Source organism: Xanthomonas bromi, assembly GCF_900092025.1.
Lineage (GTDB): Bacteria > Pseudomonadota > Gammaproteobacteria > Xanthomonadales > Xanthomonadaceae > Xanthomonas > Xanthomonas bromi.
Genome location: NZ_FLTX01000039.1, coordinates 1 through 57,671, shown reverse-complemented (window position 1 = coordinate 57,671; position 57,671 = coordinate 1). Strand labels below are relative to the sequence as shown.

General features: G+C 61.9%; 47 protein-coding genes and 4 pseudogenes (1 of these 51 running past the window's edge). 28 read left to right on the top strand and 23 right to left on the bottom strand.

The features are described from left to right. A protein-coding gene (locus XBLMG947_RS12590) for a M3 family metallopeptidase (RefSeq protein ID WP_181093213.1) crosses the window boundary here: on the bottom strand, positions 1-1,896 show its 5' portion. Its footprint begins 279 nt before the window's first position; the window shows 1,896 of its 2,175 coding nt (coding positions 1-1,896); it begins with the start codon at positions 1,894-1,896; its stop codon lies beyond the left edge, outside the window. 219 nt (positions 1,897-2,115) lie between these two features. Between XBLMG947_RS12590 and XBLMG947_RS12585 the strand changes: the two genes are divergently transcribed. Further along, positions 2,116-2,601, top strand: a complete 486-nt coding sequence (locus XBLMG947_RS12585) for a glutathione peroxidase (RefSeq protein WP_065469022.1) — start codon at positions 2,116-2,118, stop codon at positions 2,599-2,601. A gap of 161 nt (positions 2,602-2,762) precedes the next feature. Here XBLMG947_RS12585 and XBLMG947_RS12580 read toward each other — a convergent pair whose 3' ends face one another. Continuing rightward, a complete protein-coding gene (locus tag XBLMG947_RS12580) occupies positions 2,763-3,542 on the bottom strand; it encodes a ferredoxin--NADP reductase (protein ID WP_065469021.1) in 780 nt (259 codons plus the stop codon). Between the two features lie 223 nt (positions 3,543-3,765). Further along, positions 3,766-5,646, bottom strand: a complete 1,881-nt coding sequence (locus XBLMG947_RS12575) for an ABC transporter ATP-binding protein (RefSeq protein WP_065469020.1) — start codon at positions 5,644-5,646, stop codon at positions 3,766-3,768. 297 nt (positions 5,647-5,943) lie between these two features. Between XBLMG947_RS12575 and XBLMG947_RS12570 the strand changes: the two genes are divergently transcribed. After that, positions 5,944-7,461: a fumarate hydratase gene (locus XBLMG947_RS12570; protein ID WP_065469019.1), complete on the top strand. Its 1,518-nt coding sequence runs from the start codon at positions 5,944-5,946 to the stop codon at positions 7,459-7,461. A gap of 27 nt (positions 7,462-7,488) precedes the next feature. Here XBLMG947_RS12570 and XBLMG947_RS23655 read toward each other — a convergent pair whose 3' ends face one another. Continuing rightward, the gene (locus tag XBLMG947_RS23655) at positions 7,489-8,121 is read right to left on the bottom strand and encodes a hypothetical protein (protein ID WP_245228182.1); all 633 of its coding nucleotides are present in this window, start codon (positions 8,119-8,121) and stop codon (positions 7,489-7,491) included. A gap of 103 nt (positions 8,122-8,224) precedes the next feature. Here XBLMG947_RS23655 and XBLMG947_RS12565 point away from each other — a divergent pair. After that, positions 8,225-8,861: pseudogene (locus XBLMG947_RS12565) on the top strand (glutathione S-transferase family protein). Positions 8,862-9,048: 187 nt separating this feature from the next. Continuing rightward, the gene (locus tag XBLMG947_RS12560) at positions 9,049-9,687 is read left to right on the top strand and encodes a carbonic anhydrase (RefSeq protein ID WP_181093223.1); all 639 of its coding nucleotides are present in this window, start codon (positions 9,049-9,051) and stop codon (positions 9,685-9,687) included. 114 nt (positions 9,688-9,801) lie between these two features. On the opposite strand, the gene XBLMG947_RS12555 is transcribed toward XBLMG947_RS12560, so the two are convergent. The 3 genes from XBLMG947_RS12555 to XBLMG947_RS12545 all read right to left on the bottom strand — a co-directional run bounded on the left by XBLMG947_RS12555 (position 9,802) and on the right by XBLMG947_RS12545 (position 12,954). Next, entirely contained in the window at positions 9,802-10,911 is a 1,110-nt protein-coding gene (locus XBLMG947_RS12555) for a sterol desaturase family protein (protein ID WP_065469017.1), read from the bottom strand. 161 nt (positions 10,912-11,072) lie between these two features. Further along, positions 11,073-12,206, bottom strand: a complete 1,134-nt coding sequence (locus XBLMG947_RS12550; protein ID WP_065469016.1) for a phospholipase A — start codon at positions 12,204-12,206, stop codon at positions 11,073-11,075. 262 nt (positions 12,207-12,468) lie between these two features. Then, positions 12,469-12,954, bottom strand: a complete 486-nt coding sequence (locus XBLMG947_RS12545) for a DUF456 domain-containing protein (RefSeq protein ID WP_065469015.1) — start codon at positions 12,952-12,954, stop codon at positions 12,469-12,471. A 229-nt stretch (positions 12,955-13,183) separates the two neighbouring features. Between XBLMG947_RS12545 and XBLMG947_RS12540 the strand changes: the two genes are divergently transcribed. Continuing rightward, positions 13,184-13,399, top strand: coding sequence for a cold-shock protein (locus tag XBLMG947_RS12540; protein WP_065469014.1), 216 nt, complete (start codon positions 13,184-13,186; stop codon positions 13,397-13,399). A 267-nt stretch (positions 13,400-13,666) separates the two neighbouring features. On the opposite strand, the gene XBLMG947_RS12535 is transcribed toward XBLMG947_RS12540, so the two are convergent. Both XBLMG947_RS12535 and XBLMG947_RS12530 read right to left on the bottom strand, forming a co-directional pair. Continuing rightward, entirely contained in the window at positions 13,667-14,146 is a 480-nt protein-coding gene (locus tag XBLMG947_RS12535; RefSeq protein ID WP_065469013.1) for a glycine zipper 2TM domain-containing protein, read from the bottom strand. A 130-nt stretch (positions 14,147-14,276) separates the two neighbouring features. Then, the gene (locus XBLMG947_RS12530; protein ID WP_065469012.1) at positions 14,277-14,705 is read right to left on the bottom strand and encodes a hypothetical protein; all 429 of its coding nucleotides are present in this window, start codon (positions 14,703-14,705) and stop codon (positions 14,277-14,279) included. A gap of 74 nt (positions 14,706-14,779) precedes the next feature. On the opposite strand from XBLMG947_RS12530, the gene XBLMG947_RS12525 reads away from it, so the two are divergent. Then, complete coding sequence (locus tag XBLMG947_RS12525) at positions 14,780-15,610, top strand: tRNA threonylcarbamoyladenosine dehydratase (RefSeq protein WP_065469011.1); 831 nt, start codon at positions 14,780-14,782, stop codon at positions 15,608-15,610. Between the two features lie 58 nt (positions 15,611-15,668). Here the strand turns inward: XBLMG947_RS12525 and XBLMG947_RS12520 are convergent, their stop codons facing one another. Beyond that, positions 15,669-16,436, bottom strand: coding sequence for a TatD family hydrolase (locus tag XBLMG947_RS12520; RefSeq protein ID WP_065469010.1), 768 nt, complete (start codon positions 16,434-16,436; stop codon positions 15,669-15,671). Continuing rightward, positions 16,436-16,651 carry a DUF6116 family protein gene (locus XBLMG947_RS12515; RefSeq protein ID WP_065469009.1) on the bottom strand — a complete coding sequence of 72 codons (216 nt, stop codon included), beginning with the start codon at positions 16,649-16,651 and terminating at the stop codon, positions 16,436-16,438. Before XBLMG947_RS12515 ends, XBLMG947_RS12520 begins: the two co-directional genes overlap by 1 nt. Positions 16,652-16,796: 145 nt before the next feature. Between XBLMG947_RS12515 and XBLMG947_RS12510 the strand changes: the two genes are divergently transcribed. The 9 genes and pseudogenes from XBLMG947_RS12510 (at position 16,797) to XBLMG947_RS12470 (ending at position 29,645) form a co-directional block, all read left to right on the top strand. Further along, entirely contained in the window at positions 16,797-17,588 is a 792-nt protein-coding gene (locus XBLMG947_RS12510) for a glycine zipper 2TM domain-containing protein (RefSeq protein WP_065469008.1), read from the top strand. 141 nt (positions 17,589-17,729) lie between these two features. Then, positions 17,730-18,906 (top strand): annotated as a pseudogene (locus tag XBLMG947_RS12505) (acyl-CoA dehydrogenase family protein). A gap of 80 nt (positions 18,907-18,986) precedes the next feature. Next, on the top strand, positions 18,987-21,485 hold the full coding sequence (locus tag XBLMG947_RS12500) for a DUF3857 domain-containing transglutaminase family protein (protein WP_065469077.1): 2,499 nt from the start codon (positions 18,987-18,989) through the stop codon (positions 21,483-21,485). Positions 21,486-21,610: 125 nt separating this feature from the next. Further along, entirely contained in the window at positions 21,611-22,249 is a 639-nt protein-coding gene (locus XBLMG947_RS12495; RefSeq protein ID WP_065469007.1) for a glutathione S-transferase family protein, read from the top strand. A 178-nt stretch (positions 22,250-22,427) separates the two neighbouring features. After that, positions 22,428-24,368 (top strand): asparagine synthase (glutamine-hydrolyzing), encoded by a 1,941-nt coding sequence (gene asnB / locus XBLMG947_RS12490; RefSeq protein WP_065469006.1) that lies wholly within the window; start codon positions 22,428-22,430, stop codon positions 24,366-24,368. A 254-nt stretch (positions 24,369-24,622) separates the two neighbouring features. Further along, on the top strand, positions 24,623-25,177 hold the full coding sequence (locus tag XBLMG947_RS12485) for an NADPH-dependent FMN reductase (protein WP_065469005.1): 555 nt from the start codon (positions 24,623-24,625) through the stop codon (positions 25,175-25,177). A gap of 221 nt (positions 25,178-25,398) precedes the next feature. Further along, a complete protein-coding gene (locus XBLMG947_RS12480; protein ID WP_010380278.1) occupies positions 25,399-26,829 on the top strand; it encodes a replicative DNA helicase in 1,431 nt (476 codons plus the stop codon). A 237-nt stretch (positions 26,830-27,066) separates the two neighbouring features. Then, the gene (locus tag XBLMG947_RS12475; RefSeq protein WP_065469004.1) at positions 27,067-28,485 is read left to right on the top strand and encodes a cryptochrome/photolyase family protein; all 1,419 of its coding nucleotides are present in this window, start codon (positions 27,067-27,069) and stop codon (positions 28,483-28,485) included. 434 nt (positions 28,486-28,919) lie between these two features. Next, positions 28,920-29,645, top strand: a complete 726-nt coding sequence (locus XBLMG947_RS12470) for a YiaD family glycine zipper/OmpA-like lipoprotein (protein ID WP_065469003.1) — start codon at positions 28,920-28,922, stop codon at positions 29,643-29,645. 232 nt (positions 29,646-29,877) lie between these two features. On the opposite strand, the gene XBLMG947_RS12465 is transcribed toward XBLMG947_RS12470, so the two are convergent. Beyond that, entirely contained in the window at positions 29,878-30,909 is a 1,032-nt protein-coding gene (locus XBLMG947_RS12465) for an XC_2801 family transcriptional regulator (protein WP_065469002.1), read from the bottom strand. Positions 30,910-31,038: 129 nt separating this feature from the next. On the opposite strand from XBLMG947_RS12465, the gene XBLMG947_RS12460 reads away from it, so the two are divergent. From XBLMG947_RS12460 to XBLMG947_RS12435, 6 genes are all read left to right on the top strand, one after another. Beyond that, entirely contained in the window at positions 31,039-31,266 is a 228-nt protein-coding gene (locus XBLMG947_RS12460; RefSeq protein ID WP_065469001.1) for a hypothetical protein, read from the top strand. Next, positions 31,263-32,036: an SDR family oxidoreductase gene (locus XBLMG947_RS12455; protein WP_065469000.1), complete on the top strand. Its 774-nt coding sequence runs from the start codon at positions 31,263-31,265 to the stop codon at positions 32,034-32,036. Before XBLMG947_RS12460 ends, XBLMG947_RS12455 begins: the two co-directional genes overlap by 4 nt. Then, a complete protein-coding gene (locus tag XBLMG947_RS12450; protein WP_065468999.1) occupies positions 32,033-33,223 on the top strand; it encodes an efflux RND transporter periplasmic adaptor subunit in 1,191 nt (396 codons plus the stop codon). The genes XBLMG947_RS12455 and XBLMG947_RS12450 overlap by 4 nt, the downstream gene beginning before the upstream one ends. Before the next feature lie 177 nt (positions 33,224-33,400). Then, positions 33,401-36,571 carry an efflux RND transporter permease subunit gene (locus XBLMG947_RS12445; protein WP_065468998.1) on the top strand — a complete coding sequence of 1,057 codons (3,171 nt, stop codon included), beginning with the start codon at positions 33,401-33,403 and terminating at the stop codon, positions 36,569-36,571. Between the two features lie 34 nt (positions 36,572-36,605). Continuing rightward, positions 36,606-37,337 (top strand): SDR family oxidoreductase, encoded by a 732-nt coding sequence (locus XBLMG947_RS12440; RefSeq protein ID WP_065468997.1) that lies wholly within the window; start codon positions 36,606-36,608, stop codon positions 37,335-37,337. Further along, positions 37,331-38,755 (top strand): efflux transporter outer membrane subunit, encoded by a 1,425-nt coding sequence (locus tag XBLMG947_RS12435; RefSeq protein WP_065468996.1) that lies wholly within the window; start codon positions 37,331-37,333, stop codon positions 38,753-38,755. Before XBLMG947_RS12440 ends, XBLMG947_RS12435 begins: the two co-directional genes overlap by 7 nt. Positions 38,756-39,019: 264 nt before the next feature. Here the strand turns inward: XBLMG947_RS12435 and XBLMG947_RS12430 are convergent, their stop codons facing one another. Beyond that, complete coding sequence (locus XBLMG947_RS12430; RefSeq protein WP_065468995.1) at positions 39,020-39,994, bottom strand: GGDEF domain-containing protein; 975 nt, start codon at positions 39,992-39,994, stop codon at positions 39,020-39,022. 94 nt (positions 39,995-40,088) lie between these two features. Between XBLMG947_RS12430 and XBLMG947_RS12425 the strand changes: the two genes are divergently transcribed. Further along, entirely contained in the window at positions 40,089-40,394 is a 306-nt protein-coding gene (locus XBLMG947_RS12425; protein ID WP_065468994.1) for a hypothetical protein, read from the top strand. A 196-nt stretch (positions 40,395-40,590) separates the two neighbouring features. Here the strand turns inward: XBLMG947_RS12425 and XBLMG947_RS12420 are convergent, their stop codons facing one another. Next, positions 40,591-42,246 carry a sensor domain-containing diguanylate cyclase gene (locus tag XBLMG947_RS12420; RefSeq protein WP_065469076.1) on the bottom strand — a complete coding sequence of 552 codons (1,656 nt, stop codon included), beginning with the start codon at positions 42,244-42,246 and terminating at the stop codon, positions 40,591-40,593. 198 nt (positions 42,247-42,444) lie between these two features. Between XBLMG947_RS12420 and XBLMG947_RS12415 the strand changes: the two genes are divergently transcribed. The 4 genes and pseudogenes from XBLMG947_RS12415 to XBLMG947_RS12400 all read left to right on the top strand — a co-directional run. Then, positions 42,445-42,693: a hypothetical protein gene (locus XBLMG947_RS12415; protein ID WP_065468993.1), complete on the top strand. Its 249-nt coding sequence runs from the start codon at positions 42,445-42,447 to the stop codon at positions 42,691-42,693. A gap of 78 nt (positions 42,694-42,771) precedes the next feature. Beyond that, positions 42,772-42,948: a hypothetical protein gene (locus XBLMG947_RS23185; protein WP_167352025.1), complete on the top strand. Its 177-nt coding sequence runs from the start codon at positions 42,772-42,774 to the stop codon at positions 42,946-42,948. Positions 42,949-43,018: 70 nt separating this feature from the next. Continuing rightward, positions 43,019-44,121 (top strand): IS3 family transposase gene (locus XBLMG947_RS12405; RefSeq protein WP_209437482.1). Its coding sequence is split into 2 segments (ribosomal slippage): positions 43,019-43,277 and positions 43,277-44,121, totalling 1,104 coding nucleotides; the frame shifts between segments, so codons are not numbered across the junction. 19 nt (positions 44,122-44,140) lie between these two features. After that, positions 44,141-44,900, top strand: a pseudogene (locus tag XBLMG947_RS12400) (IS3 family transposase); the annotation flags it as partial. Between the two features lie 132 nt (positions 44,901-45,032). Here XBLMG947_RS12400 and XBLMG947_RS12395 read toward each other — a convergent pair. The 8 genes from XBLMG947_RS12395 to XBLMG947_RS12360 form a co-directional block, all read right to left on the bottom strand. After that, positions 45,033-46,385 carry a glutamine synthetase family protein gene (locus XBLMG947_RS12395; protein ID WP_065468991.1) on the bottom strand — a complete coding sequence of 451 codons (1,353 nt, stop codon included), beginning with the start codon at positions 46,383-46,385 and terminating at the stop codon, positions 45,033-45,035. Between the two features lie 78 nt (positions 46,386-46,463). Then, a complete protein-coding gene (locus tag XBLMG947_RS21605) occupies positions 46,464-47,387 on the bottom strand; it encodes a homoserine O-succinyltransferase (RefSeq protein WP_083993069.1) in 924 nt (307 codons plus the stop codon). A gap of 67 nt (positions 47,388-47,454) precedes the next feature. Beyond that, the gene (locus XBLMG947_RS12385; RefSeq protein ID WP_065468989.1) at positions 47,455-48,054 is read right to left on the bottom strand and encodes a LysE family translocator; all 600 of its coding nucleotides are present in this window, start codon (positions 48,052-48,054) and stop codon (positions 47,455-47,457) included. Between the two features lie 36 nt (positions 48,055-48,090). Continuing rightward, complete coding sequence (locus tag XBLMG947_RS21600) at positions 48,091-48,951, bottom strand: gamma-glutamyl-gamma-aminobutyrate hydrolase family protein (protein WP_083993068.1); 861 nt, start codon at positions 48,949-48,951, stop codon at positions 48,091-48,093. Between the two features lie 17 nt (positions 48,952-48,968). After that, complete coding sequence (locus XBLMG947_RS12375; protein WP_065468987.1) at positions 48,969-50,009, bottom strand: fatty acid desaturase family protein; 1,041 nt, start codon at positions 50,007-50,009, stop codon at positions 48,969-48,971. 25 nt (positions 50,010-50,034) lie between these two features. Beyond that, positions 50,035-51,357, bottom strand: coding sequence for an O-acetylhomoserine aminocarboxypropyltransferase/cysteine synthase family protein (locus XBLMG947_RS12370; protein WP_065468986.1), 1,323 nt, complete (start codon positions 51,355-51,357; stop codon positions 50,035-50,037). A gap of 20 nt (positions 51,358-51,377) precedes the next feature. Beyond that, complete coding sequence (locus XBLMG947_RS12365) at positions 51,378-52,511, bottom strand: 2-aminoethylphosphonate--pyruvate transaminase (protein WP_065468985.1); 1,134 nt, start codon at positions 52,509-52,511, stop codon at positions 51,378-51,380. A gap of 647 nt (positions 52,512-53,158) precedes the next feature. After that, positions 53,159-54,246, bottom strand: a protein-coding gene (locus XBLMG947_RS12360; RefSeq protein ID WP_245228180.1) for an IS3 family transposase whose coding sequence is annotated in 2 segments (ribosomal slippage) — positions 53,159-53,994 and positions 53,994-54,246 — 1,089 coding nt in all. Because the reading frame shifts where the segments join, the coding sequence is not laid out codon by codon here. Positions 54,247-54,716: 470 nt separating this feature from the next. Here XBLMG947_RS12360 and XBLMG947_RS12350 point away from each other — a divergent pair. Next, on the top strand, positions 54,717-55,472 hold the full coding sequence (locus XBLMG947_RS12350) for a hypothetical protein (RefSeq protein WP_245228179.1): 756 nt from the start codon (positions 54,717-54,719) through the stop codon (positions 55,470-55,472). 32 nt (positions 55,473-55,504) lie between these two features. Beyond that, positions 55,505-56,005 (top strand): hypothetical protein, encoded by a 501-nt coding sequence (locus tag XBLMG947_RS21590; protein ID WP_083993067.1) that lies wholly within the window; start codon positions 55,505-55,507, stop codon positions 56,003-56,005. Between the two features lie 102 nt (positions 56,006-56,107). On the opposite strand, the pseudogene XBLMG947_RS12345 reads toward XBLMG947_RS21590, so the two are convergent. Continuing rightward, a pseudogene (locus tag XBLMG947_RS12345) lies at positions 56,108-57,625 on the bottom strand (site-specific integrase). Positions 57,626-57,671: the final 46 nt, after the last annotated feature.

Below are 57,671 nucleotides of genomic sequence, written 5' to 3'. Positions count from 1 at the left end.
GTAGCGCGGCGGCACCGGCGCATAGGCAATGCCGTCCTGCTGCAGCGCCTTGGCTTCGAACGCCATCACGCCGGCGGCGTCGGGCACCTGGTTGGCGCTGACCTGATGCCAGTTCTGATCCAGCATCGCCGCACCCAGATACTCGGTGGTGGCAAAGCCCTGGTTGAACTTGGACGCGGCAATCACCTTGTCCAGCAAGGCCTGCGGCATCGGCGTGCCGTTCTGATAATGCTTGGCGTAGTTCTTCAGGATGGACGGCTCGTCGGCCCACATCTCGTTGACCTGCGAGGGGAACTCGACGAAGTCGCGCGGCACGCTGGTACCGGAGAAATACGGGTATTTGACGTCGGAGAACATGCCGTGCAGCGCATGCCCGAACTCATGGAACATGGTGGTCACTTCGTCCCAGGTCAGCAGCGTGGGCTGGCCGGCCGGCGGCTTGGGGATGTTGAGGTGATTGGCCACCACCGGCTTGAAGCCGGTCAGCTCGGACTGCGACACATAGGAGTTCATCCAGGCGCCGCCGCGCTTGGATTCGCGGGCGTACATGTCGGCGATGAAGATCGCCAGCTGCTTGCCGTCGGCATCGAACACGTCGTAGACGGTGATGTCGTCGCGATAGGTGGGCAGGTCGGTGCGCTGCTTGAAGGTCAGGCCGTATTCCTGGTTGGCCGCATAGAACACGCCATTTTCCAGCACGTTCTTCAGCTCGAAGTACGGCTTGAGCTGCGACTCGTCGAAGTTGTACTTGGCCTGGCGAACCTTCTCGCTGTAATACGCCCAATCCCAGGCTTCCAGCTTGAAGGTCGGCTTACGCGCGGCTTTTTGTTCCTTGTCGATCATTGCCTGCAGATCGGCGGCTTCGCGCTTGGCGTTGGCGACCGCGGCCGGTGCCAGTTTGCCGAGCATCGCGTTGACCGCTTCAGGCGTTTTTGCAGTCTGGTTTTCCAGCGAATACGCGGCGTAGGTGGGGAAGCCGAGCAGCTTGGCCTTGTCGGCGCGCAGCTTCATGATGCGCGACACCAGCGCGGTGTTGTCGTACTGGCCGCCATGGCTGCCGCGCGAGACCGAGGCATCGTAGATCTTCTCGCGCAGGTCGCGATTTTTCAGCTGCGTCAGTGGCGGTTGGCCGGTGGTATTGAGCAGCGCAATCAGGTACTTGCCATCGAGCTTGCGCGCCTTGGCCGCTTCGGCAGCGGCGGCGATCTGTTCTTCGGACAGGCCATCGAGCTGCTTGACGTCATCCACGACGACTGCTGCCGCATTGACCTCGGCCAGCACGTTCTGGCTGAAGGTGGTGCCCAGGTTGGCCAGCTCGGCATTCATCGCCTTGAGCGTGGTCTTGTCGGCATCTGAAAGCTTGGCGCCGTCGCGGACGAAGTCGCTGTAGTACTTCTCGACCAGCCGCAGGCCTTGTGCGTCCAGGCCCAGCTTGGCGCGTTGGTCGTACAAGGTCTGGATGCGTGCAAACAGCTTGCCGTTGAGCGAAATCGCATCGCGATGCGCTGCGAACTTGGCCGAGTAGTCGGCCTGCAGTTTCTTGCGTATGTCGTTGGTGTCGGCACCCACCAGATTGAAGAACACCGTGGTGGCGCGATCGAGCGTGGCGCCGCTCTTTTCCAGCGCGACGATGGTGTTGTCGAAGCTCGGCTTTGCCTTCTGGTTGGCGATCTTGTCCACTTCCTTCAATTGCTCGGCCATGCCGGCATCGAAGGCGGGTGCGAAGTCGCTGTCTTTGATCTTGTCGAACTGCGGGTAGTGCAGCGGCAGTGTGCTGTCTGCGAAAAACGGATTGGCTTGAGTGGCGGCCTGCGTGGTGGCGGGCGCGGCGATGCTGTAGGACGGCATGGCGAGTCCCAGGGAAGCGGCCAGGGCAAAGGCGAGACGGGTGGTCAAGAGGGTTGCTCCAAAGTGCGAACCGCCGAGGCTACCCCAGCCTGCCGGGACAGGCGTGTGACAAAAGACATGGCGGCAAGGTCAGCATGCAGCCAATCGGCGAAGGTAGGTGGACAAGGCCGAGCTCGACCGATGACCCGTCACAACGCGCGCGGGCGGCAGTGCCGCACTCCCGACAGCTGCGCTACGCTGCCGTTTCCCTGAGCACCCGAGTCCGGCATGAGCGATCTTTCCACGTTTGAATTCACCGACCTCGACGGTCGCACGCAGACGATGCGCGACTACGCCGGAAAGGTGTTGCTGGTGGTGAATGTCGCATCCAAATGCGGCTTTACGCCGCAGTACGCGGGCTTGCAGGCGTTGTGGCAACGCTACCGAGAACGTGGCCTGGTGGTGATCGGATTTCCATGCGATCAGTTCGGTCATCAGGAGCCGGGCGATGCGGCGCAGATTCGCCAATTCTGCTCGCTCGACTATGCGGTGGATTTTCCGTTGGCTGCAAAGATCGAGGTCAATGGCAGCGGCGTGCATCCGCTGTGGCAATGGCTCAAGCACGAACAGCGCGGCGTGCTCGGGTCCGAAGCAATCAAGTGGAATTTCACCAAGTTCCTGATCGGCCGCGACGGCCGTGTGTTGGAACGTTATGCGCCTACCACCAAGCCGGAAGCACTGGCTGCCGATATCGAGCGTGCATTGGACGCGTGATCTTGCACAGCGTCTTGCCTGGAGGACAGGTCCGCATCCGGGCGCGATGATGCGTTAGCGAGAGTGCTTCATCGGGGTCCAGGCGTGCACTCCATAGAGTGCACGCCGGCGACGTCATCTACGCAAACGCCGCATCGCGCTGATCATTCACGCGTGTCGCATCACTTCTCGACGAACGCACGCTCGAACACGTAATGCCCCGGTGTGCCGATGCGCGGCGAGGTCTGGAAACCGCGCGCGTCCAGCCACGTGCGCAGGTCGGCCAGCATCTGCGGGCTGCCGCAGATCATGAAGCGGTCGTTGGCCGGATCCAGTGTCGGCAACCCGAGCGTCTGCTGCATGCGGCCATCGGCCATCAGCTCGGTCAGCCGCCCCTGATTGGCGAACGCTTCGCGGGTGACCGCCGGGTAATACAGCAGTTTTTCGCGCAGCAGATCGCCGAGGAATTCGTGCTGCGGCAATTCGCGTTCGAAGTAGTCGCGGTAGGCCAGATCCTGCACGAAGCGCACGCCCTGGGTGAGGATCACCTTGTCGAAGCGCTCGTAGGTTTCCGGGTCCTTGATGATCGACAGCCACGGCGCCAGGCCGGTGCCGGTGCCCAGCAAATACAGGTTGCGGCCCGGGTGCAGGTCGCTGATCAGCAGCGTGCCGGTGGGCTTCTTGCCGACCAGTACCTTGTCGCCTGGTTGGATGTGCTGCAGCCGCGAGGTCAGCGGACCGTCCGGCACCTTGATGCTGAAGAACTCCAGATGCTCTTCCCAGTTGGCGCTGGCGATCGAATATGCACGCAGCAGCGGCCGGGTTTCGGTTTCCAGCCCGATCATCACGAACTGTCCGTTTTCGAAGCGGAAACCGGCATCGCGGGTCGTGGTGAAGCTGAAGTAGGCATCGGTCCAGTGACGGACCTCAAGCACCGTTTCGGCGCCAAAAGCGGAAGACATACCGGTAAGTGTCGTGGGAGGAGTACTGGTCAATTCTACCTCAAGCTGGCCAAATGAGATGAACTCTCATTTGGCTGGGAATGGAGAATCGGGAATCGGGAATCGGGAATGGGATGCAGTGCTGAAAGATCCTGGTTCCCTTTGGATCAGCAAGCTAGATATCTGCCAGCCGCCAGGAAGCCGCTTCTAACGATTCCCCAATTCCCATTCCCGATTCCCAGCCTCACCGATACCCCGCCGCCTGCAGTTCGAACAGCTCCGCATACCGCCCGCCCTGCGCCATCAGTTCTTCGTGGGTGCCGTTGGCTTCGATACGGCCCGCCGCCAGCACCAGAATACGGTCGGCCATGCGCACGCTTGAGAAGCGGTGCGAGATCAGTACCGCGGTGCGATTGTCCGACAGTTCCTTGAAACGCTGGAATACCTCGAACTCGCTGCGCGCATCCAGTGCGGCGGTGGGTTCGTCCAGGATCATCAGCTGCGCATCGCGCATGTAAGCGCGCGCGATGGCGATCTTCTGCCACTGCCCGCCAGACAGGTCCACGCTGTTCTTGAAGCGGCGCCCGACCAGCTGATCGTAGCCATCGGGCAGGCTGTCGATGAGTTCGCCGGCCATCGCGCGCTGCGCAGCGGCGCGGATGCGCGGCGTATCGTCCATTGCATCCACCTGGCCCACGCCGATGTTCTCGCCCACGCTCAGGTGGTAGCGCACGAAGTCCTGAAAGATCACCCCCAGGTTGGCGCGCAGATCGTCCAGATCGTAATCGCGCAGGTCGTGCCCATCGAGCAGGATGCGGCCTTCGTCGGGGTCGTACAGACGCGCCAGCAGCTTGACCAGGGTGGTCTTGCCGGCGCCGTTTTCGCCGACCAGCGCCAGCACTTCGCCGGCACGCAGTTCGAAATCCAGGTGGCGCACCGTCCACTGCTTGGCATCCGGATAACGAAAGCCCACGTCTTCGAACACAAAGCCCTGGCGGATCGGGCGCGGCACCGGCAGCGCGTTGGGACGTGAGCGGATTTCCGGCACGATGTTGAAGAACGAATACAGATCGTCCAGATACAGCGCCTGCCCTGCGACCTGCGAAAAGCCGATCAGCAATCCTTCCAGCAACTGCCGCAGGCGCAGGAAGCTACCGGCCAGAAAGGTCAGATCGCCGATGCTGAAATCGCCGCGCACCGTGCGCCAGGCGATGTAGCCATACGCCATGTAGTAGCCCAACGTGCCGAGCGCCGCCAGCAGTGCACCCCACAGTGCACGCTTGCGTGCCAGCGCGCGGTTGGCCTGGAAGAACTTGTCGGCCAGCCGACGGTAGCGCGCAATCAGGAAGCGGTGCAGGTTGAGGATTTTGACTTCTTTCGCCGTCTCAACGCTGGCGCCGACCTGGCGCAGGTAATCGAGCTGGCGGCGCTCCGGTGTCCACTGGAAGTTGAGCGAATAGCCCAGCGCATTGAAGTGCGCCTCGCCGATGAAGGCCGGGATCAGCGCCACCGCCAGCAGCACGATCAGCCACGGCGCATACACCACCAGGCCCACCGCCAGGCTGACCACGGTGATGGCGTCTTGCACCTGGCCGAACAGCTGGCTCATCAGGTTCATGCGGTTCATGGTCTGGCGCCGCGCACGATCCAGCTTGTCCTGCCGGTCGGGGTCTTCGAAATCTTCCAGATCCAGCTGCGCGGCATGTTCCATCAGCCGCACGCTGGCGGCGTTGTTGAACAACTCCGACAGCAGCGCATCGGCATAACCGACCAGCCGGCCGAGCAGGTCCGAACCGATTGCCAGCGCCAGTTCCAGCGCCAACAATTCCAGCAAGCGGTTCAGGCGCCCGCTGCCCAGCGCCTGCGTAAACGACTCGAACGCCGGCGGCTGGCCGACCAGGTGAATCGCCTCGTCGATGATCAATTTGCCGATGTAGAGCGTGGCCACCGGCATCAGCGCGCGCAGTACGCGCAGGCCAATGCTGCTTGCACTCAGCCAGCGGCTGGTCTGCCAGATCTGGCGCAGGAACGGGGGCAGATTGCGCAGCGCATCCAGGCGCTCGCGCAGGGTGGGGCCGGTACGGGGAGCGGTGGGCGCTTTAGCGCCGGAACGGGAAGCTGACATTGCGCTAGTGTGCCGCGCGCGGCGTGGGTGCGGGGTGTTGGGACGCTCGCCAACGGGCGGGCGAGGTGATGGCCACCACCGTGCCGGTGATCTGAGTCATCGCCTTCTGCGTGGCCGTGCCGCAGATAGGTCGGTTGCAGGGTGGTTGGCGGTATCGGCACCGCAGGACGGCGCCGGGCGTGTCCCGGTACGCGCGCCCGTTCCATCTATCAATCACTGTGATTGATGCCACATCCGGCCGCGCCCGCGGTTTGCTCTAAAATGCTCCGATTGCCCCCGCCAGCCGTAGAGCCAGCCGTGACCTCGATCAAGCAGGAAGACCTCATCCAGTCCGTCGCCGATGCGCTGCAGTACATCAGCTACTACCACCCGGTCGACTACATCAAGAATCTGTCGGCTGCCTACGAGCGCGAAGAATCGCCGGCCGCCAAGGACGCCATCGCACAGATCCTGATCAACTCGCGCATGTGCGCCGAAGGCCACCGCCCGATCTGCCAGGACACCGGCATCGTCACCGTGTTCCTGGAGATCGGCATGAACGTGCGCTGGGACGACGCCACGATGGGCGTGGAGGACATGGTCAACGAGGGCGTGCGCCGCGCCTACAACCACCCCGACAACAAGCTGCGCGCCAGCGTGCTGGCCGATCCGGCCGGCAAGCGTGCCAATACCCGCGACAACACCCCGGCGGTGGTCAACACCAAGATCGTGCCCGGCGATCACGTGGAAGTGATCGTCGCGGCCAAGGGCGGCGGCTCGGAGGCCAAGAGCAAGTTCGCCATGCTCAACCCGTCCGATTCCATCGTCGATTGGGTGCTCAAGACCGTGCCGACCATGGGCGCCGGCTGGTGCCCGCCGGGCATGCTCGGCATCGGTATCGGCGGTACTGCCGAAAAGGCGATGTTGCTGGCGAAAGAAGCGCTGATGGAGCCCATCGACATCGTCGACCTGCAGGCCCGCGGCGCGGCCAATCGCGCCGAAGAACTGCGCCTGGAACTGTACGAAAAGGTCAACGCGCTCGGCATCGGCGCGCAGGGCCTGGGCGGCCTGACCACGGTGCTGGACATCAAGGTCAAGGATTACCCGACCCACGCCGCCAACTTGCCGGTGGCGCTGATCCCCAATTGCGCCGCCACCCGCCACGCGCACTTCACCCTGGACGGCAGCGGCCCGGTGATGCTGGATCCGCCGTCGCTGGAAGACTGGCCCAAGCTCACCTACAACCCGACCAATGCGCGCCGGGTGAACCTGGACACCATCACCCGCGAAGAAGTCGCCAGCTTCAAGCCGGGCGAAGTGGTGCTGCTCAACGGCAAGCTGCTGACCGGCCGCGATGCCGCGCACAAGCGCATGATCGACATGCTCAACCGTGGCGAAACCTTGCCGGTCGATTTCACCAACCGCTTCATCTACTACGTCGGCCCGGTCGACCCGGTGCGCGACGAAGTGGTGGGTCCGGCTGGCCCGACCACCGCCACCCGCATGGACAAGTTCACCCGCCAGATGCTCGAACAAACAGGGCTGCTCGGCATGGTCGGCAAGTCCGAGCGTGGCGATGCGGCGATCGATGCGATCCGCGACAACAAGGCCGTGTACCTGATGGCGGTCGGCGGCTCGGCGTATCTGGTGTCCAAGGCGATCAAGGCTGCGCGCGTGCTGGCGTTCGAAGACCTTGGCATGGAGGCGATCTACGAGTTCGAGGTCAAGGACATGCCGGTCACCGTGGCGGTGGATTCCACTGGCGAATCGGTGCACAAGACCGGCCCGCGGCTGTGGCAGTCGCGCATCGGCAAGATTCCGGTGATGGTGGAATAACGCGTTACCGACCGACTACGCAGCCCGTCAGCAAGGCGGGCTGCGCCAGTTTGCGGAAGAGGCGCGCGGACACGTGGGTTTTTCCGCACGGTTTGCATCAGGCCGACGACCGTGCACGCCAGGGTGGTCGTCAGGCTTGGTTTGGAACGACGGGCCGACGGCACGCCTTGTCTGTTTGCTGCGGATGGCGGCGGCTGCCGTCTGCAGATCTAGTGCGGTCGGGAATGGAACATCTGCCACCTCTTGCCAGAGGAAGACCCGCGTTGCCCGAGGTAACCGGCTATGCTCGCCGGACAGGCCAGTCACGTTGAGGAGAACAGGAATGCTCCGAGTTGTCTGTATCGCGTTGTTGTTGTGTATGAGCCCGAGTTCGGCGGCGCAGCAACAAAAAGCACCCACGGTGTTGTTTCCCTCGCGCAACGACGCGCCACCGCCTGCTGCCCCGGTGCCGTTCGCAGAGCGTAAGCCGCTCAAGACAAACGACACCATGACAGGGTTCAACGGACCCTCGGCTGCGGAACGCTGCATCGCACAGTGCAACGACAGCGCCCGGCAATGCCGCGCCGACCGGCCCAGCGAGGCCAGTTGCAGCAGCAGGGCAGCACCGCGTGGAAAGCGCTGCAACGACGTACAGAATCCCGCGCAATGCGCCAACTGCATGGCGCAGGTCTTCGACTGCACCCAGCCAAAGCGACGACACTCGCTGCGAACCGCACAAGCTCGCCTGCCTGCGCGCCTGCACCAACTGAACCCGAGAACCCGCATGGCCGCGACGCTTTACCACACCCCCAGCACCGCTGCGCTGGTCGTCCACTGGCTACTGATCGAACTGGACGTTGCACACGTGCTGCACCCGCTGGATTTCGAATGCGGCGAGCAAAAGGCACCGGCGTATCTGGCGATCAACCCGGCCGGCGTGGTGCCGACCCTGGTGCTGGACGGGCAGGTGCTCACCGAGGCGGCTGCCATCGTCATGCATCTGGCCGATCTCTACCCGCACGCCGGGCTGGCGCCGCCGGTTGCTACGTCCGAGCGCGCGGCCTATTACAGGTGGATGTTTTTCTGCGCCAATACCTTGCAGCCGGCGTATCGCGCCTGGTTTTACCCGCACGAGCCGGCCGGCGCTGCCCACGGAGATGCGGCGCAGACCCAGGCACGCAACAGAATTAGAAGCGGCCTGGACCCAGGTCGGTGCGCATCTGCAGGCGCACGGGCCGTATCTGCTCGGGCAGACGCTATCGGCCGCCGATTTCATGCTGACCATGTTGATGCGCTGGTCGCGCAACATGCCGCGTCCGACCGATACCTGGCCGGCGTTGAAGGCGCATGCGCAGCGTATGAAGGCGCGTCCGGCGTTTCAGGAAACCTATCGCCGCGAGGGCCTGACGGACTGGACCTGAACCCGCAACCGCAGACCTTGAAATTCCGTTTGCATAATCTCTATCGGGGTCGTTCTACCGCATTCGCAACATAGTACGATCGCGACACCAACCAGAGAGCAGGGGCTCGTCCATGTCGCATTCCGCATCCCGCCGAAAATTGCTGCAATGCGCTTGTTGCGCACCGGTCGCGGCCGCTTTCGCGTCACTGCCGTTCGCCTTGCGTGCGGCGCCGTCCAAGAAAACCGATCTAAATGCCGACCAGGCGCTGCAGATTCTGCGTGACGGCAACACTGCATTCGTCGAAAACCGTCCCAGGACGGTGATCTCCGACAGCAAGCGTCGCCTGGAACTTGCGCTGGGCCAGACCCCGTTTGTCATTCTGGTGTCGTGCTCGGATTCGCGCGTGCCTCCGGAATTACTATTCGGCCGCGGCCTGGGCGAGATGTTCATCGTCCGCAATGCCGGCAATACCGTCGACACCACGGCGCTGGGCTCGATCGAATATGCGGTGAGCCAGCTCGGCGTGCCGCTGGTGGTGGTGATGGGACACCAGAGCTGCGGCGCGGTGGCGGCAGCCGTCTCGGTGGTGGAGCAGAACGCGTTTTTCCCGGGCGCGATCGGCGCCATGATCGAACCCATCGTCCCGGCCGTGCTGACCGCCAAGGCCAAGGGAGGCGACGATCTGCTGGCCGCCTCGGTCAAGGCCAACGTCAAGCGCACCGTCGACCGCCTGCGCGGCGCCTCCGAGCCGGCGCTGCTCGAACCCCTGCGCACTGGCGCGTGCAAGGTGGTCGGCGCCTATTACACCTTGAAGGATGGCAAGGTCGATTTCTTCGACGTTTGATCGTTCGCCCGGCGACAACGCTGCGCAAGGCGATTGCCCTGCGCAGCGGTCAGCGATGTCATCGAGCCGCGCCCGCATGCATCCGCCTCGCGCGCGGTTCGCATTACCCGACGCTCAGTCGATATAATCGTCGAAGGTCTTGCGACGACGGAATGGCATTGCATGCTGGTGGACGATGCCGTTGGGCACGGTTTCCAGCTTCATCACGCCGTATTCCTCCGGCCACGCATCGCGGTGCGGCGGCAGTTTGAAGGTGCCCATCAGCATGTCCACCACCGGCAGATGGATGGCGTAGTTGACGTCGATATAGTCCTGCTGCCGCGCATGATGCCAATGGTGGTAGCGCGGCAAGACCAGCACATATTCCAGCCAGCCGAAACGGATGCCGATGTTGGAGTGCGCCAGCACCGCCTGCAGGCCGACCAGGACCACATAGGCGTTCACTGCCGGCGTGGAAAACCCCAGGATCAGCAGCGGCAGCAGAACGGCGCTGCGGGTCAGCACGATTTCGACGAAATGGATGCGCGAGCCGGCCAGCCAATCCATTTCACGGCTGGAGTGATGCACTGCATGGAATCGCCAGAGCCACGGAATGTTGTGGTACGCGCGGTGCAGCGAGGCCTGCGCCATGTCGGCCACGAACACCGCGATCAAAAATTGTGCCCAGACCGGCAGCGATTGAATTGCGGTTTTCAACGCCGGAAACGCGGCCAGCCCGGCAATGCTGGACGTCGAGGCCGTCACCAGGATCAGGATGAACTGCACCAGCACATGGCTCATGAAGAAGTAGCCGATGTCGGTACGCCAGCCGGCGCGTAGCGGCGATAGCTTGCGCTTGCCCAGGTAGCGTTCCAGTGGAACGAACACCAGCGCCGAGAAGAACAGTGAAATGACGAACCAGTCCAGGCCCAGCGAATAGGGCGTCCGCCCGATGGTGTCGAACTGCACGTTGGTGCCGCCCGCCAGCACCGCCAGCGTGGCGCTGCCCACACCAATGGTCGCAATGCGCTTGTTGCGGTCGCGCAGGATGGCGAAGGTGCCCAGCATAAACGACGCCACCAACCCGATCAGCAACAGGTGCCGGGCGAACTGTTCGTTGTAGGCGGCGCGGAATTCGCGGCTGGTCAGCAGATCGGGAAAGTGGAAGCAGACCACGCCCATCAGGCTGAGTAGCCCGAGCATGGCCGAGGCATAGGCAAAAAACGATCGATTGGGCTTGGTCACGGGACATCCTGTCGGCTGCACAGCCAGGGATTGGCTGTTAAGGGAGTGTGATGTGCATGCTCCCAGTCCAGGACGCTTACCGCAAGTGATGCCGGCTCAGGACCGCAAGGGCACCCGCGCAGCCGCCAGCCCGGGCTGGCTCGGGTCCGGGCCGATCCAGCTTAGAACCACTCCAGCAACGACACGCCCAGGCCGATGTAGGTGGCCTTGTGGTTGTAGTCGATCATGCTTTCGCCGTAGCCGTCGAACACCTGCACGTGACCGCGCAGCAGGTTGGTGATCGGGAAGCCGTAATCCAATTGCACCGAGCCGTGCGAGCGGTCGCCGCCACGCAGCGAATGGCGTGCGATCAGCGCGAATTCGTGGCCGTCCTTGTTGTAGACCAGCGTCGCGTCGCCACGGCCCATGTAATCCTCGATGTCGGGATTGTTGTCGTCGGCGCGTTCTTCCTTGATGCGGAACCACGGGCGCAGGGTCAGTGCCCAGTTCTCGCGATCCAGCCCGAAGTTCAGGATCACCCGATTCCAGGAGCGCGACAGCGGGTCGTCACGCCCATTGGACATGTGATTGAGGCTGATGCCGCTCATGCGGCCCTTCCAGCCGAAGATGCTGTAATTGTTGCGAAATACCAGCATCGCTTCCGGCTCGTAATTGGTCTCACGGAACGGGCGCGACGCATCGGCGTTGTAGGCCTGCCAGCGCGAGCTCTGGGTGTAGCCCATCCAGATATCGCCGTTGTCGCCGAACAGGTCCTCGACCACCTTGGTCTTGAAGCTGAGCTGGAACTTGAGCTCGGTGCTGTCCAGTTGCTGCGGCGTGTTGACCGAGTTGACCGGATTCGGCGACTGCGGTGTGCGGTTGGTGTCGCTGGTCCAAAATGCCGGCAGCAGGTACACCGGCTTGTAACCGCGCAACTGGAAGGTGCCCAGTTTGGAGTCCTTGGCCAGTTCCCAGCGTCGGTCGAGCAACGAGCCGCGGCCGGCATTGGCCACTGCTTCTTCTTTCGGTTGCTCCTGGCCGTCGGCGCGGAAGAATTCGCCGGCCTGGCTGCGTGCGCGCGTATCGCCGGATTTGGCTTCCTTTCGCTTGGCCAATTGCGCTGCGGCATCCGCCTCGGCGGTTAGCTGCGGTGTGTAGCCCAGCGCCTTGTCGTAACAGGCCAGGCGTACGGCATCGGAAGTGACCGAGGTGCAGGCTTGCGGCGAGGCCGGCTGCGGTGCGATTTCCTGCGCATGCGCCAATGGCGCAGCGGCCAGGGCGATCAGCATCAACGGGCGGGTGCGGTGCTTGGACATGGGCAGTCTGGCCGAGGTAAAGGCGCCAGGCAGGCGCAGAGGCACGCATCTTAACGGTCGCGTCTGCATGCGCTGTGTGTACACGGTGGCATAACATTCGATTGGAGCGCTTCGCTGAGGCGCTCCTGGCAGGGCGCCGATGGGACCACGCATACGTGTGTGATGCGCGCGCGCCATGCGTGTCAGCTGGAGGACCGAAGGCGTTTACTACGTCGATGCCAGACCGACACCGTGGGCGCCACCGTCAATCGCGTCGAAAGCCCTAGAAAAACCAGCCGATCGCAAACACGCCCAGCATGCACAAACCCAGCGCCAGCTTGGTGGCAGTGCCCAGCATGATGCCGACCCAGGTGCCGATGCCGACCTTGGTGGCCTGGCCGGTCTTGCGCGTCTGGTAGTACTCGCCGATCCAGGCGCCAGCAAACGGGCCGACGAACAGCCCGATGGGCATGAAGAAAATGCCCGCAATGCCCCCGATCACCGAACCCCATAACGCCATTTTGCTGGCACCCACGCGCTGCGCCCCGTACAGCGTGGCCAAGAAGTCGATCAGGTACGACAGCGCGGTGATCAGCCCCAGCACCACCAGCGTGACCCAGCCGACATGGGTGAAATCGTCGGCCCAGGCTGCGACCAGCAGGCCGGCGAACACCACTGGCAGGCCGGGCAGGGCGGGCAGGATCACCCCAGCCAGGCCGATCAGCACCAGTGCTGTGGCCAGGATGTAGTAAACGACGGTGGTATCCATAATAGTTTAAAAATGTCCTAATTCAGGCTTGACAAAAAAGCGCAAGTGGTGCTTGAAAATTCATTTTGTGCGGGTTAAGTTGCAGCCGCTGCTGTTTGCAAAGGTCACCGTGAATCGTGGCCTGATGCGGCAGGTCCTTCCGATCCGCTACATCCTTGTACCTCGCTTCCTCCTTGCAATCACAGCCGCCACCGCTAGTCCATCACAGTGCCGTAGGGAGTCAGTCGAGATGTCCAACATCGAACGCGAGAAGGGTGTCGTGAAGTGGTTCAACGATGCCAAGGGCTTTGGATTCATCAGCCGCGAAAATGGCGAAGACGTCTTCGTGCATTTCCGCGCCATCCAGATCCAGGGTTTCAAGAGCCTCAAGGAAGGTCAGCAGGTCAGCTTCACGGTTGTGCAGGGCCAGAAGGGCTTGCAGGCCGATGCAGTGCAGGTGGTCTGAGACCGACGCACGGAGCGCGCCAGCCATCCAGCAGAAAGGCCCGTCACCGGGCCTTTCTGTTTTTCGCGGCGTTGTGCTTTCTCGGCGCTTTTGTAGTGAGTTTGACCAAGTTCGCGTGTTCTGCAGTCGGCAGGCGTTGCGAGCGGTGGGTTGCTGACAGCTCACACGTCGCGCTGGCTCGGTCAGGTCATCAACCAGATCCCGGTTGTATGGCACGCCCCGCCTGGCAAGGCGGTGGCAGCGCCTCCGCGCCGCCAAGGCGATGGATCAGCGCAGCACGACCTTGCCGTTGACCACGCGTACATACGCGTTCTCGCGCACGCCAGCCAGGTCGCGCTGGTTCACCACGATGACGCGGCCATCGTCCATGCGCACCTGCACGTCGAAGCTGGAGCTGGTGACGTTGTTCTGGATCGCGTTACCTGCCATCGCGCCGGCAGCGGCACCGGCCACGGCCGAGACGTTCTTGTTCCCCGTGCTGCCGCCGGTGTCCTTGGAAATCTGGCGGCCGGCAACGGCGCCCACGATGCCGCCGAGGACCGCACCGGTGCCGGTGGGCGCGGAGCGGGTCGGGCCGACTTCGTCGATCCGGGTCACGATGCCGCAATCCACGCAACGCTGCGTCTGCGAGTAGCCCTGGTCGTAACCGCGGTCGCCGCGGTAGTTGCCGTACTGCGGCTGCGAGGTGGCGCAGCCAACCAGGGTCGCGGTTGCAGCCAGGCCAATGACGAGCAGTCGGGTCTTCATGAGATCTCTCCGGGTGGTTCGAAAGGCGGTCGGGGCCGCGGCGACGTCATCCTGTGGTGGTCCAGGTGAACGGTCCGCCAACTGGATCACTGCAGGCTTAACGAAACCCGAGCGCCGTATTCATCGAACCTCAGCGAAAGTCGCGGTGACAGGCCTCGCAGGCATCGGAAATGCGGCCGTGCACCCGGACGATCGCCTTGCAATCGGCCAGCGGCACGCGTTGCGCCTGATCCAGGGCGGCACGCAGCGCCTGTGCGTGCTCGCCGAAGCGGCGGTCTTCGCCGATCTCGGCAAATGCCGGCTCGATGTCTTCGGCCAGCAGGCGCAGCGATTGCAGCCGCCGTTGTTGTTGCGCCGGTGCGCAGGCGGTACTTGCATTGGGCTGCAGCGCGCGCAACTGGTAGGCCATGACCTGCATCAGGCTGTCGGGCACCGGGTCGCGTCGCGCCTGTAAGGCGTTGACCACCATGACGGTGGCGACCAGGCCGATCAGCATGCCCAGCCCCAGCATGAACGCGTAGCGGGCCGCGCGGGATTGAGTGGGAGGCAGGGCATGCATGAGGCGGCTCCTGGGATGCAATGTTCGTCGCGGCGGCGTGGGCGCGCCCTGAGCGGGGCGCGTAAAATAGGCCGATGAAAGCACAATGGCGTGAACGCTTTGCCGGTATCGACCGGTTGTATGGGGTCGGCACGGTCGAGCGCTTGGCGGCGTGCCGCGTGGCAGTCGTCGGCATGGGCGGCGTGGGATCCTGGGTGGTCGAGGCGCTGGCACGCACCGGGGTGGGGCACATCCGGCTGATCGATGCCGACGATTTGTGCGTTTCCAACACCAACCGGCAGTTGCCGGCGCTGGCCGGACACTACGGCCGCAACAAGGCGCGCGCGATGGCCGAACGCTGCCTGGCGATCAATCCGGACATCCAGGCCGATGCGGTGGAGGCGTTCCTGACTTCCGGCAATATCGAAACGTTGCTGGGCGAGGGCTTCCATCTGGTGATCGATGCCTGCGACAGTTTTCGGGTCAAGGTGGAAACCATTGCCTGGTGCCGGCGGCGCAAGCTGCCGCTGTTGACCGTCGGTGCGGCCGGTGGGCGCACCGATCCCACCCTGGTGCGCGTGCGCGATGTCTCGCGGACCGAGCACGATGCGATGTTGGCGCTGATCCGCAAGAAGCTGCGCAGCGAATTCAACTTCCCCAAGAACCCGCAACGCTACTTCGGCGTGCCGGCGGTGTATTCGCTGGAAAACGTCAAATATCCGCAGGCCGACGGCAGCGTCTGCGGTATCCGCCCGCAGCTCGATGCCGATGCCACGCTCAAGCTGGATTGCGGGGCCGGTCTGGGTGCGGCCACGCATATCACCGGTACCTTCGCATTCGTGGCGGTAGGCAAGGCGCTGGAGATGTTGCTCAAGCCCAAAGCTGCCGCGGCGGCCCCGCCGGTTGAGGCGGTTGCAGCCTCGTGATCTCGGGCGCGCACTGCGCGGTCGTCGCTACGCGAGCGCACTGACGCACCGTCCGCGGTTAGTGCGGTAAGCCGAACAGGCTGCGTGCGTTGGCGGTGGTCTGCGCAGCAATGTGCGCCGCGTCTTCGCCGCGTAGTGTGGCGATGCAGTCCAGCACTGTGCGCAGATGCGCCGGTTCGTTGCGTTGGCCGCGCATGTTGACGTCGGGCTGATCCGGCGCGTCGGTTTCCAGCAGCAGGTGTTGCAGCGGCATGCTGGCCACCAATCCGCGCAAGCGATTGGCACGTGGATAAGTCACAGGGCCGCCCAGGCCGATCATGAAATCCAGTTTCCACAACTGTCGCGCCTGCTCGGGGCTGCCGGCAAAGCTGTGCACCACGCCGCGCAGGCCACCGACCGCTTTGATGCGGGCGATGACTTCCTCGGTGGCGCGGCGTGCATGCACGATCAGCGGCAGCTCGAACCGTCTGGCCAACTGCAACTGCCCATCGAAGTAGTCGCGCTGCGCCTGCGCATCCAGCCCGTCGACGAAAAAATCCAGACCGCACTCGCCGATCGCGCACGGCTGCTCGCGTTCTATCCATTCGGCCAGCAACTCCAGATGCGCCGGGCGGTGTTGATCCAGGAACAGCGGGTGCAGTCCGTAAGCAGGGTAGAGGCCGGGGGTCTGACTGCAGACCGCACGCAGGCCCGGCCAGCTGGCGGCGGTGACCGCCGGCACCACCTGCTGCATGACTCCTGCGGCCTGCGCACGCGTAATCACCGCCGGACGGTCGTGGTCGAACTCGCCTGCGTCCAGATGGCAATGGCTGTCGATCAACTGCATCAGTCGCGGCGCGCGGGTGTGGGCAATGGCGCCTTGCGGGTTTTCCAATTGGCCAGCAGCAGCGTGGTCAGGCCGAACAGCACTTCGTCCAGAAACGGGATCGGATCCGGAATGACCAAATCCACCAGGAACAGCGCGGCTGCCAGCTTGAACAAGGTGGGGTAACGCAGCGTGCTGGCCCACTCCAGCGCGCGTGCGGTCAAGGGATTGCGCATGCGAATGCTCCGTCTGTTAGAGATGCATGAAGTAACCGCTAGCTGAACTTAACCGTCGTGTTCATGAGCGAGGGCGTTTTCGTTCAGGGTTCGCGTGCTGGAATCACAACCGTCAACAACGCGGTGCGTCCGCAGGGAGCTGGTTATGAAGAGCAACACGACAACTATACTGGTCGCTGCTGGTGCCTTGCTGGTCGGCGGCGTGGCCACTGCCGCTTTCATGAATAACCGCCCGTCTTCCGGCGATTTTGTGGCCAATGGCCAGCCTGCGCCGCGTGGTCTGGAATATGCCGATGTGGTCAAGGTTGCCCCGATCACCCAGCGCGAGCCGCAGTACGCGCAGGTGATCAACAGCAATGCCATCCGCGAAACCACGACCAGCACCTCGCCGCGCGAAGTATGCCGCGACGTGGTGGTGCAGGAACGTCTGCCGGAGCGTGATGGCAATGTGGGCGGCACCGTGGCCGGTGCGCTCATCGGTGGCCTGATCGGCAACCAGGTGGGTGGCGGTAACGGCCGCAAGCTGGCGACCGCCGCAGGTGCAGTGGGCGGTGGCTTCATCGGTAACCGCGTGGACCGCAATCATGTGGGTGGACGTGTGGTGGATCGCACCGAGCGCCAGTGCCATACCGAAAATGCCAACTCCTCGTCCTCGCGCGTGGTCGGCTATGACGTGACCTACCGCAACGCCGATGGCACCACCGGCACCATGCGGATGGACAGCAAGCCGGGCGAGCGCATCTCGCTGGGCGACGCCGATAACGTGGTGGCCTACGACGTGACCTATCGCTACGACGGTTTCGAAAAGACCGTGCGCATGAACGACAAGCCGGTGAGCGAGCGTCTGCCGGTGGTCGATGGTCAGCTGGTGACCCAGACCGCATCGACGGTGGGGGACGCCAACATGCGTCAGGATGGTTTGAGCACCCGTCAATAACGGGCAGGCCACGCCGCACGAGATAACGCAGTAGTGAGAAAAGAGCCGGCATTGCCGGCTCTTTTCGTTGATGCCGTTCCCAGGCTGGGCGGCACCGCGCTGTGCGGCCTGCAACTGGCAGATAATCGGTCTCTCCTTGCGATGGAAGCCAACATGCCGGTGCGCCCTGATGACCTGTTCGACGTACGCGCGCTGCTCACCGACGAAGAGCGGGCGGTGCAGGAAGCGGTAGCGCGTTTCACCGACACGCGGGTGGTGCCGGCGATCGGCGATGCCTTCGATGCCGGGCGCTTCCCGCGCGAGTGGATCCCGGAATTGGCGGAACTCGGGTTGCTGGGCGCCAGCCTGCCGGTACGCGATGGCGGCGCGGGTCTGGGCGCGGTCTCCTACGGGCTGATCTGCCAGGAACTGGAGCGCGGCGACAGCGGGTTGCGCAGCTTCGTCAGCGTGCAGTCCTCGCTGTGCATGTATCCCATTCACGCCTATGGCAGCGACCAACAGCGCCAGCGCTGGCTGCCGGAGATGGCGGCAGGCCGCGTGATCGGCTGCTTCGGCCTGAGCGAGGCGCAGGGCGGGTCGGATCCGGCCGCGATGACCACCCGCGCGGTGCGCGAGGGCGACGGCTGGCGATTGAGCGGCGCCAAGATGTGGATCACCAACGGCAGCATCGCTGGCCTTGCGATCATCTGGGCGCATACCGACGATGGCGTGCGCGGGTTTTTGGTCGAAACCGACAGCGCCGGTTTCAGTGCGCACGAGATCAGCCACAAGATGAGCCTGCGTGCGTCGGTCACCTCGGGTCTCTTTCTGGAAAATGTGTTCGTACCGGAGCAGATGCGGCTGCCGGAGGCGGCCGGCTTGAAGGCGCCGCTGAGTTGCCTCAACCAGGCGCGCTACGGCATCGCCTGGGGCGCGATCGGCGCGGCAGTGGCCTGCCTGCGCGAGGCGCTGGCCTATGCGGGCGAGCGTATCCTGTTCGGGCGGCCGCTGGCGGCCACGCAGAGCGCGCAGATCAAGCTGGCCGACATGGCGCGGCGGAATTTCCACCGCCCAGCTACTGGCCTTGCAGCTCGGCCGCTTGAAGGAGGCCGGTACGCTGCGGCCGGAACAGATCTCGCTGGCAAAGTGGAATAATTGCCGCATGGCGCTGGATGTGGCCCGCGAGTGCCGCGACCTGCTGGGAGCGGCCGGCATCACCACCGAGCATGTGGCGATCCGGCATGCGCTGAACCTGGAATCGGTGATCACCTACGAGGGCACCGAGACCGTGCATCAGCTGGTGGTGGGACGTGCGCTGACAGGACTCAATGCGTTTTGACGAGGAATGGGTGTTTGATCAGCAAGGATGTGATGCAACGCCTGCGCGGCGTCTTCTGGACCGTTTGTTCGCTAGCCTGCATGGGCATCGTGCCAGCGCAGGCCAGCGAGGCGCCACGCATGGCGCCGACGCCAGACTGGGTGGTGGCGGATGCCGTGCCCGACAACGTGCCCGGCGCCACCGCGCTGCGCTATGAGCTGGTGTCCGACCAGGTCGATCTGACCGGCCGCGTACCGCAGGCGTACCGCCGGCTCAGTTACACCGTTCAACGCGCCAAGAGCCTGGAGGAAGCCGGGCAGATTTCCATCGACTATCAGCCGCAATACCAGCAATTTGAACTCAACAGCCTGGACGTCTGGCGCGCCGGCAAGCGCATCGACATGCGCACGCAGGCGCACTACGCAAAATTGCGGCGCGAAAGCGGCCTGGAGAATGGGTTGATCGATGGCGCGCTGACGCTGTCGATCACCTTGCCGGACCTGCGCGTGGGCGACCGTGTCGACTATGGCGTGACCATCAGCGGCAGCAACCCGGTGTTCGGCAAAGGCTATTACGACGTGTTCGAGGCACGCTACGGCGTGCCGCTGGGCGAGCGCCGGGTGCGGGTGCGCTATCCCGCCCACATGCCGCTGCAGTGGCGCATCAGTGCGCCGGGGTTCGGCCGCAATGTGCGCACCGCCGATGGGGTCACGCTGCTGAACATCGGCGCCAGCAACGTCGCCGCGGTGCAGGAAGAAAAACATGCGCCGGACGATGTCGACCCTTATGGTTTGATCGAAGTGTCCACCGCTGGTAGCTGGGGCGCGGTGGCGGCCTGGGCGGCGCAGCTGTATCCGGGGTCGTTCAAGGACGCGCGAGTGGCTGCCAGCATGGTGCAGAGCCTGAAATTGCACAGCGACGACCCGCAAGGTGCGTTGCTGCGCGCTGTGGCGTTCGTGCAGGGCGAGATCCGCTACGTCGGCCTGGACATGGGCGAAAACTCGCACGCCCCGCACCCGCCCGAAGTGACGCTGCGTAACCGCTACGGCGACTGCAAGGACAAGGCGACGCTGCTGATCGCACTGCTGCAGCTGGCGGGTATCCGTGCCGAGCCGGTGCTGGTCAACAGCGACAAGGGCCACGGGCTGGAGAAGCGGCTGCCCAGCCCGTACGCCTTCGATCACGTGGTGGTGCGTGCGCATCTGCCGCAGGGAGAGGTGTGGGTGGATGCCACGCGCGACCGCGAAGACGGTCCGTTGGCGCAACGTCGGCCGCTACCGTTCGTGCGCGGATTGCCGGTGCTTGCAGGGCAGGACGCCTTGGTCGACGTCCCGGCGCCGATGCCGGCATTGCCGCAAATCGAAGTGAACGAAGAGGTCACCATTTCGCTGCGCAAGCCGCAGCGCTGGGCAAGCTTCTCGGTAGACACCGTCTATCGCCAAGGCCGCGGCGACCGTGTCGCCAGCAACTTCGACGACGATGGCGCGCAGACCGTGGGCGAGCGCTATCTTGAATTCATGCAGCAGTACTACACCGCGGTGACGCAGGTACGCGTGCCGAGTATCGATGATGCAGACGCGCTGAGTGTGCGCACGCACGAGGCGTACCGGCTGGAGTGGCCGGCCGAGGAGGGCGATGAGCTGGGCTTTCCGTTGTTCCAGCTCGGCGAGTGGATGGACGCGCTACCCAGGGAGGCACGCAAAGGACCCTTGGCGTTGGCCGGCCCGCAACTGGCGCGGCAGACCGTGCGCGTGCAGAGCGACCCGGCGACGCAAGTGAAGGCGCAGACGCAGGTGATCGCCAATCCGTGGTTCCGCTTCTCGCGCAGCATCGCGATGCGCGACGGAAAGATGGTCATCGTGGGCGAGTGGCAGCGCTTCACCGACCGTATTCCGGCCAACGGCGTGGCACGTGCGGCCGCCGACATGGAACGTGCGCGCGACCTGCTGTACTTCAATCACGATCTCAAGCCGCAACGGCGCGCCCAGCCGCCCGACTGGCGTGCGCTCAGCTACCCGCTGGCCGGCTTGCTCGCCTTGCTGGTGCTGCTGCTGGCGTGCTTTTTCTGGTGGCGTGGTGGTGGGCTGGGCGGAATCGTGTTCGATCCACATGCCACGGTGACGCGGATGCCGCAGCACCCCGGTCTGCGTCGGAGCGCCTGGGCCGCGTTTGCGACGACCATGCTGCTGTCGGCCTGGGTGTGGTTGCACGCGCTGCCGTGGTGGGCCAAGGCCGGCGGCGTCGTCACTGTCGTCGCCATCGGCTTGCTCGGATGCGTGCTGCTCAAGCAGATCTTGCGCTGGATGGGCAGCAGCGCCCAACTCGCGCAGGTGCTGCCGGCCGTGGTCGCGCTCAAGGGCCAGGTGGCGTTGCTGCGCAACGGCGCGACCGATCCGGCCGGGATGGCGCAACTGGCGGCGTGCATCTTGCTGCTGATGCTGGGCGGGCTGTGGTGGTCGGTGTGTTCGGTGCAGGCGGTGGCCGCTGCGAGCGGCTGTGCGTGCACACGCGCCTTCGGTGCCTGGGCGCTGACGGTGTCGGCACTGGGCATCCTGATCGCCGCGTTGAGTGTGCCGGTGGCGGTTGTGGCATTCGCCTGAACTCGCTCGACGCGGCAGCGCACGCAAGCGTGGCATCGGCGTGCCGCTGCTGCGTGCAGGGCTTTGCAAAGGCACGCGGGGCTGTGACACTGCCAGCCCCTCGTTGCTGCCGCGGAGCCCGCCAGATGTCGACCGTGCGTCCCCCGTTGACCGTCCATGGCATGTCCAGTTCCGGCAACTGCTACAAGGTGCGCCTGCTGCTGGAACAACTGGGCAGCCGCTATCACTGGGTCGAGGTGGACAGCGTGGCCGGGCAGACCCGCACCCCTGAGTACCTGGCCAAGAACCCCAACGGCAAAGTGCCGATGGTGGAGCGCGACGACGGCCGCGTGTTGACCGAATCCAACGCGATTCTGTTCTGGCTGGCAGAAGGCACCCCGTATCTGCCCACCGACGCGTGGCAGCGCGCGCAGGCACTCAGCTGGATGTTCTTCGAGCAGTACAGCCATGAGCCGTATGTGGCGGTGGCACGTTTCATCAGCCTGTGGACGCCGCGCGATGCCGCACGTCGTGCCGAATTGCCGCAGCTGCGTGTGCGCGGCGAACAGGCGTTGGCGGTGATGGAACAGCACCTGCAGCAGCACGCCTGGTTCACCGCCAGCGACTACGGCATCGCCGATATCGCGCTGTTTGCCTACACCCATTGCGCCGAGGACGGCGGTTTCGATCTGGAGCGTTGGCCGGCGATCACCGCATGGTTGCAACGCGTGCAGGCGCTGCCGCGCTTCGTGCCGATGCCGGCCGCTGCGTTGGTGTCGGCATGAGCCGTCTGCGCGATCTGCACTGTGCTAAGGGCCGCAGGGCTGCGTGCTCGACGGACGTCTGTCTTCACGTTCTTCCATCGGTATCGGCATTCGTCCTGCGCTTGCGCGGGCGGGCGCTGCGCGTGGTGAGTGTCGGCGACGCACGCTTACCCGCTGCCGGCCGGCAGGAGCACTGACGATGTGTGGATTGGCAGGAATATTGCTGGCCTCCCCGCGCCTGCACGGCGAACAGCTCGATGCGCTGGTGCGGCCGATGGGCGCGGCCCTGCGCCATCGTGGCCCCGACGATGCCGGCACCTGGTGCGATGCGCAGGCCGGCGTGGCGTTGGCGCATCAGCGCTTGAGCATTCTGGATCTGTCGCCGCTGGGCCATCAGCCGATGCGCTCGGCCGATGGCCGCTACGTGCTGGCCTACAACGGCGAGGTCTACAACTTCGCGCAGCTGCGCGCGGCGCTGGCCGCGCTCGGGCATCGCTTCCGCGGCCACTCCGATACCGAGGTGCTGTTGGCGGCGGTGGTGGAGTGGGGGCTGGACGACACCCTGACCCGCTGCAACGGCATGTTCGCCATTGCGTTGTGGGATGAGCGCGACAACTGCCTGTTCCTGGCCCGCGACCGCGTCGGCAAGAAACCGCTGTACTACGGTTGGGCCGGCGACACATTGGTGTTCGGTTCCGAGCTCAAAGCCTTGTGGCAGCACCCGGACTTCGACAACGGCGTGGATCGCGATTCGCTGACGCTGCTGCTGCGGCTGGGGTATATCCCAGCGCCGGCCTGCATCCACGAGCACACCTTCAAGCTGATGCCGGGCCGGGTGCTGCGCCTGGATGCGCAAACTGTCGCCGCCGGTGCGGCCGCGCATCGGCCCGATCAGGCGCAGCAACCGTTCTGGAATGCGCGCGAGGCGATGCAGCGTGCGTTGGCGACGCCGTTCACCGGCACCGACGCGCAGGCCGAAGAACAGCTGGACGGCGTGCTGCGCGATGCGGTGGCGCTGCGCATGGTGGCCGACGTGCCGGTGGGTGTGTTCCTGTCCGGCGGCACCGATTCGTCCATCGTCACCGCGATGATGCAGGCGCAGAGCGCGCAGCCGGTGCACACCTTCAGCATCGGCTTCGAAGGCTCGCATCACGACGAAGCGCCGCTGGCGCGCGAAGTGGCCACGCATCTGCACACCGACCACACCGAGCTCTATGTCAGCGGTGCCGATGCGCTGGCGGTGGTGCCGACGTTGCCGGACATGTTCGACGAGCCCTTCGCCGACGCCTCGCAGGTGCCCACTGCGCTGGTGGCGCGGCTGGCGCGCGGCGGGGTGACGGTGGCGCTGTCCGGCGACGGTGGCGACGAATTGTTTTTCGGCTATGGCCGCTATCAACGTGCGCTGCGCAACTGGCGCATGCATGGCCTGGTGCCCGGCCCGCTGCGTCGGCTGATGGCGCTGGCGGCGCGCAGCAATGGCGAGTCCTCGCGCACTGGTGGGCTGGCCGCGTTGGTGGCCGACGCCGGCGCGCGTGGCATCGGCGATATCTACCGCAACCGCATTTCGCGCTGGCGCGACCCGGCCGCGGTGGTGCTGGGCGGCACCGAGCCGGACAGTTTCTACAGCCTGGCAGACCCGCTGCACGGCTCCGGCACGCCGGCCGACGCGATGATGCTGGCCGATTTCGCCGCGTATCTGCCCGACGATCTGCTGTGCAAGGTGGACCGCACCACCATGGCGGTGGGGCTGGAAGCACGCGCGCCGCTGCTGGACTGGCGCGTGGCCGAATTCGCCTGGTCGCTGCCGCTATCGCTGAAGTACCGCGACGGGGTCAGCAAGTATCTGCTCAAACGCGTGCTGTGCCGCTACCTGCCGGATGCGATGGTGTACCGCGGCAAGCGCGGTTTCGGCGCCCCGGTCAGTGCCTGGCTGCGCGGCGATCTGCACGGCTGGGCGGACGACCTGCTGGCGCACGGCGCGCTGCAGCGCGAGGGCGTGTTCGCCGCCAACACCGTGGCCGGACTGTGGCGCGACTTCAACGGTGGCGAGCGCAAATGGCATACGCATCTGTGGACGGTGCTGATGTTCCAGGCCTGGCAGGCGCATTGGCGCGAGCAACGCGCGGCGATGACGCGCTGATCTTGGTCAACGCGTGGATCTTGCGCGCGGCGACCAACCGCTGCGCGGCGTGCGAGACCGCGCTGCAGTTACTGAGTTGTTCGTGACGCTTGGACTGCCGCTCGGACATCAGGCCGGGTAGGGGCGTCAGCGCCTTGCAGACGGAGACGCCGCCGTTTGCGTGCCGCTGCGGTTGATCGACCGGCAGCCTGCACTTCACCGGCTCTGAGCATCGCGCTGAGTAGGGTGGGGCCCTGTTTCCACGGAGCGTCTCCATGAGCAAAGTCACCATCGCCGTGCTGGTCGGCAGCCTGCGCGCAGAGTCGTATAACCGTCAGCTGGCGCGCGCGCTGGAGCATCTAGCCGGCGACAAGGCCGTGTTCGAGTATGTCGAGATCGGCGATATCCCGCTCTACAACCAGGACCGCGATGGCGATTACCCTGCCGAGGGCACGCGCCTGAAGCAGCAGATCCGCGCGGCCGATGCGGTGTTGTTCGTGACGCCCGAATACAACCGCTCGATTCCCGGCGTGCTCAAGAACGCCCTCGACACCGGCTCGCGCCCCTACGGCGATAGCGCGTTTCCCGGCAAGCCGGCAGCGGTGGTGGGCATTTCGGTCGGCGCGATTGGCACCGCTACCGCGCAGCAGCATCTGCGCAACGTACTGGCGTATCTGGATATGCACGTGCTCGGCCAACCGGAAGTGTTCCTGCAGTACAAGGACGGCCTGTTCGGGCCGGACGACCAGATCGCCAACGCCGACAGCCGCAAGTTCCTGCAAGGCTTTGTCGACGCGTTTCTCGGTCTGGTCACGCACCTCAAGCAGTGAGTTGATCACAGCGTTGTCCTGGCGGGCGCGCGTTCGCCAGACAGCCTGCTCATTGCGCCAAAAGCCACGCAGGGCAACGGTCGCGGCTGTTGCGACGGCGCTCGCGTACAAGGGTGATGCACTGACTGTCCACCAGTTATCCACAGAGTTGTGCATGGTCGTCGGCGCCCTTGATGACTATGCTTCCTGCCCTCGTCTCCCCGCGTCAGGTTTGTCCTTTCATGTCCGCTCGTCCTGGTTTCCGTTCCAAGCGCAATCGCGATCGCGACGACGACGATTATGATCGTCCCGAACCGCGTCTGGATCAGTTGCGGGTGCCGCCGCATTCGGTCGAGGCCGAGCAGGCCGTGCTGGGTGGCTTGATGCTGGCGCCGGATGCATTCGACCGGGTCAACGACCAGCTCACCGAAAACGACTTCTACCGACGCGACCACCGGTTGATCTACCGCGCCATTCGCGAATTGAACGAAAAAGATCGTCCGTTCGACGCAGTGACCCTGGGCGAATGGTTCGAATCGCAGGGCAAGCTGGAGCAGGTGGGCGATGGCGCCTACCTGATCGAGCTGGCCAGCACCACGCCCTCGGCCGCCAATATCGCCGCATATGCGGAAATCGTGCGCGACAAGGCGGTACTGCGGCAGCTCATCGAAGTGGGCACCACCATCGTCAACGACGGCTTCCAGCCGGAAGGCCGCGAGAGCGTGGAGTTGCTCGCATCGGCGGAAAAAGCGGTGTTCAAGATCGCCGAAGCCGGCGCGCGCGGGCGTACCGATTTCGTGGCGATGCCGGGCGCCTTGAAAGACGCGTTCGAAGAGCTGCGCAACCGTTTCGAAAACGGCGGCAACATCACCGGCCTGCCGACCGGCTACACCGACTTCGATGCGATGACCGCCGGCCTGCAGCCGACCGATCTGATCATCCTGGCCGCGCGTCCGGCGATGGGCAAGACCACACTGGCGCTGAATATCGCCGAATACGCTGCGATCAAGTCCAAGAAGGGCGTTGCGGTGTTTTCGATGGAAATGTCGGCCTCGCAGCTGGCGATGCGTCTGATCTCTTCCAACGGCCGCATCAACGCGCAGCGTCTGCGTACCGGTGCATTGGAAGACGAGGATTGGGCGCGCGTCACCGGCGCGATCAAGATGCTGAAGGAAACCAAGATCTTCATCGACGACACGCCGGGCGTGTCGCCGGAAGTGCTGCGTTCCAAGTGCCGCCGGCTCAAGCGCGAACACGACCTGGGCCTGATCGTCATCGACTACCTGCAGCTGATGTCGGTGCCGGGCAACAGCGAAAACCGCGCGACCGAAATTTCGGAAATCTCGCGTGGTCTCAAGGGCCTGGCCAAGGAACTCAACGTGCCTGTGATCGCGTTGTCGCAGCTCAACCGCTCGCTGGAAACGCGTACCGACAAGCGCCCGGTGATGGCCGACCTGCGCGAATCCGGCGCGATCGAGCAGGACGCGGACATGATCGTCTTCATCTACCGCGACGATTACTACAACAAGGAAAATTCGCCGGACAAGGGCCTGGCCGAAATCATCATCGGCAAGCACCGCGGCGGCCCGACCGGCTCGTGCAAACTCAAGTTCTTCGGCGAATACACCCGCTTCGACAATCTGGCGCACGACTCGGTGGGTAGCTTCGAGTAACGGCCTTGCGACCGCTCTGTAGGCGGTTGCAGGTGGCAGTTGGACGTCAGTGGCGCCGTGTAGCACACGCCTTGGCTGTTAGCATGCATCTAGGTGTTGTCGCGACGGTAACGCCTCAGCAAGCCACTGCGACGCAACGCTTGCCGATGCGCCCGCACGTCGAGCAAGCCGGGCATCGCGCCATCGTTGCGCCGGCTGGCTTATGCTGCGCAGCCTCACCGCTGCCGCCGAGTTCGTATGTCATACGCCATCGTCTGGTTCCGTCGCGATCTGCGTCTGGAAGACAACCCGGCCTTGCAGGCTGCACTGGATGCTGGGCACCAGCCGATTCCGCTTTACATCGACGCGCCGCACGAAGAGGGCGAGTGGACACCGGGCGCGGCCTCGCGCAGCTGGCGGCATCGCTCGCTTGCGGCGCTGGATGGGAGCTTGCGTGCGCTCGGCAGCGGCCTGGTCATTCGCTCCGGCAACAGCGCGCAGGTGCTGGATGAGGTGATCGCGCAGACCGGCGCGGTGGCGGTGTACTGGAATCGCAAGTACGAGCCAGCCACGCAGCCACGCGATGCGCAAATCAAGCGCGAATTGCGCGAGCGCGGGATCGAGGCACAGAGCTGCAATTGCGCATTGCTGTTCGAGCCGTGGCAGCTGTCCACGCAGCAGGGCGGCCCGTACAAGGTATTTACGCCGTTCTGGCGCAATGCGTTGACGCAGTTGCAGCTGCCCGACACGAAGCCGGCGCCGCGCAGCCTGCCGCCGCTGCCTGCGACGTTGAAGACCGAAGCGCTCGACACGCTGCAGTTGGTCCCGCGCGTGAACTGGGACCAGGGCTTCTGGGAGCACTGGCAGCCCGGCGAAGCCGGCGCGCATGAACTGCTGGAGATCTTCATCGACGGTGCGCTCGACGGGTATCGCGAAAATCGCGACCGGCCTGATCGTGTCGGCACCTCGCAGCTGTCGCCGCATCTGCACTTCGGCGAGATCGCGCCGTGGCGGATCGCCGCTGCGTTGAACGCACAGCGCAACGCGCGCAACGGTGCGGAGATCGATGGCTATATCCGTCAGCTGGGCTGGCGCGATTTCGCCTATCACCTGTTGCACCATTTTCCGGACACCACCAACCAGAATCTCAATCCGCGCTTCGAAGGGTTCGACTGGGCCAAGGCCGATCCGGTCGCGCTGCAGGCCTGGCAACGCGGCCGCACCGGCATTCCCATCGTCGATGCGGGCCTGCGTCAGCTCTGGCACACCGGCTGGATGCACAACCGTGTGCGCATGATCGTTGCCAGTTTTTTGTGCAAGCATCTGCGCGTCCACTGGATCGAAGGCGCGCGCTGGTTCTGGGACACGCTGGTCGATGCGGACCTGGCCAACAACACGCTGGGCTGGCAGTGGGTGGCCGGCACCGGTGCCGATGCCGCGCCGTATTTCCGTGTGTTCAATCCGGTGACGCAGGCGGAAAAGTTCGATCCGCAAGCCACCTACATCACGCGCTGGGTGCCCGAACTCGGCAAGCTGGCAGTGAAGGAGCGCTTTGCGCCGTGGCAGCATCCGTTGTCGCTGGCACGCCTGGCGCCGGAGTACCCGCGCGCGCCCATCATCGGGCTGGCCGAGGGGCGCGATGCGGCCCTGGCGGCGTATGCGAAGACACGCGGGTAGCGCATCTGCGTCGAGTAGGTGCGTTGCTGCGGATAAACGCGCAAGCGCTTTTGCGCCGGGCTGCCACAGCGATCGATGCACTGTCGGCGCAGCTGGTTTGATCGGCGTGTGATTGGAGTCCGGTGTGGTCGTCTCGGACTCCGATCTTTCGAAGACGTTCGGACTCCGATCTTTCGAAGACGTCAGGTCAGCGCGCCGTCTGTAGTGCAGGCGTTCAACAGCCGAGATTGTTTACGCCGTTTCTGTTGCCGGATGGCTGCGGGCACGCGCGCTGCCGCTCGGTTTCGCGATGCGTGCTGTCGAAAACGTTTTCCTGAATGGTGAGCCTGCTGCGGGCTTTTCATGCGCGCTTTCATCATGTGCCAGTCGCGTGGCGCTGTTTATCCTCGCCCACACGATTGAGTGCCGGACGATCCGGCGAATAGGAGAACACCATGTCCATAGCAGCCACCAAGAGTCTTGCCGTTGCGCTGGCCAGCGCCATTGCGTTGTCCGCCTGCGCGACCGGCGGTTCGTATGTGCAGCGCGATCAGTACGGCGACCAGACCCAACAGCAGAATCGCACCGGGCGCAACGCGCTGATCGGTACGGCCATCGGTGTGGCTGCCGGCCTGCTCACCGGCGACAGCGCCACCGAACGCCGCCAGCACGCGATGATCGGCGCCGGTATCGGTGCGCTGAGCGGTGCGGCCGTGGGCCAGTACCAGGATCGCCAGGAGCGCGCACTACGTGAGCGCACCGCCAACACCGGCATCGACGTGCAGCGCCAGGGCGACAACATCACCTTGAACCTGCCGGACGGCATCACCTTCGACTTCGGCAAATCGGCGTTGAAGCCGCAGTTCTATGGCGCGCTCAACGGCGTTGCCTCGACGCTGCGCGAATACAACCAGACCATGGTGGAAGTGGTCGGCCATACCGATAGCGTCGGCAGCGATGCAGTGAACCAGCGTCTGTCCGAAGAACGCGCCGGTGCCGTGGCGCAGTACCTGACCGCGCAGGGCGTGCAGCGCGAGCGCATGGAAACCATGGGCGCCGGCAAGCGTTATCCGATTGCCGACAACAGCACCGATGCCGGACGTGCGCAGAATCGTCGCGTCGAAATCCGCCTGATTCCGTTGCGCGCGGAAGGCGCTGCCAGCGATACCGGTATGCGTTGAGGGCTCGCATTCATGCGGCGCACGGCGAGTGATTCGCCAGCGCCGCAGTCATGAAGCAGGCCGCGAAAGCGGCCTGTTTTCATGGTGTCGACTGAAAATTCGCAGAGCGAAAAACGTGCTGTCTGCTAGCGTCAGTTCCTCCTCTGCGCGTCCCCTCACCCGCCCTTTGGGCCCCTCCTCCCGGTGGAGAAGGGGTAAGCGAGGCATCTTCAGAGCGTCATCTCAGTCTGGCTTACGCAGTTGCGTGTTCCAGAATGCGCTTGCCTTCCGCACGCTGGGCTTCCAGTTCGACTTCCACCTCCGCCTCGCTGTTGGCTTTTTGCGCAGCCAGCCGGGCAGGGCATTGCGCCATCATGTAGTCGGCGTCGAAGTTCATCCGCGTGACCAGGAAATCCACGAACGCGCGCACCTTGGGCGAGACCAATCGACCGCCGGCAAACACGGCATTGAAATCCACTTCCGGCCCGGTCCAACCAGCCAGCACGCGACGCACCAGGCCCGATTGCACGAAGGGTTTGGCCATCACGTCGCCGGTCAGCAACAAGCCTTCGCCGCACAGCACCGCACCGTTGAGCGCTGCCGTATCGTTGGCCACCATCAGCGGATTGACCGGGAAATCGCGCACATCGCTGCCGTCGCTGAGCGACCAGAAAAAGCGGTTGTTGTGCACGTTGCGGTTCTTGCGCAAGGCGAGCGTGCGGTGGAATTGCAGTTCGTCCGGGTGCAACGGTTCGCCATAGCGTTCGATGTACGACGGGCTGGCGAACACCTGCGTGCGCAAGCTGCCGAGCTTGCGTGCCACCAGATTGGAATCGGGCAGGGCGCCGACACGCAATGCCAGATCGGCTTCGCCGCCGATCAGGTCCAGTTTCTCGTTGCCCAGATGCATATCCAGCTGGATTTCCGGATATTGCGCATGGAATTCGCCCAGCAACGGCGCGATCCAGGTGATGCCCAGCGAATACGGCACGGTGAAACGCAACCAGCCGCGCGGGCCGGATTGCAGTTGCCCCACCGCGCTTTCGGCTTCTTCCAGCTCGCGGGCGATGCGCTGGCAATGTTCGTGGTAGACCGAGCCGGCTTCGGTGAGACCGATGCGGCGTGTGGTTCGATGCAGCAAGCGCGCGCCCAGGCGCGTTTCCAGCTCCTGCACCTTGCGGCTGACGGTGGTCTTGGGGAGGCCAAGCGCGTTGGCCGCGGCGATGAAACTGCCTTGTTCGACCACCTTGACGAAGATCAAGGTGTCGTTGAGATCGTGAGTCATGGATTGCCTTCCGGGGGCGCAGGAGGAATTAGACCGCTTACGGGACGATTATTCCCCTAAATCCGGACTAATCAAGTGCTGCTTTGAGGCCTAGCTTATGCAGCATCCCTTCAACGCAGGAGCACGGCCATGTGGTTGTGCGATGTTTTCGGTTTGCCCTCCAGTACCCGCAATGCGATTGAAAGCGCATTCGATCCGGTCATTTCCGCTGGAAATCGGCCTCGCAGCAGCGTTTCGCACGAATTCTTCAGCTCGCCACGGCGGCAGGCTGGCGGCGCGCCTGCACAGCGGACTGGACTGCAAACGCGCTGGGCACAGCGTGGAATTGTCCCGATCTCGGGAGTGAAAGTCCCATGATTGGGATGGTCCAATCCGAAACAGCCGTCATCGGTGGCGCCGGGAATGTGGGCGCAGGCGTCGTTGCCGCGCTGCTCGACGCCGGTATGCCGACCGTGGTGATTGGGCGCGATGCCACCAAACTCGCCGCGCTGCGCGCGCAGCATTGGCACTCGCCATTGCTGGACACGGTGAAAGGGTCGGTTGGCGACGATGCCTCGGCGCAAGCGCTGGCCATCGAACTGGCACAGCGCCAGCGGCCGCTGGCGGCGGTGATCGCCAGCCTGGGCAGCCCGCTCAAGGCCGGCCGCCTGCTCGACCGTCCGATCGCCGCGCTGCGCCGCCGGATGGAGCGCGATGTGTTGCCGCACCTGGCTGCTGCCCGTCACTTGTTGCCGCTGCTGGCCGAAGCCGATGGCGGCGGGCGTTACGTGTTGCTGGGCAGCCCGTGCGCATTGCGTGCCTGGTCCGCGCACGGCGATATGTCGATTGCCGCGGCCGCCACCCGCATGCTCGCTCAAGTGCTGCACGAAGAAGCCAAGCCGCTTGGCGTGCGCGTGCACCTGCTGTCGGTCGAGCAGCCAGTGTGTACCCCCGGTCGCAGCAAGGACGTGTGTCCGGAATGGATCCGCGCCGTGGATCTCGGTCGCGCCGCCGTTTCCCTGATCGCCGGGCCCGGCCAGCCCGGACAAGCCATCGTGACCGTCAGTCGTCGCCCCCAGGCCGCACCGTCGGCGAGCCGGCTGGCTGGTCTGCAAGTTCCCATCCCCACCCGAGAGATTTCCCCATGATCACGAACGCCCCCCCGTTCCGTTTTCCCTTGCGTACCGTGTTGGCGGGCGCCGTGCTCGCGGTCGTGCTGGCCGGTTGCGGCAGCAAGGCTGCCGAGACCGGCGCACCGCCGCCGCCCAGCGTCAGCGTCGCGCCGGTGTTGATGAAGCAGATCAGCCAATGGGACGAATTCAGCGGCCGCATCGAGCCGGTGGAAAGTGTCGAGTTGCGTCCGCGCGTGTCCGGCTACATCGACAAGGTCAACTACACCGAAGGTGCGGAAGTGAAGAAGGGCGATGTGCTTTTCACCATCGACGAGCGGAGCTACCGCGCCGAGTTCGCGCGTGCCAATGCCGCGCTGGTCCGCGCCCGCACCCAGTCCACGTTGGCCCGTAGCGAGGCGGCACGCGCGCGCAAACTGTCCGAGCAGCAGGCCATCTCCACCGAAACCTGGGAGCAGCGCCGCGCCGCCGCCGATCAGGCCGATGCCGATTTGCAGGCCGCCCAGGCGGCGGTGGACACCGCCAAGCTCAACCTGGATTGGACACGTGTGCGCGCACCGATCGACGGCCGCGCCGGGCGTGCGATGGTCACGGCCGGTAACCTGGTCACCGCCGGCGACAGCGCCAGCATGTTGACCACCCTGGTGTCGCTGGACAAGGTGTTCGTCTATTTCGATGCCGACGAAGGCACCTTCCTGCACTATGCGCAGATGGCCCGCAACGGCGAGCGCCCGGACCAACGCGGCGGCGAGTTGCCAGTGCGTATCGGGCTGGTCGGCGAGCAGGGTTTCCCGCATACCGGTCGCGTGGACTTCCTCGACAACCAGGTGACTCGCAGCACCGGTACCATCCGCGTCCGCGCGGTGCTGGATAACGCGCAGCGGCAGTTCACGCCGGGGTTGTATGCGCATGTGCAGCTGCTGGGCAGCGGCCAGTTCAAGGCCATGCTGGTCGACGAAAAGGCCGTGCTCACCGACCAGGACCGCAAGTACGTCTACGTGGTGGACAAGGACGGCAAGGCGCAGCGCCGCGATGTGGAGCTCGGCCGCAGCGCCGATGGTCTGCGCATTGTGCGCACGGGTCTGGCGGCCGGCGACCGCGTGGTGGTCGACGGCGTGCAGAAGATCTTCATGCCCGGCATGCCGGTCGATGCCAAGACCGTGGACATGGCACCGGCGGCGGACAAGCGCACCGCTTCCAACTAGGTCTCGCCAACGCACGTTGCGCGCAGTCGCGCCTGTCCGGTGATTGCGCACCACCTGCCACGGCTGCACTGATGTATCGCTGCATCGCAAACCATGACCGCCGGTCTCCCCGTCAGGCCGTCCGGGGCTGTTGTGCCGCGCCGCCGCCCGGCGGCAACCTCTTTCAGGACCACCCCAATGGACTTTTCCCGTTTTTTCATCGACCGGCCGATCTTTGCTGCGGTGCTGTCGATCATCATCTTCGCGGCCGGCCTGATCGCCATGCCGTTGCTGCCGATCAGCGAATACCCCGAAGTGGTACCGCCGAGCGTGCAGGTGCGCGCGGTGTATCCGGGCGCCAACCCCAAGGTCATCGCCGAGACCGTCGCCACGCCGCTTGAGGAAGCCATCAACGGTGTGGAAAACATGATGTACATGAAGTCGGTGGCCGGCTCCGATGGCGTGCTGGTGGTCACCGTGACCTTCAAGCCCGGCACCGATCCGGACCAGGCACAGGTGCAGGTGCAGAACCGCGTCAGCCAGGCGCAGGCGCGCCTGCCCGAAGACGTGCGCCGGCAGGGTGTCACCACCCAGAAGCAATCGCCGACGCTGACCATGGTGGTGCATCTGACCTCGCCCAAGGGCAAGTACAACTCGCTGTACCTGAGCAACTACGCGTTGCTCAAGGTCAAGGATGAATTATCGCGCCTGCCTGGCGTGGGCCAGATCCAGATCTTCGGTGCAGGCGACTACGCCATGCGCATCTGGTTGAATCCGGACAAGGTGGCTGCGCGCGGGCTCACTGCCAGCGACGTGGTCGCGGCGATTCGCGAGCAGAACGTGCAGGTTTCCGCTGGCCAGCTCGGCGCAGAACCGATGCCGAACAAGAGCGACTTTCTGCTGTCGATCAATGCGCAGGGCCGTCTGACCACCGAAGAAGAGTTCGGCAACATCGTCATCCGTAGCGGCAACAGCGGCGAGATCGTGCGCTTGAGCGACGTGGCGCGTCTGGAGCTGGGCGCCGGCAATTACACCTTGCGTTCGCAGCTGGACAACCAGAACGCGGTGGGCATGGGCGTGTTCCAGTCGCCCGGTGCCAACGCGATCGAATTGTCCGATGCGGTGCGCGCCAAGATGGCCGAGCTGGAAAAGCAGTTCCCGCAGGACATGGCCTGGTCGGCGGCGTATGACCCCACCGTGTTCGTGCGCGACTCCATCAGCGCAGTGGTGCACACCCTGCTGGAAGCGGTGTTGCTGGTGGTGCTGGTGGTGATCCTGTTCCTGCAGACCTGGCGTGCCTCGATCATTCCGTTGCTGGCGGTGCCGGTGTCGGTGGTGGGTACGTTTGCCGCGCTGTATTTGCTGGGTTTTTCGATCAACACGCTGAGCCTGTTCGGGCTGGTGCTGGCGATCGGCATCGTGGTCGACGACGCGATCGTGGTGGTGGAAAACGTCGAGCGCAATATCGAGGAAGGCCTGAGCCCGTTGGCGGCTGCGCATCAGGCGATGCGCGAAGTGTCCGGGCCGATCGTCGCCATCGCACTGGTGCTGTGCGCGGTGTTCGTGCCGATGGCGTTCCTGTCGGGCGTGACCGGTCAGTTCTACAAGCAGTTCGCGGTGACCATCGCCATTTCCACGGTGATTTCGGCGATCAACTCGCTGACCCTGTCGCCGGCGCTTGCAGCCATGCTGCTCAAGGCGCATGACGCGCCGAAGGACGGCCCGTCGCGGTTGATCGATCGGTTGTTCGGCTGGTTGTTCCGCCCGTTCAATCGTTTCTTCAACAGCAGCTCGCACAAGTATCAGGGTGCGGTGTCGCGCAGCTTGAGCAAGCGCGGTGCGGTGTTCATGGTGTATCTGTTGCTGCTGGTCGGCACGGGTTTCATGTTCAAGATCGTGCCGGGCGGCTTCATCCCGACCCAGGACAAGCTGTACCTGATCGCCGGGACCAAACTGCCGGAAGGTGCGTCGCTGGAGCGCACCAACGAGGTGATCCGCCAGATCACCCAGATCGCACTGCAGACCGATGGCGTGGACCACGCGATTGCGTTCCCGGGGCTGAATCCGCTGCAGTTCACCAACACGCCCAACACCGGCACGGTGTTTCTGACGCTCAAGCCGTTCAGTCAGCGCACCCGTAGCGCGTCGCAGATCAATGCGGAAATCAATGCGCGCATCAGCCAGATCCAGCAGGGCTTTGCGTTCGCTTTCATGCCGCCGCCGATTCTTGGCCTGGGGCAGGGCTCGGGCTACTCGCTGTACATCCAGGACCGTGCCGGTCTGGGCTATGGCCAGTTGCAGAGTGCGGTGAATGCGATGTCCGGCGCGATCTCGCAAACGCCCGGCATGCAGTACCCGATCGGCACCTACCAGGCCAACGTGCCGCAGCTCGATGCCAAGGTCGATCGCGACAAGGCCAAGGCCCAAGGCGTGCCGCTGACCAACCTGTTCGACACGCTGCAGACCTATCTGGGCTCGTCGTACATCAACGACTTCAATCGCTTCGGCCGCACCTATCAGGTGATCGCCCAGGCCGATGGACAGTTCCGCGATAGCGGCGAAGACATCGCCAACCTGCGCACCCGTAATGCCAATGGCGAGATGGTGCCGATCGGCAGTATGGTTACGCTGGGCCAGACCTACGGTCCGGACCCGGTGATCCGCTACAACGGCTACCCGGCCGCCGACCTGATCGGCGAAGCGGACCCGCGCGTTCTGTCGTCCACCGAAGCGATGCACAAGCTGTCCGGCATGGCGCCGCAGGTGCTGCCCAACGGCATGAACATCGAATGGACCGACCTGAGTTATCAGCAGTCCACCCAGGGCAACTCGGCATTGATCGTGTTCCCGATGGCGGTGCTGCTGGCGTTCCTGGTGCTGGCCGCGTTGTATGAAAGCTGGACGTTGCCGCTGGCGGTGATCCTGATCGTGCCGATGACCTTGCTGTCTGCGTTGTTCGGTGTGTGGCTGACCGGTGGCGACAACAACGTGTTCGTGCAGGTGGGCCTGGTGGTGTTGATGGGCCTGGCGTGCAAGAACGCGATCCTGATCGTGGAGTTCGCCCGCGAACTCGAAATGCACGGCAAGGGCATCGTCGAAGCCGCGCTGGAAGCTTGCCGCCTGCGTTTGCGCCCGATCGTGATGACCTCCATCGCCTTCATCGCCGGCACCGTGCCGCTGGTGTTCGGCCATGGTGCCGGCGCCGAAGTGCGCTCGGTCACCGGTATCACGGTGTTCGCCGGCATGCTGGGTGTGACCTTGTTCGGCCTGTTCCTGACCCCTGTGTTCTACGTGGCGCTGCGCAAGTGGGTGACCCGTCGCGGTCCCGCTGCACCGGCTGCCGTTTCGCATGATGCCGTCAAGGCGTGATCTACCCAATCCCTCACTTTTAAGGACTGACACCATGAGCAACACCAAGATCGCACTGGTTACCGGCGCCACCCGCGGCATCGGCCTGGAAACCGTTCGTCAACTCGCACAGGCCGGCGTGCACACGCTGCTGGCCGGTCGCAAGCGCGACGATGCCGCCGCCGCCGCACTCAAGCTGCAGGCCGAAGGCCTGCCGGTGGAAGCGATTCAACTGGACGTCAACGACGATGTCAGCATCGCTGCGGCGGTCGGCACGGTGAAGGAGCGTCACGGCCACCTGGACATCCTGGTCAACAACGCCGGCATCATGATCGACGACATCCAGCGCAAGCCGTCCGAGCAAAGCCCGGACATCTGGAAGCGCACCTTCGACACCAACCTGTTTGCGGTGGTCGGCGTGACCAAGGCGTTGCTGCCGCTGCTGCAGCGCTCGCTGGCCGGTCGCATCGTCAACGTGTCCAGCATCCTCGGTTCGTTGACCCTGCATAGCCAGCCCGGCTCGCCGATCTATGACTTCAAGGTGCCGGCCTACAACGCGTCCAAGAGCGCCTTGAACAGCTGGACCGTGCATCTGGCCTACGAGCTGCGCGACACCTCGATCAAGGTCAACACCATCCACCCCGGCTACGTCAAAACCGACATGAACGGTGGCGAGGGCGAGATCGACATCGAGCAGGGCGCGCACAGCAGCGTGCAGATGGCCTTGATCGATGCGCACGGCCCCACCGGCAGCTTTACCCACCTGGGAGACACCTTGCCATGGTAAGAACATTGCTTGGTGCGGCGCTGGCCGCGCTGGTGCTCAGCGGTTGTGCGGTGGGGCCGGATTACCGGCCCGACCCGCCGCCGTCGGTCACGCTGCAGGGCGCGCAGGATGCGTCCTTCAGCGCCGAATCGCCGGTCGGCAGCTGGTGGTCGCAGTTCGACGACCCGGTGCTGGAACAGCTGGTGCGCGATGCGTTGTTCGCCAATCACGATCTGCGCATTGCAGTGTCGCGGGTGAAGCAGGCGCGTGCGGTGTTCGTGGAGCGTCGCCTGGATCAGGCCCCGCACATCACCGCGCAGGGCAGCTTCGATCGGCGCGAACAGCAGCAGGTGATCGCCGGCAATCAGCGTTTCCTCACCGAACAAACCACGCTGGGCCTGGACGCGGCCTGGGAGCTGGATCTGTTCGGTCGTCAGCGCCGCGCCTCGGAAGCGGCACGCGCCGATCTGGACGCCGAGCAGGCCAACCTGCAGGACGTGCAGGTCACGGTGGCGGCCGAGGTGGCAAGCAATTACTTCGAATTGCGCGGCACCCAGAAGCAGCTCGATGTCTCCAAGCGCACCCTGACCAATCTGCGCGACACCCAGAAGCTCACGCAGACGCGTTGGGACCTGGGCGCCGGCAGCGAGCTGGATGTGCAGAGCAGCCTGGCGCGGTTGAAAGCCATCGAAGCGGATATTCCGTTGCTGGAAACCGCCGAGGCGCAGTACCGCCACCGGCTGGCCGTGTTGCTTGGCCAACAGCCCAATGCGCTGGATGCCACCCTGGTCGCACGCAGCATGCCGGCGTTTGCGCGCCCGTTGCCGCTGGGCGATACGGCCGGATTGCTGCGCCAGCGCCCGGACGTGCGTAGCGCCGAACGCCGGCTGGCCGCAGCCACCGCGCAGGTGGGCGTGGCCACGGCCGATCTGTTCCCGCGTATCAGCGTCAGCGGGTTTGTCGGCTTTCTGTTCGGCGATGCGGCCAGGTTGACCCAGGGCAATGCCAAGGCCTGGTCGATCACCCCGTCGATCAGCTGGGCCGCGTTCGACTTCGGCACCGTGCGTGCACGCCTGCGTGCCAGCAAGGCGCAGGCCGACGGTGCGCTGGCGCAGTACCAGCAAGCGGTGTTGTTGGCGCTGGAAGACACCGAAAACGCGTTGATCGGTTATGGCCGCCAGCAGGCGCGCCTTGGCATCGTGGTGGAGCAGGCCAATGCCGCGCGGCGTGCCGAGCAGCTGGCGCAGATCCGCTACCGCGAAGGTTCGGAGGACTTCCTGACCTTGCTGGATGCACAGCGCACCCAGCTGGCGGCCGACGATGCCTTGGCGCAGGCCGAGGCAGCAGTGAATGTCGGCGTGGTCGGCGTCTACAAGGCGCTCGGTGGTTGGAAGCAGGACCAAGCGCCTGCGGCACCGGTGGCGGTGGTCAATCGTTGAACGATGCAGGCGGGGCGGCCGATGGGTTGCCCCGCAGTGTTGGCTGTCGCGTCAGGGCGATAGGCCGCTGGCTGTGATCCAACCCGTCTGCGCGTGACCGTTAGCGAAATCGGCCATGCATCCGAGGCCGGGAGTTCGCTCACCTCGGCTGACACGCGTGCTGCCAACGCTGTCGGCAGCGCAGTCGCATTCGCCACCGATGCTGTCGATCCAGCTGCCACGTGCGTCTGCATGCGCAGCCGCGTGTACGCGTACTGGTAGCGCTTACTCGGCAACCCGCACGCTATCGCGTCCGCTGTTCTTGGCCAGATACAGCGCTGCATCGGCACGCGAAAACCAGTCCTGCCAATGCGTCTCGCCGTCGTGGCGCGCCGCACCCAGCGAGACGGTGATGCGCCCTCCCGGGCCACGCAACCCATTGCGGATCACTTTGCGCAAGCGTTCGGTAGCCGCTTCCAGTTCCGCCAGCGACCCCGCACGCAGTAGCACCACGAATTCTTCGCCGCCAAAGCGGAACACCTGATGCGGGTCGCGCACTTCGTAGCGCAAGATGGTGGCCAGATCCGACAGCGCCGCATCGCCTGCGGCATGCCCGTACAGATCGTTGACCTCCTTGAAATGATCCACATCCAAAATGATCAGGCTGTTGAGCCGATCCTGCGGTTGACGCTGATCGATCTGATGGGTGAGGGCGCGTTCGAGCATGCGGCGGTTGGGCAAGCCGGTCAGCGCATCCAGCGAAGCCAGCTCTTCCAGATGCACGCGGTCGTCCTGCATCCGCAGCGAAAACGCGTAGCCCACCGCCAACGTCACCAGCGTGACCGCGATCGTCGAAATGCCCTGGCCTGGGCTCACGATCAAACCCGGCAACAACAACAAGGCCGCCAGCAGTGGCAAGCTCAACAACACTGCGCGTTGCGGCCCGCACAAGAAATAATTGGTGGCCAACACCGGGAACAGCCAGGGCAGGGCGCTGTCTCCACCGGTCCAGCACGCGGTCAGGCACCCGCCGACATTGATCGACGCCAGCCACAGGCCACCAGCGCCGGTTTGTTCTGCGCTGCGCATGTGCCAGCCACGCCATACCGCGAGCAAGCCCAGCGTCGTGGTGACCAGGCAAGCAATCGCCTGACCCGTCATGGCCAGGTACACCGCATAGAGGCAAAGCAACAGCGCAGTGATTGGCCCAAGCATCTTGATGATGCCAAGGCGGAAATCCCGCCGCAGGTGGAGGATCACAGGGAAGGTTCTGTCGGAGTCGGCAACATTATCGGCCGGGTGTCGTCAAAGTTGAGCGTGTGTTCATCTGCGCGCCGATTGGAAAAATGAAGCGTTGCAGCGCAAGGCTTCGCACATTCTTGACGGCCTTGCCGCAACCGTATCGTCTTTGTCGTCGGAGTTTGACATGCCCACCCGCGAAGAACTCGAAACGCGTCTTGACGCGTTGCAGGAAGAGCTGCCGCAGTTGTCTGCAGAGGAAGATGCGGACTTCGATTACCTGGATTTTCAGGCGCGTGCAGACGCGATCCTGCGCAGTGCCGCGCAGGACGATGCAGCGTTTGTACGCACGCGCATCGACGATATGTTGACCGGCGCCGGCCTGATTCCCACCGACGATGCTGGCCATGCCTGCGGCTGATGCCCCGCCTAAGTGTGATTTTGTATGCTCAATAGAGCATCACTGTAATGCGCGAATGGGTGCGTGACGCTGGCATCGTCGCGCAGGCGCTCACGCCCAGAGCCGCCAGGGGCAAGTGCGTGACGCACACGCGAGAATCCACCACGCAACCAATGCCTCTGCAGGCGGCCAGCGAAGCATGCTTGGCCGTCTGCGTTCAGACCAGGGCGGCAAGCACGTCCGCGCTCACGACCTGATTGCGGCCATTCTGTTTGGCGCGATACAGCGCCTCGTCTGCCCGTCGCAGCAACTGCGCCACGTTGCCGGCGTGATCGGGGAAGCTCGCCACGCCGAACGATGCGGTGACCTTCGGTCGTGAGACGCCATCGCCCATGACCTGCAAGGCCTCGATGCCGGTGCGCAGCTTCTCGGCCATCATGCAGGCGGTGGGCAGATCCACTTCGGGCAGGATGATCGTCAATTCTTCGCCGCCGTACCGGCAGCAGATGTCCTCGCCACGTGTCTGCGACAGCAACAACTCCCCGATGGCCGCCAGCACGCGATCGCCGCCGCCGTGCCCATGCAGATCGTTGAACTGCTTGAAGTGATCCACATCCAGCATCAGCACAGACAGTGGCAGCAACCGACGCGTACAGCGCGCCAACTCGTGATTGAGCGTCTCTTCCAGATAGCGGCGGTTGTACAGGCCGGTCAGCGGGTCGCGGATCGATTGCTGACGCAGCGTTTCGCGCAAGCGCAGATTGTGCAGCGCCAACGATAGTTGTTCGGCTGCCGCCTCGGCCACGGTCAACGAGGCAAGATCGACCGGGTCTTCGCTATGCAATGCCAACATCCCCAACTGCGTGCCTTGCGCCGATAGCGGAATACAGGCCGTCGCCGCATTCGCCGGGAGATTGAAGCCTGCATGCTGACACAGCATGCCCTGGCCGGCGTCCATCACCACATGGGTGCGATCGCGGCGCAGTGCCCAGCAGTTGTCCGGCGCGATGCTGGCACTGGCGTCGTCGGCCATCTCACCCCAGGCGACCACTTGTTCGGCGCGATCGCGCGAGGCGCGCAGCAGGTACACCGCGCCCGCAGCGCCGGGAATCAGTGGCGCAATCGTGCGTGCCGTGATTTCCAGCGCTTCTTCGGCGTCGCGGCAGTTCTGCAGCAGCCCGGAGTAACGCGCCAGCGCCTCCAGACCAGCGGAGGTGCGTTCGAGTGCGGCAAACGACTCGATCAGGCGCTCGCTGGTACGGCTGGCCTCGTCTTCGGCACGCGTGCGCCGTTCCAGCTCGCGCGACAACACGTGGTAGGCCAGCAGCATCACCAGCAGACCGCTGACGATGCCGATCACGGTGACCCACAGCGCCCACTGCGCGCTACGCGTGGTGGTGGCGTTGCGCTTGACCAGTTGCTGCTGCTCCAGCTCCTTCATGGTCTGCACCTGGCGACGCAGCGACGAAGAGGTCTGGAACGCCCCGCGCGCAATCGAATCACGTGCGCCGTCCAGGCTCTGCCTGTGATAGGCATGCAACAGCTCGTCGATCTGCACCAGGCGCGCGTCCACCAAACGGCTCAGCACAACGACATGGCGGCGCTGCACCGAGTTGTCCTGCACCAAGGCATCCAGCCGCACGATGCGCTCGGGCAGGCGGCCGATCGCATCGGCATACACCCCTAAAAAGGCCGCGTTGTCGGTCAACACATAGCCGCGTGACGACGATTCTGCCGACAGCATGCCTGCCTGGATTTCGTCGATGCTGGCAATCACCTCCTGCGTATGCGTCACCCAGCCAGCGTCCGACAGCGAACGCTGCGTCGTGAAATACCCGCACACGCCGATCAGCACAAAGATCAGCCCGCCCACCAACAGGGCCCCGGCAGCGCGGCGTTTCGTTCTTTTGGTCAACACCGCGTTCCCCGGCACGATTGTCTGGTTGAGGTCGATGCAAGCCGCGTGCCTACGCTCCACTTCGCTTGCCGAGTCAGCCAACAGCCAGCACGGCGCTCCCGGCCGAAACGCGGCGGCGGTATCCTGATGGATCGTTATCGAAGAGCGCGCCCGTTGGTCATTTTTCTAGGCAGTTACCAACTCACCTGTCACGCTGCCAAAGGCGACACCCCGTCCCATGGCTGGGTTGCCGGCTGGCATATCGCACAGATCGGCGTCGGCCTGGCCACAGACTTGGCAGGCGCTGCGCTCTCGCCAACCTTCCCCGACCGCCGCAGCGCCATGGCCGCCGCCCGCATCGCCGGTATGGTCACGCTTGAAGCCATGCACGCCAAGGCGCAAGAGCAGCGCGAGCACGCTTGAGCCACAGGTTCTGAATGCTGGCACGCGGTGTGCTCGGACGTCAGCAGGCTGTCGCCGAGCGTCTCTGGAGCACGTGCAATGGAAGAGTCCAACAAAAGCGCCCTGTTCCTGCTGCAACACGAAGCCAGCGCGTTGCTCGCGTTATTCGATCGACTCCGCGGCGATGGCCTTCAGCGCTGCGCAACTGCTGACCACCTTGCAGGCGCTGTTGTTCGTCACGATGCGCACGAACATGCAGCGCGCGTCGCTAACTGACGCGACGTCCCCCCGAGTTTGAGTAGCACATCGGTTTGGAGTCCAATTCCCTATCTCGAGGAGATTGGACGTGAAGAAGCGTTTTACCGAGGAAAAAATCATTGGCTTTTTGCGCGAGGCCGAAAGCGGCGTGGCGATCAAAGATCTGTGCCGGCGCCATGGCTTCAGCGAAGCCTCGTATTACCTATGGCGCAGCAAGTTCGGTGGGATGAGCGTGCCCGATGCCAAGCGACTCAAGGAGTTGGAGGCCGAGAACACGCGCCTGAAGAAGCTGCTGGCCGAGCAGCTGTTCGAGAACGATCTGATCAAGGATGCGCTGCGAAAAAAATGGTGAGCGCACCGGCGCGTCGTGCGCTGGTGCGCGAGTGGGTCCAAAGCGGCGCCAGCGAACGTTGCGCACTGGCAGCGATCGGTATGAGCGCCAGTGCGCTGCGCTATTGTCCCCGCGAGGATCGCAACGTCGAGCTGCGCGAGCGCATCATTGCGTTGGCGCATCGCCATCGCCGCTATGGCGTGGGGATGATCTATCTCAAACTGCGACAGGAAGGCCGCATCGTGAACTACAAGCGGGTGGAGCGGTTGTACCGCGAGCAGCAGCTGCAGGTTCGCCGCCGCAAGCGCAAGAAAGTGCCAGTGGGCGAGCGTCAGCCGCTGCTGCGGCCATCTCAGGCCAACCAGGTATGGTCGATGGACTTCGTGTTCGACCGCACTGCCGAAGGCAGGGCGATCACGTGTCTGGTGATTGTGGACGACGCCACGCACGAAGCGGTCGCCATCGAGGTAGAGCGTGCAATCTCGGGCCATGGCGTGACGCGCGTGCTGGACCGACTGGCGCACAGTCGCGGTCTGCCGCAGGTGATCCGCACCGATAACGGCAAGGAGTTTTGCGGCAAGGCGATGGTGGCCTGGGCGCATGCGCGTGGCGTGCAGTTACGGCTGATCCAGCCGGGCAAGCCAAATCAAAACGCTTATATCGAATCGTTTAACGGCCGCCTGCGCGATGAATGCCTCAACGAACACTGGTTTCCGACACTGCTGCATGCACGCACCGAGATCGAGCGCTGGCGACGCGAATACAACGAGGAGCGACCCAAGAAGGCAATCGACGGCATGACGCCATCGGCGTATGCCCAACAGCTGGCCAATACCGATATCATCAACCCCGGACTCTAAACCCGGCCGCTACTCAGGACGGGGGACGTCGCTGGAGGCGCAGGTTCGCCGGGTGTGGGACGATAACCTCCAGGTCCACGGCGTGCGCAAGGTCTGGAAGCAGTTGCTGCGTGAAGGCTGGCAGGTGGCGCGATGCACGGTGGAACGGTTGATGCGCCGGCTGTGCCTGCGGGGCGTGGTCGGCGGCAAGGTGGTCAAGACCACGCGCGGCGACAAGGCGCAGCCGTGCGCGCTGGACCGGGTGAACCGGCAGTTCCAGGCCGAGCGACCGAACGCGCTGTGGGTGAGCGACTTCACCTATGTCTGGACCTGGCAGGGCATGGTGTACGTGGCGTTTGTGATCGATGTGTACGCGCGGCGGATCGTGGGCTGGAAGGCCTCCACATCGATGACGACGGACTTTGTGCTCGATGCCTTGGAGCAGGCCCTGCACGCCCGACAAGAGGGACGGGGAGTTGATCCACCACTCCGACAGGGGATCGCAGTACGTGAGCATCCGCTACAGCGAACGGCTGGCCGAGGCCGGGGTCGAGCCGTCTGTGGGCAGCGTGGGCGACAGCTACGACAATGCGCTGGCCGAGACGATCAACGGACTGTACAAGGCCGAGGTGATCCACCGCAGAATCGCGAGCAGGTCGTGGCGCATGGAACTGGCCACCCTGGACTGGTTGCACTGGTACAACCACAAGCGACTGCTGGGGCCGATCGGGCATATCCCGCCAGCGGAAGCCGAAGCGGCTTACTATCGGCAACAAACCGGTCAGGCCGAGGCGGCCTGACTCAAACTAAGCGGCCTTCAAGAAAGTCGGGGCGGTTCAGATTGAACGGCGCTACGCGCAACGAGGGTCTTGAGTGTCTACGGAACCCTGGGCGTATCACTGGGCGTATCAAACGCATTGACCAGACCTTCCCTAACTACGTTCAAAACCCCTGAGCAAATCCCAATCGGTTACATGCCTATCGTATTCGGATTGTTCCCATTGCGCGGCATGGACGTAATGGTCGACAACCCCGCTTCCCAGCACCTCGCGGAGCCAACTCGAGCTCGAACTGATGCCGATGGCAGCTCTCAGTGTTTTCGGGATGTCCGGCAATCCCGTGTCACGATATGCGTCGCTCTTGCACGGCTCGCCCAACGGCAGTTTCTCGTCAATCCCCGCCAAGCCAGCTGCAATCAGTCCGGCGAACGCAATGTAAGGATTCATATCGGCACCACCAATGCGGCACTCGACGCGCAGATTATCCGAGCCCCGGCCACAAACGCGTAAGCCGGTCGTTCGATTATCGTAGCCCCATGCGATCTTAGTGGGTGCGAACGTGTCAATCTGAAATCTTTTGTAGGAGTTTATGTAAGGTGCCAACAAGAGGGTAATATCTCCCGCATACTTAAGGATTCCGGCCGCGTAGTTCCTCATTATAACGGACATTCCCTGCGGTTCTGCTTCGTCATAAAACATGGGTCGGCCGTCAGACGACCATAGCGACGAGTGGACGTGGCTGGACGACCCTGCATAATTATCGTTCCATTTTGCCATGTAGGTGATTGACTTACCGTGCTGTGCTGCTATTTCCTTGCTGCCGTGCTTGATGATTGTGTGCTGATCGGCCATCGACAGCGGGTCTGAATGCCGAACATTGATTTCCCCCTGGCCAGTGCCTCCCTCACCCTTTGTGCATTCAATTGCGACACCAGCGCCATATAGGCCTTTTCTGATCGGACGCATGACGCACTCCTGTCGCGTTGTCGACAGAATGTTGTAATCCTGATTGTAATTTCCAAATACCGCTGGTGAATTATAATTTTTTCTCGAAATTTCGGCATAAGTCTCGTCGAAAAGGTAAAACTCAAGCTCCGATGCGAAACAGGCACGCATTCCGCGGTCGGATAGCCGCCGTAACTGCCTTTGCAAGATATATCTGGGCGATTGCACCACTGGCTCGCCGTTGTCATTGTAGACATCGCAAATCACCAATGCCGTTGCGTCCAGCCAAGGCAGCAGTCGAAAGCTGGAAAAGTCAGGCCTGAGGACGAAATCGCCGTAACCAGCACTCCAGCTGGCATTCGCGTAACCTGGCACCGGGACCATTTCCATGTCATTGGCCAATAGATAATTGCAGGCATGGCCTTGGTTGTAATCGTGACCCACAAATGTAGCGGCATGATAGCGTTTTCCCATTAGCCGACCTTGCATGTCGACTATGCATACCAATATCGTGTCGATCGCGCCAGACTTGACAGAATTCCGGAGTTCATCGAAGTTCATGACAGATTCCCACAGCCATTTAAATGAGTGTTGTATATATGAGAGTTTTACGAGAGCTGGGCGTCTGCTGGCGGCAGCTCATCGACATCGATCAACCATATCCAGATCCGCCAAGGACGTTTTATGAATATGGCCGATCCAGTTCTCAAACAATAAAATTGCATGGCTGCGCCATCGATTCGTCGGTGGAAGATAGTGGCAATCGTCTGGAAAATAGTTAATGGGTAGATGGATGTTTCTTCCTGCGGCTAGATCGCGGAAGTATTCGTCTGCAAGAGTGTTCGAATCGTATTCAATATGATTAAAGAAATGCAAAGAATGATGCTTGGGATCGCTAAGCAAACAAGGCCCGGTATCGAGCGAATCAATGAGAACGGAAACACCGCTATCAATAGGGAGGTCGACGCGACGCATTTCCGCCCAGCGCGACACGGGAATGTAAAGTTCATCGGAAAAGCCTTTCAAGTAAGGGGAGTCGATATCATGAATATGATGCTTAAATACGCCAAATAACTTTTCTTTCAAGACGTTCTTTGGCGCACCATAGAAAAAATGCAAAGCAGCTTGCGCCCCCCAACAGATGTTAAAGCAACTACGGACGTTGGTCTGCGTCCACCGAAATACTCCAGCGAGCTCATCCCAGTAATCGACGCTGCAGAAAGGAATTTTCTCAAGCGGCGCCCCGGTTATTATAAACCCATCAAATTTACGATTATTAATATCCCGCCAGTCCTTGTAGAAGGATTTCAAGTGTCCGACAGGTGTATTCTTCGATGAGTGGCCGGATATCCTGACAAGCGTCAACTCAACCTGGAAGTGGGTGGAACCCAAAAGACGCGCTATCTGGATTTCGGTATCGATTTTATTTGGCATCAGGTTAAGCAACCCTATGCTTATAGATCGGCAATGCGGATGGATCATTGCCTCATCTTCTAAAACGGTGATGCCTTCGTTTTTAAGAGCACAACCTGCTGGCAGCCCTTTAGGGATTAGTATTGACATGAGATTGCGGCCCTCTTCAGCGAACGGCCCGCATCGGCCGTGTCTCGCATGAGAAATTTTGACTCAATCAGGAAAGCACTAGGAAAACTGCGACAAGCAGATAGATCGCGCCGGCGACCCGGTTTATATTGCGTTCGTTCCTGAAAAGGGTACGTGCCCTTTGTGCAAGCAACGCATATCCACCATAGATTAAGAGAGAAATAAGCAGTCCTGCCAGACTCAACGCAATTGCTTGGTGCGTGTAAGAATAGTAAGGACTGACAAAGCTTGGATAGGTAAGCAAAGTGGCCAGCCATCCCTTAGGATTAGTCAGGGCGACAAGTGATGAATCGATGAACACCTTTCGCGGACTAGAAGCGATTATTTCTGTGCTGTGATGTTCCGGTTGGGGCAGGAAAGAGATTAAACCAATGTACGTGAGATAGATCGCTCCTATCCAACGCAGATAACCGAGGAGCGACGAGTGCTCGTGAATGATCAAGCCGACCCCAGACAGCGCGACAATGGCGTGAATCGCAGTAGCCAGTCCAAAGCCAAACGAACAGGGAACTATAATCTTGCGGCCATACTTGAGAGATTGAGCCACAACAAATGCTACGTTCGGCCCCGGCACGGCGACCGCGCAAGTAAACGCAATGGCGAACAGAGCCACCAGATGTAGATCCATTATCTCGTCACTGTATTATGTAATGTTGGAAATTTTTCAATATATTGCCTTGTGGAAGGATGCCGGATTACTTCCGGCATGCCGCCTCGCTTCATATGCCTGGCACGCATCGCCAAAGAGGTGGAATATCTTCTGACTTACGGGGTCGTGTCTGACATGCCATTCGGGATGCCATTGTACTCCGAGCTGAAAAGTCGAGGAGGGGTAGGAAATTGCCTCGACGACGCCATCGTCGGCTATGGCCTCGACTCGAACCCCGGGCGCCGGCTCGAACACTCCCTGGTTATGAAGCGAGTTAACTTGGAGCCAATCGTTTCCCTCCCCGAGGATATCGGCAAGTATTCCGTTGGACACGATCCGAATTCCGTGCGATGGCAGATACTGCTGATCGCGGGTTACGTTCATGGGCTCGCTGTGCACTATGCCGAACTCCGTGGCCGGCAGATGTGCCACAAGCGTTCCGCCTTGCTGAACATTCATTTCCTGCAACCCGCGGCAAATGCCGAGGACTGGCATATCCAGCTCTGTTGCGATCGACAACGCGACACACGACAGGCGATCCCTGGGTCGGTCTCGTTCCCCAGGGATAACGTCGTCGTCGGCACGTTCCCAACGGCGCTGTCGTCCATCAATGATGTCTGCATCGAGATTTGATTCGTCGCCAGTCAAGACCAGGCCGTCTAGACGATGCATCAGGGAACGAAATTTTCTAAGGCTTGTATCCCAAGGAAGATCCCCGTCTACAGTCGGAAGAATGACGCATTCAACAGCAGCGTAGGTATCAAGAGCTTCAATGTAGCGTCGTCGCAACCTGTCACGATGAACGCCATCATCGATATGGCGATTTGATGTCACTCCAACAACAGGTCGAATCACGCAATCAGAGACATGTTCCATTGTGGATGTGCTCCGGATCATTTATGCAGGCTAATTTCGTAGAGGCGACGGTTCCGATCAAGCAATTGCGAGATCACGCTTGGCTGCCCCTGCGGGCCGCGCGAAAATAGACCTCCCCAGGATTTTCCGATACTCGCATATATTGGATCTTGCATTCGGATTTTCTGTGCTTTTTTTAATAGCCAGAATGGGACGCCCGGCGAAAGATGGTGTTCAAGATGGTACTCGTCGTAATTGACGCCGAACAATAAGCGTTCTATGAATCCGCCCTTCCTATTTCTCGTCAAATAAACATTCTCCACCTCGCTTTCACACATGGGCGAATGCTCAGCCAGCTCGGTGAACCAACCCAACACCTGAAACGTGGTGAGGTAAGGGATTAGCCAAAAAAGCACAAGAAGATGTAGAGCGTCCGCTGCGGTAAAGCCGGCGACTACCGCGATCCAGAATGCCGCGAAACCGTAAGAATCGATAAGGGCGCCCCACTTATCGACGCTCTTCTCTCTGTCTCCCGAAACAAAGAATCGGTTGCTCCAAAGATAGCTCAAGTAACGAAACGTGGCCCCGCCGAAGATCGCTTTCCAGAGAATAAAGGATTTGTACTCGCGCGGCTCGCGAACCGTATAAACCCCCGATTTGATAAAGAACTTCAAGTCGGGATCCTGCTCCGGATCACCAAGGTGCGGATGATGAAGATAGACATGGGACACGCGATATGCCCAGTGCCGCTGGAATATAGGATAAGCGGCGAACGTCGTCCCGAGGAAATTGTTCCATGGTCTATTCTTTGCTAGTATTCGGTGCGCCGCGTCGTGTGAGATCGTCGTCAAACCGCGCTGGTGCGCGCCGATAATTAATAATGCCAATGGGTAAAGCCACCAGCTGAGTTGCACCGTCGCAACGGCGCAGGCCACCATTACTGTATAGTCCTTTATTATGTATAAGGCGCCAGTCATATTGTCGGGACGCAAGTCAGACAGCTCGCGCATGATTTCGCGAGAAAAACGGAATGTGTCAAATCGCTTATTTCTGAGCGCCCAAATTTTCTCTTTTTCCATGATGCTTCTCCCGGCTAATTAGCCATTAAACGGCATCAAGACCGCGCTTTATATCATCAAGTATGTCGTCAATGTTCTCTATGCCGACGCAAAGGCGGATCGACCCATCAAATATTCCGGCTGCCTCACGCTGAGTTTTGGGGACGGTAGTATGGGTGGTCGAGACCGGATGCGTCACGAGTGTGCGTGCATCTCCCACATTTGAAACGTGATACATGAGACGGATGTTCTGCACGAATTTTCTGCCTGCAGCCTCATCTTCTAACTCGAACACGATCATTGCGCCGTAGCCGACTTGCACGTCGACCAGTTCATCTACGACGTCTCGGTCGCGTCCAGTAGCAAGGCCAGGATACGAAACGCGTCTGACCTTGGGATGACCTGCTAGGAAACTGGCAACCGACGCAGCGTTCTCGCAGTGACGCTTCATGCGCAGGCTTAGTGTTTCCAGACCTTGTATCAGCTGAAAGCTTGCGAATGGGCTGATCGCCGCGCCTGTATCGCGAAGCCAAGTCATACGTGCTTTCAAAAGATAAGCACTGTTCCCTAAGTCATTCAGAAGGCGCACAGCATCTCGCCAGCATATGTCGCCATGCGCCTCGTCAGGGCTATTTAGCAATGGGAAGCGGGAGGCATCATCAAAAGAAAAGTTTCCATTGTCGACGACCAGTCCTCCCAGTGTGGTGGCGTGGCCACAGATGTACTTGGTTGCCGAGTAAACGCTGATTGCGGCGCCCAGCGCCCCGGGCCTGCACACAAGAGGCGTCGTCGTGTTGTCAACCACGAGGGGAATGCCATGCGCCTTGCCAATCGCGGCAAGCTCCGATACCGGTAACGGAATGACGCAAGGATTAGAAAAGACTTCGCCGAATAATGCGATGGTCCTGTCATCGATCTGCCGCTTGAAGGATTCTGGTTCATGCGGGTCAGCAGATCTTGCCTCAATCCCTAAGCGCTTGAAGGTATTAAAAAGCAAATTCCAGGAATTCCCGTATAGATACTTCGATGTAACCACGTTGTCGCCTGGTCGGCCACTGCACAAGTTCATCAGCGCAAGAAAGGTGGCGGCTTGTCCGGAAGCCACGGCAAGCGCATCCGCTGCGTTATCCACTTGGGCGTACCGGCGCTCTAGGACGCGGGTGGTTGGATTAATGATCCGCGTGTAGGTAAAACCGTCGCGCTTGACATTGTAGATATCCGAGACGGCGGCCAGATCATCATCGAGTTCATAAGCCGTGGTCTGATAGATGGGAACGGCAATAGCGTTGGTGGCTGGATCGTGCCGATAACCCGCATGCAGAAGGGCTGTTTCCATCGAAAGGCTTTTTTCGTGGGTGCGAGATGACATTAGGCCGCTCCGCTTTCGAGTTAAGGATTGTCAAGTGCCGCTTCTACCAGGCGGTGTTTGTGGTCTTCAAAAAACTCACGAAACGCCTTCGCCAGAATGAGTATCCATGCCGGCTTGATTGCGCCGATGCAGCCGATTCTGAAGCTTCGCGTTTGAACGTGGAATTTTGCATATATGTAGAGGTTGTATCTGACAAGATGCCGATAGAATTCCTTGAAATCCTCTTCGGTATCAATCACTCCCTTCGCAGTGAGCGCCAGACACACCGGAGACCGCGCACTCGCACTTAGTAACGGAACAGCGTATCGCTCCGTTGCGCGAATGATCTCTTCTCGCACCAAACAGTACCGCTTTCTGCGGTTGGCCACACTTTCAAGGGTCAACAGTTCGAGTGCCTTGGCGCATGCCTGTACCACATGAGTAGGAGGCGTTGATCGCCACTCTCCTGTCTCCTCAAGGGTTTTCCACTGGTCGCGAACATCTAAAACGAAAGAATTGACCGGATGTGTCTTTTTTCTTTTCAGCATGGCCAGCTTGGCTATTACTAACGAAATGCCAGGCGGACCTTCGATGCACTTATTGCTTGAAGTCACAAGGACGTCGACAGGGGAGATTTTGACACTAATATCAATTGCGCCAAAAGAACTCATTGCGTCGACGATCGTAACGACTCCGTATCGCTTGGCCAGCTTGACGATTTCGTTAAGTGGATTAATGACACCAGTGGTCGTCTCGCAATGAACGAAGCAGATGTGGGTGATCGTGCGATCTTTTTCAAGATATTCCACTATATCGGCGATCGAAAGCGGCTTGTCGCTAGGAACCTTCATGCTGGCAGCCCGTATTCCGCGTAACTGAAGTATCTTCAGCATACGCTCGCCATAAATACCGTTTATGCATACAAGCGGTTTGTCGGACTGACTTATAAATGTCGCCAGCGCTGCTTCGATGCCGTAGGTTCCACTGCCTTGGATGGGGATGACCGAATGTGACTCCTGCCCTTCGACTAGGTTGATCGCAAGGTTACGCATCGAGGAAGTCGTGATCCTAAAGCTTTCGTCTCTTGAGCCCATGTCGAATTGCATCTGTGATTTTACTTCGTCGCGCAAAGCCAACGGACCCGGTGTCATTAAGAAATATTTCTCTGAACACATGTGGAAGTCTCAGTATTTATAAACTGTGGGGGCATAAAGCAGCGCTTTCACGTAACCTGTGATCAGTGATGATAACGAAGCTGGTCGGTCGACGATGGTTTCGTTATTATTTTGTATTTTATTTTTTATAATAATCTATGTGGCTGTACGATCCACGGTTTATCTGTCGGTTTGGATAGTACGCGCCGCATGAGCTGAGGCAAGGTAATTTAGCCGAAACGCACATGAAATTTAGCTATAAAGCTTGGGGCGCGATCATCGTTGATCTTTATCTGGTTCCAGCTGAGATATTCATCTAGGAATGGTCTCAGGTTTCAATCCAGTTATCATGAAAACCTGCGATAGGTCAAGTCGGATCCTGAGGAGTGTTCATGTCGAAGCGCAGAAGTTCAGTGTCTTTTTGCGCGAGTGGGGCAGGTCAGTAAGCAGCTCACCCAGGCCACGCGCAAGGCGACTCCGACCGCGCGATCGGCGTCGCTTTGCCGGCTCACGTTGAGTTCGGCCGCCTCGCCGAGTCGTCGGTCTCGGTCAGCGGTGCGTCGGCGCAGGCCCGGGGGTCTCGGTGCTTGAGCCGGTCCAGATACGGGCCTCCACCGTCCAGCAAGGCAGGGTAATCCCCCCGCATTTAGCGGACGCCAGAAGTGGAGCTAAGCAGCCAATGCCAATTTCTGCATTGGCGTGATGCCGCCAAGCGCCATGTTGGGGCGCTCGTGGTTGTAGGACCATCGCCAGCGCGTGGCTGTGTTCTGCACCTGTTCGATGTTGTCGAACAGGGTGCGTGCCAGCCAGGCGTATCGGACGGTGCGGTTGTAACGCTCGATGTAGGCGTTCTGCTGGGGCTTGCCAGGCTGTATATGCTCGATCCGGATGCCTTGCTGCTGCGCCCAGTTCAGAAGCGCACGGCTGATGTATTCGGGGCCGTTATCGCAGCGAATGGCGCCCGGCTTGCCACGCCACTCGATGATCTGCTCCAGTGAACGGATCACGCGTGCCGAAGGCAGCGACAGGTCGACCTCGATCCCTAGCACCTGGCGGTTGAAGTCGTCTAGCACATTGAACAGCTGGAAGCTGCGGCCGTCGCTGAGTTGGTCGTGCATGAAGTCCATCGACCAGACCTGGTTGATCGTCTCTGGCACCGAGAGTGGCTCGGGCTTCTCCCGCACCAGCCGCTTCTTCGGCTTGATGCGCAGGTTCAATTCCAGTTCGCGGTAGATGCGATACACGCGCTTGTGGTTCCAGCCGAAGCCTTTCACGTTGCGCAGATGCAGGAAACATAGCCCGAAGCCCCAGTCGCGGTAAGCCGTGGTCAGTCGGATCAGCCAGTCGGCGATCCGGGCATTGTCTTCGTTCGCCTTGGCTTGGTAGCGAAAGCAGGTCTCGCTCACTTCGAAGGTCCTGCACGCATGCCGGATCGTGGCTCGCCCGCCTTCCACCGCCCATCGGGTCATCTCCCGGCGTTGAGATGGCCTCACCATTTTTTTGCCATCGCCTCCTTCAGCAGGTCGGCACTGAGCTGGGCGTCGGCGTACATCTTCTTCAACCGCCGATTCTCATCCTGCTGCTCCTTGAGCTGGGCCATCAACGAGGCGTCCATGCTGCCGAACTTGCTGCGCCATTTGTAGAACGTTGCCGAGCTGATGCCGTGCTCGCGGCACAACTCTGGCACGGGTGTGCCTGCCTGGGCCTGCTTGAGCACGGCGATGATCTGGCTGTCGGTAAAGCGGGACTTCTTCATGGAACCTCCTCGGGTCAGATGACGAGAAAATTCCACTTCTGACGTCTGCTATTCGGCGGGGGATTACCCAGGCGCTGCCGCTGACCAGCAGTGCTGTGCGAGTTGCATCCTCTTTGCCTAGTTGCGCTGACTTTTGCCAATTCACAATAGTCCAGCCTAAATGACGCCGCCGTCCAGTTTGACTCATAGCTTCGTCCAGTTTATTTGGTATCAGCGTCCACTTGCTTGGCGTATGTAGTCGTCCAACATCAGTGACCTAAACGCTATTAAGCGTACAAGCCCTTGTGAGCGATCGGATGAATGGGATTGTAGAGGGTAAAAGGCAGTTCAATCTTGACTTCGTTATTCGCAACCAATCTTCGCAAAGTGCGTGAAACGCTGATTGACATCAAGCGAGCGCGGCAGCAGCATTTGCACAGGAAAGGGGCCTGCACGCGGTGCAATTGTAACGGGAATACTCCAAGGTCGTCATGAGTAATAAAGCAGTTGGGCTTAGTGCCCTTGTTTTAGCTGTTGTTGTGGGTGGCATTGTTTGGATGCAGGAGGCTAGAAAAAATGAAGCCCCTCAGCAGGAAGTAAGCTCAGAAAAGAATAAATCTTCGACTGAAAAAATGTCCGGTTCCTCCGGCTTGGCTGCATCTATCCAGCGGCTTACTCAGTCATCGGCATCGAACGTTAGACACCCGTTTCCTGAAATTCCTCGCACACGCGATGGAATGAGTTTCGAGAACGATCCAGGATTTGCCGAAAGCAAAGCCGAGCAAAAGTGGCTCGACCGACATGGCTATCCAAACGAGAAGCAGCTAGAAGCTTATATGCTGGCTCCAGAGGCGCTTCTCAAGCAAGCTGCCGAGGCAGGTGACATAGCGGCACAAGCGATGCTTGACGCGAGGCTGCTGCCAGCCGATCCAAAAGCTCAACAACGTCTTGTGGATGCAGGAGCGGAAGGCAACCTTTTCGCACTGAATATGCTTGCGTCTTATCAGGGGGGAAGTGCCAATGGCGATCCTGTGGCGGCCTATGCGGTGTCGCGTGTGGCGGAAATGCGTGGCGATTCTCGAGCGGGAATAACCAGAGAAGTCATGATGGCAAAGCCCCTTACGGCCGAGCAGAAAATGCTTGGCGAATCTGAGGCTTTGCGCCTGAATCAGGCAATAAATCAAATCTATATTTCTAAGCACGGCGTCGCGCCGGTTTTGGATAAACGTCCCATCGGGGGGCAATAGTTTTCTGTTGTTTTATCAAGGAGTGAGTTGAAATGGGAATTGCAAAAAGGGTTGGTATTGCTGTTTTGTCCTTGAGTGGCTTGGTGGGCGTTGCGATTGCGTGCTCTGAATTGCCGATGCCGCCACTGCCGCCCATCCAGGTTAGTTTGACCGATCTGCCCAAGTTTAGCGATTATTCAAACCCAGCCAACGCAGCATTCATGAAGAAGCTTGATACTTCTGCATCACGAGTGCTGGGTGAGAGTAACTGGGTGGCCAACTCTTATAAAGGGTATGTGTCCTATACAGTCAAGATTTTGATGTATACCGGTCGTGGTATGGTCTACATCGAAAAGCCTTGCGGTAAAAAAGCTCAGGAAATGGCCGAGCAGATCCAGCAGCAGACATCGACCGGTCGTAGCTCGGGCGGCGGCGGTAGTGCTGGATCAGGTGGCGGCAATAATGGTGGTGTATTGATCGGTGGCGGCTGCTACGGTAGCTGTGGCGGCAAAATGCCGGTTGTTGACGTAGGTCCTCCAGAGAACGTCGGCTAACCTCTAAATCTGATGTTGTTGTGCAGCGCTCTAAGCTCTCTATCCAAGGTGCCTCAGCGCTTCCAGCGTTGGGGCATTTTTTCAGCTTTCTTTAGTCGAATTTTACCCTGTGGCCCGCGTCTTGGACGTCTTTTTCTTTGCCACCTGTTCGCGTCGTCGTTCCATGTGCCGAACCTGCTTGAACGCACGATCAAATTGCCCTGGCGTGTAAGCGGGCAGGGGAAGCGTGGGGCCAAACTGTTCAATGGCTGAAAAGCGAGCGGGGACGGAAGGCGGATCGACGTAATGCTTCAAGCCTGGCGGAAGCGTCAACTCGTGCCCGGTGATTTGTTGGGAAATCGGAAGCGAGACGCCATGCTCGTTGACCAATGAATTGGACAAGGTGTGTCGGAAGCAATGAAAGCTTTTGAGCCGTTGGGTCAGCCCTTGCTTGATCGCATAGGCACGGAACTGATCCCCTAGCGCGTCGCCATAGCCGTTTTCGGCGTTGTAGGGCAAATGCGGGAAAAGCCGCTCAAAGCCTGCGCGCTTGACCTCGTCCACATAGACCAAGAACCCAGCCTCGATCAGAGATGTGGGCAGGGGCACAAAGCGGGAAGGGTGAAAGTTCTTCAAGCGCTGATCCGGCTTTGTTCCTCGGAAATGCACGCCCCAGAAATCGCCGACCTTGCCGATGTCGTCAATATAGAGCTGAGCGACTTCGTTGACCCGAGCACCCGTTGCAAATCCTAGCAGCGTGCCGAACCATCGGTGCGGGTACTTCTTGGCCCAAGAGGTGAATGCATTCACCTCAAGTAGCGCTTCAAGCTCAGCCCGGGTAACGGATCACGACTCGGCTCATCGGTGAGCGACTTGGCGCGATTGAGGATGGCTTTGTGAGGCGCCTTGCCAATCAGGTCTTCGTTCGCCAAGGCGTTGAAGAAGGACGCAATACGATCCCGATGCTTTTCCTTGGTGCGCATGCTCAGCAGTTCGTGACAACCTTGCCGCGCCTTGTTCAGGATTTCGACAGGGGTGAGACCGGCGAACACCGCGTTCTTGGTGACGTTGCTGGGGTAGTGCTCAAGCGCATCCAGGAACTTTCGGACGTCATCAGTCTTGTAGTCCTCGACCGGTTTGTCGCCAACAAGCGCTACAAAAAGACCCGGGCTGTGTTCGGTATCGATCACGTCTTTGGCGCTTCGCCCCACACGCCGCATCTCACTGATGTGGATGGTGGCGCGCTCTGACAGCAACGGTCCTGTGCTTTTCACAGGAGCCAGTTGCTGAAGGGGGAGGTGTTTCAGTGCGTCCAGCAGCCGGGCGTGATCTCGGCACCGTTGGCAGAAAGTTCCACGCCACCGACCTTGATGGTGTAGGGCGAGCTTCGTTGCCTTGCAATGCGGCCAAAGCCTGGCTCAGCAAATCGTCCTTCACGCTGCTTGCTCCCTGCCGCATCCGATCGAATGCTTCCGAGAGTGCCACAGCAGTTCGAGCTACGGCCAGACGGGCAGCATCACCAAGGGCCAAGCGAACGGGACGGACAAGGTAGCGTGAGCCGATGAGAGCTTGAAGGTCAGTCGGGACGAAGAAGCGCACATAGAGCCCAGCTGGGCGGCGCAAAAAATAAGGTGTTGGCACGGGGTTTGATACCTTGAACCGCCCCGGGAATCCCAGAGGCTCCATT

Coding starts and splice junctions, on each gene's coding strand:
- XBLMG947_RS12585 (WP_065469022.1), top strand. CDS start 2,116: ATGAGCGATCTTTCCACGTTTGAATTCACCGACCTCGACGGTCGCACG.
- XBLMG947_RS12580 (WP_065469021.1), bottom strand. CDS start 3,542: ATGTCTTCCGCTTTTGGCGCCGAAACGGTGCTTGAGGTCCGTCACTGG.
- XBLMG947_RS12575 (WP_065469020.1), bottom strand. CDS start 5,646: ATGTCAGCTTCCCGTTCCGGCGCTAAAGCGCCCACCGCTCCCCGTACC.
- XBLMG947_RS23655 (WP_245228182.1), bottom strand. CDS start 8,121: ATGCAGTTGGCGCATTGCGCGGGATTCTGTACGTCGTTGCAGCGCTTT.
- XBLMG947_RS12550 (WP_065469016.1), bottom strand. CDS start 12,206: ATGTCCAAGCACCGCACCCGCCCGTTGATGCTGATCGCCCTGGCCGCT.
- XBLMG947_RS12545 (WP_065469015.1), bottom strand. CDS start 12,954: ATGGATACCACCGTCGTTTACTACATCCTGGCCACAGCACTGGTGCTG.
- XBLMG947_RS12540 (WP_065469014.1), top strand. CDS start 13,184: ATGTCCAACATCGAACGCGAGAAGGGTGTCGTGAAGTGGTTCAACGAT.
- XBLMG947_RS12535 (WP_065469013.1), bottom strand. CDS start 14,146: ATGAAGACCCGACTGCTCGTCATTGGCCTGGCTGCAACCGCGACCCTG.
- XBLMG947_RS12530 (WP_065469012.1), bottom strand. CDS start 14,705: ATGCATGCCCTGCCTCCCACTCAATCCCGCGCGGCCCGCTACGCGTTC.
- XBLMG947_RS12525 (WP_065469011.1), top strand. CDS start 14,780: ATGAAAGCACAATGGCGTGAACGCTTTGCCGGTATCGACCGGTTGTAT.
- XBLMG947_RS12520 (WP_065469010.1), bottom strand. CDS start 16,436: ATGCAGTTGATCGACAGCCATTGCCATCTGGACGCAGGCGAGTTCGAC.
- XBLMG947_RS12515 (WP_065469009.1), bottom strand. CDS start 16,651: ATGCGCAATCCCTTGACCGCACGCGCGCTGGAGTGGGCCAGCACGCTG.
- XBLMG947_RS12510 (WP_065469008.1), top strand. CDS start 16,797: ATGAAGAGCAACACGACAACTATACTGGTCGCTGCTGGTGCCTTGCTG.
- XBLMG947_RS12500 (WP_065469077.1), top strand. CDS start 18,987: ATGGGCATCGTGCCAGCGCAGGCCAGCGAGGCGCCACGCATGGCGCCG.
- XBLMG947_RS12495 (WP_065469007.1), top strand. CDS start 21,611: ATGTCGACCGTGCGTCCCCCGTTGACCGTCCATGGCATGTCCAGTTCC.
- asnB (WP_065469006.1), top strand. CDS start 22,428: ATGTGTGGATTGGCAGGAATATTGCTGGCCTCCCCGCGCCTGCACGGC.
- XBLMG947_RS12485 (WP_065469005.1), top strand. CDS start 24,623: ATGAGCAAAGTCACCATCGCCGTGCTGGTCGGCAGCCTGCGCGCAGAG.
- XBLMG947_RS12480 (WP_010380278.1), top strand. CDS start 25,399: ATGTCCGCTCGTCCTGGTTTCCGTTCCAAGCGCAATCGCGATCGCGAC.
- XBLMG947_RS12475 (WP_065469004.1), top strand. CDS start 27,067: ATGTCATACGCCATCGTCTGGTTCCGTCGCGATCTGCGTCTGGAAGAC.
- XBLMG947_RS12470 (WP_065469003.1), top strand. CDS start 28,920: ATGTCCATAGCAGCCACCAAGAGTCTTGCCGTTGCGCTGGCCAGCGCC.
- XBLMG947_RS12465 (WP_065469002.1), bottom strand. CDS start 30,909: ATGACTCACGATCTCAACGACACCTTGATCTTCGTCAAGGTGGTCGAA.
- XBLMG947_RS12460 (WP_065469001.1), top strand. CDS start 31,039: ATGTGGTTGTGCGATGTTTTCGGTTTGCCCTCCAGTACCCGCAATGCG.
- XBLMG947_RS12455 (WP_065469000.1), top strand. CDS start 31,263: ATGATTGGGATGGTCCAATCCGAAACAGCCGTCATCGGTGGCGCCGGG.
- XBLMG947_RS12450 (WP_065468999.1), top strand. CDS start 32,033: ATGATCACGAACGCCCCCCCGTTCCGTTTTCCCTTGCGTACCGTGTTG.
- XBLMG947_RS12445 (WP_065468998.1), top strand. CDS start 33,401: ATGGACTTTTCCCGTTTTTTCATCGACCGGCCGATCTTTGCTGCGGTG.
- XBLMG947_RS12440 (WP_065468997.1), top strand. CDS start 36,606: ATGAGCAACACCAAGATCGCACTGGTTACCGGCGCCACCCGCGGCATC.
- XBLMG947_RS12435 (WP_065468996.1), top strand. CDS start 37,331: ATGGTAAGAACATTGCTTGGTGCGGCGCTGGCCGCGCTGGTGCTCAGC.
- XBLMG947_RS23185 (WP_167352025.1), top strand. CDS start 42,772: ATGGAAGAGTCCAACAAAAGCGCCCTGTTCCTGCTGCAACACGAAGCC.
- XBLMG947_RS12395 (WP_065468991.1), bottom strand. CDS start 46,385: ATGAACTTCGATGAACTCCGGAATTCTGTCAAGTCTGGCGCGATCGAC.
- XBLMG947_RS21605 (WP_083993069.1), bottom strand. CDS start 47,387: ATGTCAATACTAATCCCTAAAGGGCTGCCAGCAGGTTGTGCTCTTAAA.
- XBLMG947_RS12385 (WP_065468989.1), bottom strand. CDS start 48,054: ATGGATCTACATCTGGTGGCTCTGTTCGCCATTGCGTTTACTTGCGCG.
- XBLMG947_RS21600 (WP_083993068.1), bottom strand. CDS start 48,951: ATGGAACATGTCTCTGATTGCGTGATTCGACCTGTTGTTGGAGTGACA.
- XBLMG947_RS12375 (WP_065468987.1), bottom strand. CDS start 50,009: ATGGAAAAAGAGAAAATTTGGGCGCTCAGAAATAAGCGATTTGACACA.
- XBLMG947_RS12370 (WP_065468986.1), bottom strand. CDS start 51,357: ATGTCATCTCGCACCCACGAAAAAAGCCTTTCGATGGAAACAGCCCTT.
- XBLMG947_RS12365 (WP_065468985.1), bottom strand. CDS start 52,511: ATGTGTTCAGAGAAATATTTCTTAATGACACCGGGTCCGTTGGCTTTG.
- XBLMG947_RS12350 (WP_245228179.1), top strand. CDS start 54,717: ATGAGTAATAAAGCAGTTGGGCTTAGTGCCCTTGTTTTAGCTGTTGTT.
- XBLMG947_RS21590 (WP_083993067.1), top strand. CDS start 55,505: ATGGGAATTGCAAAAAGGGTTGGTATTGCTGTTTTGTCCTTGAGTGGC.